General features: G+C 64.0%; 45 protein-coding genes, 1 tRNA gene and 2 pseudogenes (1 of these 48 only partly in view). 23 read left to right on the top strand and 25 right to left on the bottom strand.

Annotation, left to right across the window (positions count from 1 at the left end; translation table 11 throughout):
• On the bottom strand, nt 1-94 hold the 5' portion of the coding sequence (locus N551_RS0130375; protein ID WP_027570127.1) for an OpgC domain-containing protein. The gene continues 1,124 nt to the left of window position 1, outside the view; only the first 94 of its 1,218 coding nucleotides appear in the window; its start codon is at nt 92-94; its stop codon lies off the left edge, out of view.
• Between the two features lie 313 nt (nt 95-407).
• Nucleotides 408-3,461, bottom strand: coding sequence for an AAA family ATPase (locus N551_RS0130370; protein ID WP_027570126.1), 3,054 nt, complete (start codon nt 3,459-3,461; stop codon nt 408-410).
• 291 nt (nt 3,462-3,752) lie between these two features.
• On the opposite strand from N551_RS0130370, the gene N551_RS0130365 reads away from it, so the two are divergent.
• Nucleotides 3,753-4,244: a hypothetical protein gene (locus tag N551_RS0130365; protein ID WP_027570125.1), complete on the top strand. Its 492-nt coding sequence runs from the start codon at nt 3,753-3,755 to the stop codon at nt 4,242-4,244.
• A gap of 143 nt (nt 4,245-4,387) precedes the next feature.
• On the opposite strand, the gene N551_RS0130360 is transcribed toward N551_RS0130365, so the two are convergent.
• Both N551_RS0130360 and N551_RS0130355 read right to left on the bottom strand, forming a co-directional pair.
• Nucleotides 4,388-5,287 carry an alpha/beta fold hydrolase gene (locus N551_RS0130360; RefSeq protein ID WP_027570124.1) on the bottom strand — a complete coding sequence of 300 codons (900 nt, stop codon included), beginning with the start codon at nt 5,285-5,287 and terminating at the stop codon, nt 4,388-4,390.
• A 287-nt stretch (nt 5,288-5,574) separates the two neighbouring features.
• Nucleotides 5,575-5,651 (bottom strand) — tRNA-Met (locus tag N551_RS0130355).
• Between the two features lie 311 nt (nt 5,652-5,962).
• On the opposite strand from N551_RS0130355, the gene N551_RS0130350 reads away from it, so the two are divergent.
• Complete coding sequence (locus tag N551_RS0130350; protein WP_027570123.1) at nt 5,963-7,432, top strand: coniferyl aldehyde dehydrogenase; 1,470 nt, start codon at nt 5,963-5,965, stop codon at nt 7,430-7,432.
• A gap of 113 nt (nt 7,433-7,545) precedes the next feature.
• Nucleotides 7,546-9,138: a GMC family oxidoreductase gene (locus tag N551_RS0130345; RefSeq protein WP_027570122.1), complete on the top strand. Its 1,593-nt coding sequence runs from the start codon at nt 7,546-7,548 to the stop codon at nt 9,136-9,138.
• Between the two features lie 63 nt (nt 9,139-9,201).
• Here N551_RS0130345 and N551_RS36420 read toward each other — a convergent pair.
• Nucleotides 9,202-9,963: pseudogene (locus N551_RS36420) on the bottom strand (SDR family oxidoreductase).
• Nucleotides 9,964-10,102: 139 nt separating this feature from the next.
• On the opposite strand from N551_RS36420, the gene N551_RS0130335 reads away from it, so the two are divergent.
• The 3 genes from N551_RS0130335 (at nt 10,103) to N551_RS0130325 (ending at nt 12,511) form a co-directional block, all read left to right on the top strand.
• On the top strand, nt 10,103-10,615 hold the full coding sequence (locus N551_RS0130335; RefSeq protein WP_027515361.1) for a CvpA family protein: 513 nt from the start codon (nt 10,103-10,105) through the stop codon (nt 10,613-10,615).
• Nucleotides 10,616-10,742: 127 nt separating this feature from the next.
• Nucleotides 10,743-11,525 (top strand): SDR family oxidoreductase, encoded by a 783-nt coding sequence (locus N551_RS0130330; RefSeq protein WP_027570121.1) that lies wholly within the window; start codon nt 10,743-10,745, stop codon nt 11,523-11,525.
• A complete protein-coding gene (locus tag N551_RS0130325; protein WP_027570120.1) occupies nt 11,522-12,511 on the top strand; it encodes an NADPH:quinone reductase in 990 nt (329 codons plus the stop codon). The genes N551_RS0130330 and N551_RS0130325 overlap by 4 nt, the downstream gene beginning before the upstream one ends.
• A gap of 12 nt (nt 12,512-12,523) precedes the next feature.
• Here N551_RS0130325 and N551_RS0130320 read toward each other — a convergent pair whose 3' ends face one another.
• Nucleotides 12,524-13,003: a DUF3775 domain-containing protein gene (locus tag N551_RS0130320; RefSeq protein WP_027515358.1), complete on the bottom strand. Its 480-nt coding sequence runs from the start codon at nt 13,001-13,003 to the stop codon at nt 12,524-12,526.
• Between the two features lie 123 nt (nt 13,004-13,126).
• On the opposite strand from N551_RS0130320, the gene N551_RS0130315 reads away from it, so the two are divergent.
• The 9 genes from N551_RS0130315 to N551_RS0130275 all read left to right on the top strand — a co-directional run bounded on the left by N551_RS0130315 (nt 13,127) and on the right by N551_RS0130275 (nt 22,196).
• The gene (locus tag N551_RS0130315) at nt 13,127-13,975 is read left to right on the top strand and encodes an MBL fold metallo-hydrolase (RefSeq protein ID WP_027570119.1); all 849 of its coding nucleotides are present in this window, start codon (nt 13,127-13,129) and stop codon (nt 13,973-13,975) included.
• A gap of 130 nt (nt 13,976-14,105) precedes the next feature.
• Nucleotides 14,106-14,948 carry a fumarylacetoacetate hydrolase family protein gene (locus N551_RS0130310; protein ID WP_027570118.1) on the top strand — a complete coding sequence of 281 codons (843 nt, stop codon included), beginning with the start codon at nt 14,106-14,108 and terminating at the stop codon, nt 14,946-14,948.
• Between the two features lie 144 nt (nt 14,949-15,092).
• Nucleotides 15,093-15,704 (top strand): glutathione S-transferase family protein, encoded by a 612-nt coding sequence (locus tag N551_RS0130305; RefSeq protein WP_007599593.1) that lies wholly within the window; start codon nt 15,093-15,095, stop codon nt 15,702-15,704.
• Between the two features lie 25 nt (nt 15,705-15,729).
• Nucleotides 15,730-16,923 (top strand): serine hydrolase, encoded by a 1,194-nt coding sequence (locus N551_RS0130300; RefSeq protein ID WP_027570117.1) that lies wholly within the window; start codon nt 15,730-15,732, stop codon nt 16,921-16,923.
• A 16-nt stretch (nt 16,924-16,939) separates the two neighbouring features.
• Nucleotides 16,940-17,809 (top strand): MBL fold metallo-hydrolase, encoded by an 870-nt coding sequence (locus N551_RS0130295; protein WP_027570116.1) that lies wholly within the window; start codon nt 16,940-16,942, stop codon nt 17,807-17,809.
• 133 nt (nt 17,810-17,942) lie between these two features.
• Nucleotides 17,943-19,094, top strand: coding sequence for an alpha/beta fold hydrolase (locus N551_RS0130290; RefSeq protein ID WP_027570115.1), 1,152 nt, complete (start codon nt 17,943-17,945; stop codon nt 19,092-19,094).
• A 62-nt stretch (nt 19,095-19,156) separates the two neighbouring features.
• Nucleotides 19,157-20,128 carry an iron exporter MbfA gene (gene mbfA, locus N551_RS0130285; RefSeq protein ID WP_027570114.1) on the top strand — a complete coding sequence of 324 codons (972 nt, stop codon included), beginning with the start codon at nt 19,157-19,159 and terminating at the stop codon, nt 20,126-20,128.
• A gap of 231 nt (nt 20,129-20,359) precedes the next feature.
• Complete coding sequence (locus N551_RS0130280; RefSeq protein WP_027570113.1) at nt 20,360-21,832, top strand: amidase; 1,473 nt, start codon at nt 20,360-20,362, stop codon at nt 21,830-21,832.
• Nucleotides 21,833-21,842: 10 nt separating this feature from the next.
• A complete protein-coding gene (locus N551_RS0130275; RefSeq protein ID WP_027570112.1) occupies nt 21,843-22,196 on the top strand; it encodes a nuclear transport factor 2 family protein in 354 nt (117 codons plus the stop codon).
• A gap of 57 nt (nt 22,197-22,253) precedes the next feature.
• Here the strand turns inward: N551_RS0130275 and N551_RS0130270 are convergent, their stop codons facing one another.
• Nucleotides 22,254-22,736 (bottom strand): CinA family protein, encoded by a 483-nt coding sequence (locus N551_RS0130270; protein WP_027570111.1) that lies wholly within the window; start codon nt 22,734-22,736, stop codon nt 22,254-22,256.
• A 167-nt stretch (nt 22,737-22,903) separates the two neighbouring features.
• Between N551_RS0130270 and N551_RS0130265 the strand changes: the two genes are divergently transcribed.
• Genes N551_RS0130265 through N551_RS0130255 form a run of 3 tightly spaced genes read left to right on the top strand, consistent with a single transcriptional unit; the run spans nt 22,904 to nt 25,508 of the window.
• Nucleotides 22,904-23,962, top strand: coding sequence for an amidohydrolase family protein (locus tag N551_RS0130265; RefSeq protein WP_027570110.1), 1,059 nt, complete (start codon nt 22,904-22,906; stop codon nt 23,960-23,962).
• Between the two features lie 23 nt (nt 23,963-23,985).
• On the top strand, nt 23,986-25,095 hold the full coding sequence (locus N551_RS0130260; RefSeq protein WP_027570109.1) for an amidohydrolase family protein: 1,110 nt from the start codon (nt 23,986-23,988) through the stop codon (nt 25,093-25,095).
• Nucleotides 25,095-25,508 carry a Rieske (2Fe-2S) protein gene (locus N551_RS0130255; RefSeq protein WP_027570108.1) on the top strand — a complete coding sequence of 138 codons (414 nt, stop codon included), beginning with the start codon at nt 25,095-25,097 and terminating at the stop codon, nt 25,506-25,508. The genes N551_RS0130260 and N551_RS0130255 overlap by 1 nt, the downstream gene beginning before the upstream one ends.
• Nucleotides 25,509-25,541: 33 nt before the next feature.
• Here N551_RS0130255 and N551_RS0130250 read toward each other — a convergent pair whose 3' ends face one another.
• Nucleotides 25,542-26,441, bottom strand: a complete 900-nt coding sequence (locus tag N551_RS0130250; RefSeq protein WP_027570107.1) for a transcriptional regulator GcvA — start codon at nt 26,439-26,441, stop codon at nt 25,542-25,544.
• 110 nt (nt 26,442-26,551) lie between these two features.
• Between N551_RS0130250 and N551_RS0130245 the strand changes: the two genes are divergently transcribed.
• Together N551_RS0130245 and N551_RS0130240 are read left to right on the top strand one after the other, a co-directional pair.
• Entirely contained in the window at nt 26,552-26,755 is a 204-nt protein-coding gene (locus tag N551_RS0130245; RefSeq protein ID WP_027570106.1) for a DUF1127 domain-containing protein, read from the top strand.
• Nucleotides 26,756-26,835: 80 nt separating this feature from the next.
• A complete protein-coding gene (locus N551_RS0130240; RefSeq protein ID WP_027570105.1) occupies nt 26,836-27,459 on the top strand; it encodes a GNAT family N-acetyltransferase in 624 nt (207 codons plus the stop codon).
• A gap of 51 nt (nt 27,460-27,510) precedes the next feature.
• On the opposite strand, the gene N551_RS0130235 is transcribed toward N551_RS0130240, so the two are convergent.
• Complete coding sequence (locus tag N551_RS0130235; protein ID WP_027570104.1) at nt 27,511-28,341, bottom strand: enoyl-CoA hydratase; 831 nt, start codon at nt 28,339-28,341, stop codon at nt 27,511-27,513.
• A gap of 123 nt (nt 28,342-28,464) precedes the next feature.
• On the bottom strand, nt 28,465-29,166 hold the full coding sequence (locus N551_RS0130230; RefSeq protein WP_027570103.1) for an SDR family NAD(P)-dependent oxidoreductase: 702 nt from the start codon (nt 29,164-29,166) through the stop codon (nt 28,465-28,467).
• Between the two features lie 231 nt (nt 29,167-29,397).
• Here N551_RS0130230 and N551_RS0130220 point away from each other — a divergent pair, with 231 nt between their 5' ends.
• Nucleotides 29,398-31,182 carry an acyl-CoA dehydrogenase family protein gene (locus N551_RS0130220; protein WP_027570102.1) on the top strand — a complete coding sequence of 595 codons (1,785 nt, stop codon included), beginning with the start codon at nt 29,398-29,400 and terminating at the stop codon, nt 31,180-31,182.
• Nucleotides 31,183-31,226: 44 nt separating this feature from the next.
• Nucleotides 31,227-32,315 carry a Zn-dependent alcohol dehydrogenase gene (locus tag N551_RS0130215; RefSeq protein WP_027570101.1) on the top strand — a complete coding sequence of 363 codons (1,089 nt, stop codon included), beginning with the start codon at nt 31,227-31,229 and terminating at the stop codon, nt 32,313-32,315.
• A 21-nt stretch (nt 32,316-32,336) separates the two neighbouring features.
• Here the strand turns inward: N551_RS0130215 and N551_RS0130210 are convergent, their stop codons facing one another.
• The 13 genes from N551_RS0130210 to N551_RS0130150 form a co-directional block, all read right to left on the bottom strand.
• Nucleotides 32,337-33,713 carry a membrane protein gene (locus tag N551_RS0130210; RefSeq protein WP_027570100.1) on the bottom strand — a complete coding sequence of 459 codons (1,377 nt, stop codon included), beginning with the start codon at nt 33,711-33,713 and terminating at the stop codon, nt 32,337-32,339.
• Between the two features lie 167 nt (nt 33,714-33,880).
• Nucleotides 33,881-34,147, bottom strand: a complete 267-nt coding sequence (locus N551_RS0130205) for a DUF1488 family protein (protein ID WP_245287878.1) — start codon at nt 34,145-34,147, stop codon at nt 33,881-33,883.
• An 85-nt stretch (nt 34,148-34,232) separates the two neighbouring features.
• Nucleotides 34,233-35,711, bottom strand: a complete 1,479-nt coding sequence (locus tag N551_RS0130200) for an AMP nucleosidase (protein WP_035963331.1) — start codon at nt 35,709-35,711, stop codon at nt 34,233-34,235.
• A gap of 178 nt (nt 35,712-35,889) precedes the next feature.
• On the bottom strand, nt 35,890-37,224 hold the full coding sequence (locus N551_RS0130195) for an HlyD family type I secretion periplasmic adaptor subunit (protein WP_027570097.1): 1,335 nt from the start codon (nt 37,222-37,224) through the stop codon (nt 35,890-35,892).
• A complete protein-coding gene (locus N551_RS0130190; protein ID WP_027570096.1) occupies nt 37,221-38,966 on the bottom strand; it encodes a type I secretion system permease/ATPase in 1,746 nt (581 codons plus the stop codon). Before N551_RS0130190 ends, N551_RS0130195 begins: the two co-directional genes overlap by 4 nt.
• A gap of 259 nt (nt 38,967-39,225) precedes the next feature.
• On the bottom strand, nt 39,226-39,495 hold the full coding sequence (locus tag N551_RS0130185; RefSeq protein WP_007605178.1) for a GlsB/YeaQ/YmgE family stress response membrane protein: 270 nt from the start codon (nt 39,493-39,495) through the stop codon (nt 39,226-39,228).
• A 95-nt stretch (nt 39,496-39,590) separates the two neighbouring features.
• A complete protein-coding gene (locus N551_RS0130180; RefSeq protein WP_027570095.1) occupies nt 39,591-40,568 on the bottom strand; it encodes an ABC transporter ATP-binding protein in 978 nt (325 codons plus the stop codon).
• A complete protein-coding gene (locus tag N551_RS0130175; RefSeq protein WP_027570094.1) occupies nt 40,565-41,980 on the bottom strand; it encodes an Asp-tRNA(Asn)/Glu-tRNA(Gln) amidotransferase GatCAB subunit A in 1,416 nt (471 codons plus the stop codon). Before N551_RS0130175 ends, N551_RS0130180 begins: the two co-directional genes overlap by 4 nt.
• Nucleotides 41,977-42,174 carry a hypothetical protein gene (locus N551_RS0130170; RefSeq protein ID WP_027570093.1) on the bottom strand — a complete coding sequence of 66 codons (198 nt, stop codon included), beginning with the start codon at nt 42,172-42,174 and terminating at the stop codon, nt 41,977-41,979. Before N551_RS0130170 ends, N551_RS0130175 begins: the two co-directional genes overlap by 4 nt.
• Nucleotides 42,171-43,232, bottom strand: a complete 1,062-nt coding sequence (locus tag N551_RS0130165; protein ID WP_027570092.1) for an ABC transporter ATP-binding protein — start codon at nt 43,230-43,232, stop codon at nt 42,171-42,173. Before N551_RS0130165 ends, N551_RS0130170 begins: the two co-directional genes overlap by 4 nt.
• Before the next feature lie 2 nt (nt 43,233-43,234).
• Nucleotides 43,235-44,137, bottom strand: a complete 903-nt coding sequence (locus N551_RS0130160; RefSeq protein ID WP_027570091.1) for an ABC transporter permease — start codon at nt 44,135-44,137, stop codon at nt 43,235-43,237.
• A 2-nt stretch (nt 44,138-44,139) separates the two neighbouring features.
• On the bottom strand, nt 44,140-45,093 hold the full coding sequence (locus N551_RS0130155; protein ID WP_027570090.1) for an ABC transporter permease: 954 nt from the start codon (nt 45,091-45,093) through the stop codon (nt 44,140-44,142).
• A 195-nt stretch (nt 45,094-45,288) separates the two neighbouring features.
• Complete coding sequence (locus N551_RS0130150; protein ID WP_027570089.1) at nt 45,289-46,947, bottom strand: ABC transporter substrate-binding protein; 1,659 nt, start codon at nt 46,945-46,947, stop codon at nt 45,289-45,291.
• Nucleotides 46,948-47,156: 209 nt separating this feature from the next.
• On the opposite strand from N551_RS0130150, the gene N551_RS0130145 reads away from it, so the two are divergent.
• Entirely contained in the window at nt 47,157-48,752 is a 1,596-nt protein-coding gene (locus N551_RS0130145) for an ABC transporter substrate-binding protein (protein WP_027570088.1), read from the top strand.
• Between the two features lie 199 nt (nt 48,753-48,951).
• On the opposite strand, the gene N551_RS0130140 is transcribed toward N551_RS0130145, so the two are convergent.
• A complete protein-coding gene (locus tag N551_RS0130140) occupies nt 48,952-51,183 on the bottom strand; it encodes a CHASE2 domain-containing protein (protein ID WP_027570087.1) in 2,232 nt (743 codons plus the stop codon).
• Nucleotides 51,184-51,329: 146 nt separating this feature from the next.
• Nucleotides 51,330-57,671: pseudogene (locus N551_RS39105) on the bottom strand (hypothetical protein); the annotation flags it as partial.

Below are 57,671 nucleotides of genomic sequence, written 5' to 3'. Positions count from 1 at the left end.
GGAAGATCATCCACAGACCGATGCCGCGGAAGAGATCGAGCCGCAGGTCGCGCTCGACCGGCGCGAGCAGCGCTGACTGGTCCCGTGTGATCATGGCCCCGCCTCGTTCGGTGGGCGTCGCGCCGTCGCGGCGCCGGAAAATCGAATGCTAAAAAATTGAAATCAAAAGTCGCCTGGCCGTGTGGCCAGGGCCGACGGTAGCCGACCTTGCTGCGCGTGCAAGGGCATAGTCATCGGAGCGGGCCGCACCAGCGTGCCGTCCTCTGCGCCGCGCCATGAAGGGCCCTTCAAGATAAAAGGGCGAAAACAATCCCATGCACAGTAGCTAACCCATTGCGACGCCTGCTGAATTTATTTGACGCGTCGGGCAGATTTCGGCCGCGATGGCAGCCCGGCCGCCGCTACCGTCAGCTGAGCTCGTCACCCGCCGCCTGCATCTCGTTGAGCATCGCCTCGGCTTTGTGCCGCAGCGGCAGCGCGCCGCTCTCGGCGGCGATCGCGATGGTCGCGCGCAGGGCGCCAAGGATCGCCGCCTTGGCCTCCGCATCCGACGGCGGCGTCACCACGGCCTCGCCGAACAGCGCCTCCGCCTCCAGGCCGGAGAACCCCTGTTGCCGCGCGGTGTTGCGCGCCTCGCGCAGCATGTTCTGCGCGGTCTGGACGTCGCCGAGCCGGTGGGTGGCGAGCGCCAGGTAGATCGAGCTGCGTAGCACCGCCGAGGTATAGCCGACGGCCTTGGCCTCCTCACGCGCCTCCGTCAGCATGCCGCGCGCCCGGTCGAACCGCCCCTGCTCCAGATAGGCCATGCCGAGATGGCAGGCGAGCACCGGCACGAACAGCCGAATGCCGTGCTTCTGCGCCAGGACAAAACCATCCTCGAGAATGGCCGCGGCCGCCGCCGGCTCGCCGCGGCCGAGCTTCAGCCAGCCGCCGCTGTAGGCGGCGGCGACGCGGTCATAGGGCCGGCCCGTCTCCTCCGCGATCGCGGCGGCTTGTTGCTGGAGTTGTTCGGCGGCATCGAGCTCGCCCATGACGGTGTGGGTAATGCTGCTCATCATGCAGCAGAGCAACAATGCGTATTTCGGTGTCGAGCCGAAAGGCGCGCTGGGCTCCGGCCCCATCAGCTGAGCGCAGCTCCGGGCGAAAAATCGATCAGCTTCACGGTAGCGCCCGGCAAGAAAATACACCTGTCCGAGCCCGTAGTGCGCGGCATTGAGCCATCCAGGATTACCCCACTCCTCCGCGAGGTGCGCGACTTGCTCACCGAGGGTGATCGCTTCGATGGGCGTGCCGTAGAAGTTTTGTGCAGCCGCCATGACCGTCATGGCCGCCACCTTCCGTCCGATGTCGTTGATCGCATCGGCGCGACGCTCAGCCTCCTTGCCGAGGTTGAGCCATTCGGCAATCTGGCCAGACGCAATGAATGCCGCACGCGCCTCGATACGAACATCCACGGCGCTCGCCTCCCTCAAGGGATTCGCCGGCATCATGTCCAAAGACCTCATGGCTACCTCGAAATAGTCAGCCGCATCGGCAAATGCCGACCGCGCCAGACATCTTCTCGCCGAAGCCCTGCCATAGCTGAACGACTTGTCCCAATCCTTCGCCCGCGTGGCGTGGTAGCAGAGCTTGTCGGGATCGTCGGCACTGCCTTCGCTGTCCTCCAGGGCCGAAAGAACGCGCGCATGGATGTCTTCGCGTACCTTTTCGACCATCGAGTCATAGGTGACCTGCCGGACCATCTCATGCCGGAATTCCAGGGAATTCTCCAATTCGCTATCGATCCTGACAAGCAACTCAGCGCGATCGAGCGCCGCGAGGCACCCCTGGAGAACGTCACGAGACAGGGCTGCGATTTTTTCAAGCAAGGCTTCGTTCGATCTCGGCCCCAAAGTGGCGGCGATCTGCAGAATGGACCGTTCTTGCTTCGATACCCGATCGAGGCGCGCTGCAATCACGCCCTGGATGCTGCTGGGAATGCCGAGTTCGTCGATCGGACGCACGAGCGCAAGATCGCCCCATTGGCCACGCAGCGTGCCGCTATCCTTCAACCCGCGGCAGACCTCCTCGATGAACAGGGGAACGTTGGCAGTATGAGAAATGATCCGGCTCTTCAAATCGGCGTTGGTCTCCGAGGAGCCAAGCATGTCTGCCAGCATGGCCAACCCCGAATCGTCGTCGAGGGGCCGCATCGCGACGATCTCGGCGTGACAGCGCGCGATCCAGACCGGCATGCCATTCGGCCGGGAGGTGAACAGCACGAGAAGACCGGGCGCCTGTAGCGACGCAACGGCGGCTACGACGATATCGCTCGCACGGTCAATCCAGTGCAGATCCTCGAGCAAGACTACCGTTGGCTGGCGATGGGCCAGGCTTCCAACGAGGGCACAGCTTGCGTCTGCGATCGCTTGTCCCCGTGCGTGAGGCTCCAGCTCGTCCCAGTACGGATTCGATATCGGTAGGTCGAGCACTGCGTCGAGGGCGCACTGTTGTATCGCCGGCAGATCGTCCCGAGGATCGCTTGGACTGCCGGGGTGTCTTGCTGTCCCCTCCAGGATCGAGAGCAAGAGCCGCTTGAGCGTGCTGAAGGGCGCGCCTTGGAGGTTCGGGCTACATTCCGCATCGATCAACCGCCAGCCATCCGCTCTCAGCTGCTGGGCAAACTCGTGCGCGAGCCGCGATTTTCCGATACCCGCATCGCCCAGCAGCAGGACGCTCTGCCGGGTTGTCCTGGCGTTTCCGGAGGTGCGCTCCAGCAGAGCCCGCTCAATCGTGCGATCGACGAAGCGAGAAACGCTACGCGCCCGCCGTACCCGCCAGCTCGACAGGTCGCTCGCGCCCACGATCCGGTAGACCGGCACGGGCTGATTGAAGCCGCGCAGAGACTTGTCGCCCAATGATTCGAACCGGACATGTCCCTCGGCGAGCTTTTGACAGGCCTCCGAGACGTAGATCTGATTCGCCTCTGCCGCCGCCTCCAACCGCGCGGCCAGATGCTGGGCGGCGCCCCCGATCTCGTAAACCTTGGAGAACTCGCTGGCGACCATGTAGGCCACGACATGGCCAGAGTGGAGACCGACCCGCACCTGAAGTCCGGGGTCACCCAGGCTTGCGACGCGGCGGACGAGCTCGATCGCGGCGTGGCAGGCCATCGGGGCATGATTGTCATCCGCGATCGGGGCGCCGAACACCGCGGCAAGCCCATCGCCCAGCTCCTTGCTGACGATGCCGCCGAACTGCCGAACCGCGCCTCTCATGGACGCCAGGGCCGGCTCCAGGCGCGAGACCGCCTCCTCCGGATCCAGTTCGGCAACAAGCCCGGTGGAATCAATCACATCGGCCCGTAAAATCGTGACAAACCGTCGTTCGCTGTCGGGATCGGAACGTTGCACGCCTGCACCGCAATTGGGACACCGGCTGTCGCCAGGGTCGATCGTCGACTGACATGCCGCGCAATGCATTCCCGTGCTTTCAAGGCCTTGCAGCGGCATCGTCGGTCGGCCTCTGCGAACGAAGCAATAAGATCGCTTATGGAAACCTGGTTAGCAACGGGGCATGCGGCTCATCTTGGGCAAACATCCTCGAACCGGTTGCTGATCTGGACGATTCACAGTCCCAGGTGGTAGCTTGCCGAAAGCTGCGCGAAAAACAGGCTGCGTATGACGAGCCGCCAGGCTCGCGTTGTGGTCGTCAAGCTTCGCGGAGCTGCACATTTCCCGGGGAAGCCAAGTACTCATTGAGGGGCAAAATACATGGGCATGAGAGTATATACGGGTAAGCCATTTAAGGACCTGATGAATGGTAACTACTACCCATTGGAGAACATGAAGAAGAGCGTAAAGAAGCTCAAGGCCTCGGAAAATATCCACCTCCCGACATTGGAATACGGCCAATATCACCTAGTTTTGACGCCGAAGAGCAAGTGGCCGCAGGGAAGCGCGAAGCACTGGCAGAAGGAGAAGGGCCGCGCTCGCGTCGATCTCACGTTCCAACCGAATACCACACCGCTGTCGAAGGACGAGCCGGACGTGATTCCCCTGACGCGATGCGCGTTGCTCGATGCCTGTGTCCGGAAGTGCTTCAACTCGGAGCCTCCGATTCCCATGAAGACCAACATCATCACGCATGCGCCGGCCGATCGCGACGCTGACCGGCATGAGATTCGGCTGGAGTGGGAGTACGAGGCAGACAGCAAGACGCCCACGCTGCTCAATCTGACGATGGTTTGTCCGCACAGACCCTGAGCTTCGGATAGTACGCACGAACGCATTACGCCTGCGCATTAGCGCGGGCTTAATGTTTGCTTCCGATTGCCGCCCGCCCCAAGGGGCAGCCCTCGCGCTCGCCAAGAGCTGTCGAAGGAAGCAGCACGGCCAAGCCGCTGGTCCTATCCGCCGCTTCCGAAAAACCGGTTCAGCTCGTACCCAGTCTGCTGCGGAAGCTCCTCCGGGAAGAAGTGCCCGCCATCAAGCGGCTTTCCGTCCAAATCATCGGCCCAGCTCCGCCAGAGCCCCAACGGGCCGCCCTCGCTCGCATACCACGCGTTCAGAGGGCCGCGACCGCTCCAGAGCACGAGCACAGGGCAGTCAATTCGGCGGCCGGAACGACGGTCCGCCAGATCGTGCGCGTGATCGAGTGTCGCGGCCGCACGATATTCCTCGCAGATCGCATGAACATGCGCCTCATCGCTCAACGCGTCGATATAGGCTGCCCGCACGGCCGGACTGAAGCTGCCAGCTGAAGACCCCCAGCCATGCAGCGCATTGTCGATGATGGCATCGGGGGCTGCCGACAACAGCCGCTCGGGAAGAGGTTCAGGCTGCGCAAGCAACGACCACGGCCAATAGCCGACCGTCAGGTTCTTGTCGGCGCGCTCCCAGGCATCGGCGATCGGAACGATGTCCAGGACGGCAAGCCGCTGCACGCGTTCGCGGTGATCAAGCGCGAGCCGATAGGCGACACGGCCACCGCGATCATGGCCCGCGACCGAAAAACGGTCGAAGCCGAGTTTCGTCATGACGGACACCATGTCCTTTGCCATTGCTCGTTTTGCATAGGGCGCATGGTCCGGACTGGAGGGAGGACAATCGCTTTGGCCGTATCCGCGAAGATCGGCGCAGACCACGGTGAAGTTTTGCGCGAGCACCGGCGCAACGTCGCGCCACATCAGATGCGTCTGCGGAAATCCGTGCAACAGGAGAACGGCCGGCCCCGAACCGGCGCGACGGGTGAAGATTCGTGTCTCATCCGCCCGAACATCGGCGGCCTCGAAATCTTCGAACTGCATTGGCCCTCTCCTTCCGAACGACGGCAAGCCAACAAGTGAGCACCGGACGCGCCGGTGACTCGTGTTGACGCCCGGCGCCATCCCGGGTTCCTTCCCGGACGGCATGCTCTGGACGGATCGCGCTTGCGCTCGGGACCTCCACCGACGGCGGCGGGACGTGCTTCGGCATGGTCCGAACGAACCAAGGCTCAGCCAAAGCAGGACATGCATGCTCGAGGACGCCCCAAAACAAAAATGGCCCGCGTTATGCGGGCCATTTTCGGATCGGGACCGGTAAGGTCCGAACTTGGTTGCGGGGATAGGATTTGAACCTATGACCTTCAGGTTATGAGCCTGACGAGCTACCGGGCTGCTCCACCCCGCGTTAACCGTTGCCTTGCCTTCGTGAAAGTGCCGGGGACGGTGAATGAAGGGCCGGCGCTGTTCGCGTGGCTTGCTTCGTCCGTCCCGAAGGCTTCCTTGGAAGGCAACCCCGGGCAAAGCCCGTTGGGTGCGGGCGGTATGTACCAACCCGGGCTGCCTTTGGAAAGGGCTGCGGGGACGTTTTTTTCGACTTTATGACAGCGCGGTGGACGAATTTGCCGCCTGTTTGGCCCGCCCTTGCCAGAAGTTCCACAAGGGGCCAGCTTGCGGCCACAAAACCAGGCGGAAACGCCACTTCAAGGGGAGAACGCCATGGACCACGCCTTGGAACGTCCCTCAGATCGCCCCTTGGACTGCCCCCCGACAAGCGCCCCGCTTCGAGCCCTCGAAGACACCTTCCATGCCATGGTCGCGCGGTCGCGGGCCGAGCCGGCGCCAGGCATTGCCGAGCGGCTCGACCGGCTGGCGCGGCTGCGCGCCGTGGTCGCGGACAACGAGGAGCGCTTCCGGCAGGCGATCTCGGCGGATTTCGGCCACCGCTGCGCGGTCGAGACCACCATCGCCGAGACCATGATGGTGTTCTCCGAGATCCGCCATGCCACGAAGCACCTCAAGAGCTGGATGGCGCCGCAGCGCGTTTCGACGGCGCTGCAATTCCTGCCCGCGCGCAATCGGCTGATGCCGCAGCCGCTCGGCGTCGTCGGCATCATCGCGCCCTGGAATTATCCGCTGCAGCTGACGCTCGCGCCCGCGATCGGCGCGCTCGCCGCCGGCAACCGCGTCATCATCAAGCCGAGCGAACTCGTGCCGCATTTCGCAGGCCTGCTGCGGGAGACGGTCGCCGCGCGGTTCGACGCTGCGGAGCTGCTCGTCGCCGGCGTCGAGTACGAGATCGCAAAAGCCTTCGCAAGCTTGCCGTTCGATCATCTGGTGTTCACCGGCTCGACCCGGGTCGGGCGGCTGGTGGCGGAGGCGGCTGCGCGTAACCTCACGCCCGTCACGCTGGAGCTCGGCGGCAAGTCGCCTGTTATCATCGACGCCTCGGCCGACCTCGAAGAAGCCGCAGAGCGCATCGCCTACGGCAAGCTGCTCAATGCCGGGCAGACCTGCATCGCGCCCGACTATGTGCTGGTGCCGGAGCGCTCGTTGCAGGCCTTCGCCGAAAAAATACGGGCGCAGATGCGGCGCATGTTCGGCACCGATCCCTCGAACAAGGACTACACCTCCGTGATCTCCGACCGGCATTATGCGCGGCTGGAAAATCTCGTCGCGGATGCGGCAAGCCGCGGCGCAAAGATCCTGCAGCCGGCGAAGCCGGACGATCCCAACTGGAAGGCGCACCGCAAATTCCCGCCGACGCTGATCGCGGGCGCGACCGCAGACATGGCGGTCATGCAGGAAGAGATTTTTGGACCCGTGCTCCCCGTGCTCGGCTATCGCGAACCGGCCGACGCCATCGCCTTCGTCAACGCCCGCGACCGGCCGCTGGCGCTGTACTGGTTCGGCAAGGACCACGTTGCGCGCGACGAGGTGCTGGCGCGCACCGTCTCCGGCGGCGTCACCATCAATGACTGCCTGTTCCACTTCGCGCAAATCAACCAGCCGATGGGCGGCGTCGGCGCATCCGGCACCGGCGCCTATCACGGCGAATGGGGCTTTCGCACGTTCAGCAAGCTGAAGCCGGTGTTCTATCGCTCGAAATTCAACCGCCTCGCCGACCTCTATCCGCCCTACGGCGGCAAGATCGCGCGGCTGGAGAAGATGATGCGGTTCATGTCGTAAGCACCCGTCATTGCGAGCGCAGCGAAGCAATCCAGAATCCCTCCGCGGTGACAGTCTGGATTGCTTCGCTGCGCTCGCAATGACGGCAAGAAAGAATGCAGGGGGGACCAACATTGACTGACACATTCGATTTCGTCGTCGTGGGCGCGGGCTCCGGCGGCTGCGCGGTGGCGGGGCGGCTGTCGGAGGATGCGGGGACATCCGTGGCGCTGCTCGATGCCGGCGGACGGAACGACAATTGGCGGATCACCACACCGTTCGGACTCGCCTTGCCATACAAGGTCGCGAACTGGGGCTTCGATACCGTGCCGCAGAAGGGATTGAACGGCCGTATCGGCTATCAACCGCGCGGCAAGGGGCTCGGCGGGTCCTCGGCGATCAATGCCATGGTCTACATCCGCGGCAATAAATGGGACTACGACCACTGGGCTTCGCTCGGCAATGCCGGCTGGTCGTACGCGGACGTGCTGCCCTATTTCAAGCGCTCGGAGAACAACGCCGATTTCGACGGCGCGTATCATGGCAAGGGCGGCCCGCTGCATGTCAACAGACTGCGCTCGGACAATCCGATCCACGAAATCTTCCATCAGGCCGCCCGCGAGGCGCAGTTCCGCATCCGCGAGGACTTCAATGCGGAGGACCACGAAGGGCTCGGCAGCTACCAGGTGACGCAGCATAATGGCGAGCGCTGGAGCGCGGCGCGAGCCTATGTGAATCCGCACATGGGCAAGCGCGCCAATCTGCGTGTCGAGACGCAGGCGCATGCCACGCGCATCCTGTTCGAAGGTGGGCGCGCGGTCGGCATCGAATATGTACAGGGCAAGCAGACAAAGCAGCTGCGCGCCCGCCGCGAGGTGATCCTCGCCTCCGGCGCCTTCCAGTCGCCGCAATTGCTGATGCTGTCGGGCATCGGCGATGGCGATGCGCTTGCCGCGCACGGTATCGACGTCGTGCGTCATTTGCCGGGCGTCGGACGCAATCTGCAGGATCATCCGGATTTCGTGTTCGTCTACGCCTCCGACTACCCGCACTTCGTCCACTCATCGCTCGGTCGGCTGCCATCCCTGCTCCGCGCCATCCAGCGATATCGCGGGGACCGGCGCGGACTGATGACCACCAATTTCGCCGAGTGTGGCGGCTTCCTGAAAACTCGAGCCGATCTCGATGTGCCCGACATCCAGCTGCACTTCATCATCGCGATGCTCGACGACCACGGCCGCAAGAAGCACAAGGAGGCGGGCTTCTCGTGCCACGTCTGCCTGTTGCGACCGAAGAGCCGTGGCAGCGTCTGGCTGAAAAGCGCCGATCCGCTGGCGGCGCCGATGATCGATCCGAATTTCTTGGGCGAGGCTGAGGATCTCGAGACGATGGTCGCGGGCTTCAAGACCACGCGACGGCTGATGGAGACGCCCGCGATGCGCGCTTTGCAGAAGAAGGACATGTTCACGTCCGATGTGAGAACGGACGACGACATCCGCGCCATCCTGCGCGCGCGTGTCGACACCGTCTATCACCCCGTCGGCACCTGCAAGATGGGCACCGACGCCATGGCCGTGGTCGATCCGGCGCTGAAGGTGCACGGCGTCGAAGGCCTGCGCGTCGTCGATGCCTCGATCATGCCGACATTGATCGGCGGCAACACCAATGCGCCGACCATCATGATCGGGGAGAAGGCGGCCGATATGATCAGGGCGGAGATGCGGTGACTCTACCTCGTCGTCCCGGCCTAGTGCGCAATTGCGCACTAGGCCGGGACGACAGCGATGCGCTCAATTCAACAAGAACCCGCCGTCCACCGTCACCACGCTGCCCGTCATGTACCGCGAGGCTTTCGAGGCCAGCAGCAGGATCGCGCCGTCGAGATCGGACTCTGCGCCGATGCGGCGCTGTGGGATGCGTTTGGTCAGGCGCTCGCCCGGCGGCGTCGACTAGAACGCGTGGTTCATCTCGGTGTCGACATAGCCGGGTGCCAGCGCGTTGATGCGGATGTTCTGTCCCGCGAGCTCCAGCGCCATCGCCTTGGTTGCCTGGATGATGCCGGCCTTGGAGATCGCGTAAGGCGACAGCGCCTTCAGCACGCCGGTGCCGAGCACGGAGGCGATATTGACGATGTTGCCTGCCTGCTTGCGCGCGATCATGCGGCGCGCGATCTCGGTCGCGAGGAAATAGGCGCCCTTGAGATTGGCGCCGATCACCGCGTCCCAATCGGCCTCGGTCTGCTCGGTCGCGAGCTTTTCGATGGCGATGCCGGCATTGTTGATCAGCACCGTGACCGGGCCGAGCGCGGCTTCCGTGGCATCGACGGCCCTGGCGATCGATGCGGTGTCGGTGACGTCGAGTGCGACGGCGGCGGCACGGCCGCCTTTGCCGCGGATATCGTTTTCTAGGCTTTTCAGCTTGTCGGTCTGCCGCGCCGCGAGCGCGACGGCCGCGCCATGTGCCGCCAACACCCGGGCAAATTGCCGCCCCAAGCCCTGGCTCGCACCTGTGACGAGGATGGTTTCCTGACTGACGTCGAATAGGTCTGACATGACGCTTTCCTTGACGCTTTCCTTGACGCTTTCCTTGGGGCTATCCCTGAGCTTTTGGCAATCAATACAGACGATTTTAACGATCTGAAACCGGAATGATCGGTTCTGCGTTCACTCGTTCCATGGCAGGCTCCCGCGCATGAACAGTTTCGATCTCGCCGTCTATGCGGCGTTCGCCATCGCGATCGGCTTCGGTTTCAGGACCGGCCTGCTCGGCAGCGCCATGACGATCCTGGCCTATCTCCTCGCCGCCCCCATCGCCGTCGCGCTGATGCCGCTGATCGTCCCGCAGGTCGCGAGCAATCCGAACGCGCCGCTGCTGCAGAACTGGATCTGGTTCTTCGGTATCTTCGTGGTGGTCGGCATGCTGTTTGGATATCTCGGCCGGCTGGCGCTGAGCGACACGATACGGCAGGCCGGCATCGGCGACCGGCTCGGCGGCGCAGCGCTCGGCGCCATCAGGGTCGGCCTCGTCGCCACCACCTTGGTGCTTGTGTTCGACCAGATCGTGCCGGCCAACCGCCAGCCGCCGTTTCTCGCCGGCTCGCACCTGCGGCCGCTGTTCTCGACGGCCGGCCGGATGGGCTTCAAGTCGCTGCCGCCGGAGGCGGCCTCCGCGATCGACCGCCTCAAGCAGGAGCGGCGCATCTGATGAGGCGCATTTGCATCGCCGGGCAAGCGCGCATGCATTTTGATGCGGGCCAATCCCTTATCAGCGGCGCCAAGGTTGGCTAGAATAGCGGCTCTAAAAACCTGCATGACATTACGGGAGTGAAACAGTGGATCTTGGGATCAAAGGTCGCCGCGCCATCGTCTGCGCATCCAGCAAAGGCCTCGGACGCGCCTGCGCCATCTCGCTGGCCGAGGCCGGCGTTCACGTCACGCTGACCGCGCGCGGCGCCGAGGCCCTGAAGAAGACGGCCGACGACATCCGCAAGGCCTATCCTGATGTGACCGTTACCGAGATTGTCGGCGACATCACGACCCCGGCGGGCCGCGAGGCCGTGCTGAAGGCCTGCCCCGAGCCGGACATCCTGATCAACAATGCCGGCGGACCGCCGCCCGGCGATTTCCGCAACTGGACCCGCGACGACTGGATCAAGGCGATCGACGCCAACATGCTGACCCCGATCGAGCTGATCAAATCGACCGTGGACGGCATGATGGCGCGCAAGTTCGGCCGCATTGTCAACATCACCTCGGCCGCGGTGAAGGCGCCGATCGACATTCTCGGTCTCTCCAACGGCGCGCGCGCCGGCCTCACCGGCTTCATCGCCGGCCTGTCGCGCAAGACCGTGATCAACAACGTCACCATCAACGGCCTGCTGCCGGGCCCGTTCGAGACCGATCGCCTGCGCAGCACCGCGAAGGGGGAATCCGAGAAGCGCGGCATCACGCCGGACCAGGTTCTGGCCGAGCGCGCCAAGCTCAATCCCGCGGGCCGCTTCGGCGATCCCGACGAGTTCGGCTACGCCTGCGCCTTCCTGTGCGGGAGCAGGGCCGGCTTCATCACCGGTCAGAACCTTCTGCTCGATGGCGGTGCCTTCCCGGGAACGCTGTGAGGGCGGTCTGGTACGAGGAGACAGGACCGGCGGCGGACGTCCTCACCTATGGTGAGATGGCGACGCCGGTCGCAGGTCCAGGCGAAGTTCGTATTCGCCTGGAAGCCTCCGGCGTCAATCCGGCCGATGTCGGCCGGCGCGGGGGCAGCTATCGCGCGAAGGAATTTTCGCGCGTCATTCCGAACAGCGATGGCGCGGGGTTTATCGACCAGACCGGCGATGGCGCGACGCGGTTCAAGATCGGCGACAGGGTCTGGCTGTTCAACGGCCAGCGCAACGGCCGCGCCTTTGGCACCGCGGCCGAACATATCGCGCTTGCCGAGCATCTGGTGACGCCGCTGCCGGACAACCTCTCTTTTGCGGAAGGCGCGACGCTGGGCATTCCCGCTATGACGGCGTGGTGCTCGCTATTTGCGGACGGACCGATCGTCGGCAAGACCGTGCTGGTCACCGGCGGCGCGGGTGCAGTCGGGCATTACGCCGTGCAACTCGCGAAATGGGGCGGCGCGCAGGTGATCGCGACCGTCAGCTCGGCGATGAAAGGCGAGCAGGCGCGACAAGCTGGTGCCGATCTCGTGGTCAATTACAGGGACGAAGACGTCGTTGCCAAGGCGATGGCCTTCACCGGCGGACGCGGGGTCGACCAATTGGTCGATGTCGATTTCGGCGGCAACATCGCGACGACCCTGAAGTTGATGGCAATGAATTCGACAATCGCGGTCTACGCCACCAACGGCAACCGCACGCCGACTGTGCCAATGCGCGAGCTGATGGAGAAGTGCATCACGCTCCGCTCGCTCGTCTTGTTCGCGCTGCCGCCGGCGCTGCTGGCGGCGGCGCAGGCCGACATCTCGAAATGGCTGGCAGCGGGGCCGCGAATCCACAATGTCGCGGCGCAGTTTGCGCTGTCGGAGACGGCGCAAGCCCATGTCGCCGTGGAGAAAGGCGACAAGCTCGGCACCGTGGTCGTTGACTGCGCGCGCTGATATCGGCCAGGATCACCGCTGTTGCTTGGTGGGCTCGTCTTCGTCCCGCTGGCTCGGACTGGATGAATCGGCGACTGGGTTTCCGTCGGTCCAGTCGACGCCGAATTCGTCGAGCCCGTCGGCGAGCAGATCGCCCAGCATCGGCTCACCGAGGAGATAATGCGCCGTCTCGCGCCGGGGACTGCGATACTCGGCGCGCGCCTCCACCGCGCGTGCGCGCAGATCGTCCCAGTCGTCGATCGTGCCGTCGCCGCGGCCGAGCCAGGTCAGCGCAACGAGATCGATCTGCTCGTCCTCGTTCATGGCCACGATGAAACTTCCGAGTTCGTTGACCACCGGATCGGAGCCGTCATCCTCGAGGACGTCGACCGCGTCATCATCCGTCGCATTCGAGCCGGAATCCGGATCGGAATCCGCCTGCTTGACGTCGAATTCACGCGCCTTTTCGATGATGAAGGCGACCTTCTCCGCGGAAATCGCAAGCTCTGGCATGGCTGGCCCTTTGTCTTTCCCTGGGTTCCCGCGATAACGCCGCACCGCGTCAGATGATCCATTGCGCCTGCCCGCGAAACTGCGCATGTTCCCCGCCAAAGCAAGAACATGAGGATGCGCCGGATGCAGTGGAAGGTCGGCAGGGTCAAAATCACCAAAGTCGTGGAATTGGAGACGGTCGGCTCGACCCGCTTCATTCTGCCCTTGGCGAGCAATGCAGAAATCCAGAAGCTGCCTTGGCTGATCCCGCATTTCGCCACGGAAGAAGGCCGGCTGAAGATGTCGATCCATTCGCTGGTGGTGGAGACGCCGACGCGCCGCATGGTGGTCGATACCGGGCTTGGCAACGACAAGCAGGGCCGCAACGTCCCGACCTGGAACAATCGCACCACGCCGTTCCTGGAGACGATGATTGCGGCGGGCTTTCCGCCCGAGAGTATCGATACCGTGCTGTGCACGCACCTTCACGTCGACCATGTCGGCTGGAACACGAAATGGGTCGACGGCAAATGGGTGCCGACCTTCCCCAACGCGCGCTATGTCTTCGGCAAGACCGAGTATGAGCATTGGCGCGACCATTCCACCGAGCCGGACAAGCAGGCCGTGTTTGGCGATTCCGTGGAGCCGATCGTCGATGCAGAGCGGGCGGAGTTGGTCGCGAGCGACCACCGGCTCAGCGACGAGATCAGCATGATCCCGACCCCCGGCCACAGCCCTGGACATATGAGCATTCTGATCCAGTCGGACGGCGAGCAGGGACTGCTGACGGGCGACGTCGCCCATCATCCCTGCCAGATGGCGCATCTCGGCTGGTCCTCGACCGCGGATTCCGATCAGAGCCAATCTGCCGCGACGCGGCGCGAATTGTTCGGCCGGTTTGCCGAGACCCCGACGGTGGTGATCGGCGGGCATTTTTCGGCCGGCCATATCAGGCGGGACGGGGACGCGTTCAGGTTCGAGGCGCTGGCCTAAGTCTCGTGCCCCGGACGAACCTCCCGAATCGAGAGGGCTGCAATGCGCCCCTCTTTGAGCGGTTGAATTTCCCGCCGCCCTGTTCCATGAAGCTGTTCAACCGATCGGTCCAGTCCAGGGAGAAACGAGAATGAAGCTTGTTCGTTATGGCGAGAAGGGTGCGGAAAAGCCCGGCCTGATCGACAAATCCGGCCAGTTGCGCGATCTGTCGGCGCATGTGAAGGACCTGACCGGCGAGGCCTATTCGCCCGAGAGCCTGAAGAAGCTGGCGGCGCTCGATCCCGCCTCGCTGCCCGCCGTCTCCGGCAAGCCGCGGTTCGGCGCCCCCGTCACCGGCATGTCGAAATTCGTGGCGATCGGCCTCAACTACAGCGACCACGCCAAGGAGACCGGCGCGGAGATCCCGAGCGAGCCGATCATTTTCATGAAGGCCAACACCTCGCTGTCCGGCCCGAACGATCCCGTCGAGAAGCCGCGCGGCTCGACCAAGCTCGACTGGGAAGTCGAGATCGCCGCGATCATCGGCACGCGCGCAAAATATGTCTCGGAAGCCGACGCGCTCAACCACGTCGCCGGTTATTGCGTCTGCAACGACGTCTCCGAGCGCGCCTTCCAGATCGAGCGCCTGGGTCAGTGGACCAAGGGCAAGTCGCACGACACGTTCGGCCCGCTCGGTCCCTGGCTCGCCACCAAGGACGAGATCAAGGACGTGCAGAACCTGCCGATGTGGCTCGACGTCAACGGTCAGCGCCGTCAGACCGGCTCGACCAAGACCATGATCTTCTCGATGGCCAAGTGCATCTCCTATGTCTCGCAGTTCATGACGCTGCTGCCGGGCGACATCATCACGACGGGCACCCCGCCCGGCGTCGGCCTCGGCATGAAGCCGCCGACCTTCCTCAATGTCGGCGACGTCATCACGCTCGGCATCGAGGGCCTCGGCGAGCAGCGCCAGGAGATCGTCGCGGCGTAAGCCGCGATCATCACTGCGGCCACACCGTCATTGCGAACGAAGCGAAGCAATCCAGTAATCCATCCGCGGAGACAGTCTGGATTGCTTCGTCGCAAGTGCTCCTCGCAATGACGAAGCAAAACTTTTATTTTTTGGATACTCGCCATGAAGCTCACCTTCTCCCCCGCCTCGCCCTTTGCCCGCAAGGTGCGCATCGCCGCGATCGAGCTCGGGCTGATCGACAAGATCGAGTTCACGCCGGCAGCGGTGGCACCGGGCACGGCCAACGAGGACTATTCGAAGATCACGCCGCTGAAGAAGCTGCCGGTGCTGATCACCAATGACGGCGATGTCATCCTGGACTCCTACGTCATCGTCGAATACCTCAACGAGATGGCCGGCGGCAGCCTGATCCCGGACTACGGTCCGCGGCGCTGGAAGGCCAAGACCAATCATGCCCTGATCAACGGCATGCTCGATTCCATGCTGCTGTGCCGCTACGAGAAGATGGTGCGGCCGCAGGGCCTGCAATGGCAGGCGTGGTCGGACGACCATTGGAACCGGGCCTGGACCGGCATGGCGCGCTTCGAGAACATGCCCGAAGTGCTGAACGGCCCGTTCGACATCTCGCAGATCGGCCTCGTCTGCGTGCTCGGCTATGCCGACTTCCGCTTCGCCGATTGCGGCTGGCGCAAGGCCTATCCGAAGCTCGACGCCTTCCACCAGAAGATGCTGGAGCGGCCCTCCGTGAAGATCTCGGTGCCGCCCGCGGCGTAGTATCGCGACGGCGGGGAGAAGGATGATGCGCGATCGCTTCCCCCGCCTCAGCATTCTCGGCGCGAGCCTTATGCTCGCGTTGACCGTCTCAACCACTTCCGTGCAAGCCGACGGCATGCCGCCTGGACAGCGAAACCTCGCCTGCGAACCGCCATCGTCAACCGACGACGGCTGGACGACTGCGTCGCCCGACAGCGTCGGCATGGACGGCGCGCAACTCTGCGGGATCGCGACACGACTCGGGCAACGCGCGACTTCGGTCCATTCGGTTGTCGTCGCGCGCCACGGCAAGCTCGTCTTCGAGCAATACTTCGCCGGCTACGACCAACCCTGGGGACAACCGGAAGGCCAGCGCGAATTCACCGCGACGACAAAGCACGACATGCGCTCGGCATCGAAGAGTGTCGTTTCGCTGCTCGTCGGCATCGCGCTCGATCGCAAGCTGATCGAAGGCGTCGACGAACCTGTGCTCAGATTCTTCCCCGACCATCAGGCTGTGAAGCAGGCGGGCTGGGAGGCTATTACGCTGCGCCATCTGCTGACGATGTCCTCGGGAATGAAATGGGACGAGGCGCGGGCCTGGACCGATCCGAACAACGACGAGCCGCATCTCGGCTTTGAGGTCGATCCGATCGGCTATGTGCTCGCAAGGCCCGTCGCTGCGCCGCCGGATGTGCTCTGGACCTATAATGGCGGCGGGACTGAACTGCTCGGCAACATCCTCGAACGCGTCTCCGGCAAGCCGCTGGAGTCGTTTGCGCGCGAGGTGCTGTTCCAGCCTCTCGGAATCGCCGATTTCGAGTGGAAGGCCTACCCGAAGAACGGCAAGATCGCTGCGGCCGCCGGCCTGCGCTTGCGTCCGCGAGATGCCGCCAAGCTTGGCCAGCTCGTGCTCGATCGCGGCCAGTGGAACGGCCAACAGATCGTCTCGGCCGATTGGATTGCACAATCGATCGCACCGCGCTTCCAGGCGGTCGGCTATTTCGGCGGCACGCTGTTCTATGGCTATCAATGGTGGATGGGCCGCTCGCTGGTCGGCGGGAGGGAAATCAAATGGGTTGGCGCCTACGGCTGGGGCGGACAACGCATTTTCATCGTGCCCGAGCTTGATCTCGTCATGATGACCACCGCTGCCCAATACGGCCAGCCGAAGGAAGGGCTGGCCGCGATCGACGTCCTCTCCAACATCGTCATTCCGTCCGTGCGCGACACACGCTGAGTGCAAGGAAGCGAGCATGAGCCTGAAATACGCGGTCGGCGATCTCACCATCCATCGCATCATCGAGCAGGAAACCTCGTTCGTTCCGGCACTGGAGATGTTGCCGGGGCTGACACCGGAGCTGCTGGCCGAGAACCGGGCCTGGATGAGGGAGGCGAAAGCCCTGGATGACAGCGACACATTGATGCTGTGCTTCCAGTCCTACGTGGTCAAGACGCCGCACCACACCATTCTGGTCGACAGCTGCATCGGCAACGACAAGCCGCGGCCGCAGCGGCCGAAATGGAACATGAAGACTGATGATGCCTATCTGCGCGGTCTCGCCGCCGCAGGTTTCTCGGTCGGCGACATCGACTTCGTGATGTGCACGCATCTGCACGTCGATCACGTCGGCTGGAACACGCGGCTGGAGAACGGCCGCTGGGTGCCGACCTTCCCGAAAGCGCGCTACGTCTTCGCCAAGCGGGAGTTCGATCACTGGACCGAGCAGAACGCGAAGGCGGAGGTGCCGCCCTTCGCCGACAGCGTGCTGCCGGTGGTCGAGGCCAAACGCCACGAGCTCGTCGGCAACGATCACCAGATCGGCGACCACGTCCGCATCCTGCCGACGCCGGGCCACACGCCGGGCCATATCGCCATCACGATGGGCCACCGCAAGGACGAGGCCGTGTTCTCCGGCGACATCATGCACTCGCCGTTGCAGACGCTCTATCCGGAGCTGTCGGTCAAGTTCGACCTCGATCAGGCCAGGGCGGCAACGACGCGCCGCAGCTTCCTGGAACGCTATTGCGACACCGACGCGCTGTGCTGCACCGCGCATTTCCCATCGCCGTCGGTGGGAAAGATCCGGCGCAAGGGCAGCGGGTTCGTCTGCGCGGCGGTGTGATCTAGCCGAGATGCCGTAGGGTAGGCAAAGCGAAGCGTGCCCACCATGCTAAACGCGTTGTAGAATGATGGTGGGCACGGAGCGCGAAGCACGCGTTTGCCCACCCTACGATTCCACCCGTGTGGAGAAAGCAATGACCGACCTCCCCGACATCCCGCTGCCCGCCGGCATCCGCTCACGCTATGTCGACGACATCAACGGCCTGCGCATGCACGTGCTGGAGGCCGGCTTCGAGACCAAGGGCCGGCCCTGCATCCTGCTGCTGCACGGCTTTCCGGAGCTCGCTTTCTCCTGGCGCAAGGTGATGCCGGCGCTTAGCTCGGCCGGCTATCACGTGATCGCGCCGGACCAGCGCGGCTATGGCCGGACGACGGGATGGAGCGCGGAGTACGACGGCGACCTCGCGCCGTTTTCGCTCTTCAACCTGGTGCGGGATGCGCTCGGGCTGGTGTCGGCGTTCGGATACAGGCAGGTCGATTTGGTCGGACATGATTTCGGCAGTCCGGTCGCGGCCTGGTGCGCGCTGATGCGGCCCGACGTATTTCGTTCGGTGGCGATGATGAGCGCGCCGTTCGGCGGAGCGCCGCCGCTGCCGTTCAACACGGTCGACACGCCGGCAAAGCCACCGGCCGAAGACCCCGTGCATCGCGAGCTCGCCGCCTTGCCGCGTCCGCGCAAGCATTATCAGTGGTACTATGCGACACGTCCGGCCAATGCCGACATCCACCGCGCGCCGCAGGGCGTGCATGATTTCCTGCGCGCCTACTATCATCACAAGAGCGCGGACTGGACCGACAACAAGCCGTATCCGCTGAAATCCTGGTCGGCGAACGAGCTTGCGAAGCTGCCGACCTATTATGTGATGGACCTGAACGAGACCATGGCCGAGACGGTCGCGAAGGAGATGCCTTCGCCGGCCGCAATCGCCGCCAATCAATGGCTGCCCGACCGCGAGCTCGCTTACTACAGCGCCGAATATGGCCGCACCGGATTCCAGGGCGGCCTGCAATGGTATCGCTGCGGCACATCGGGTGCATTCAACAGCCAGCTCCAATTGTTGGCCGGCCGCAACATCGACGTCCCCTCCTGCTTCATCTCGGGCAAGCAGGATTGGGGCACCTACCAGCGTCCCGGCGTGTTCGAGGCCATGCAGGTGCGTACCTGCACGAAGCTGCTCGGCTGCCACCTCGTCGACGGCGCCGGTCACTGGGTGCAGCAGGAGCAACCGGCCGAGGTGAGCCGTCTGCTGCTCGATTTCCTGGCGAAGAGCCGCGGCGTGGTTTGACCCGGGAACTTCGGCGTCCTATATAGTTTAGAACTATTCTAAACTATATAGACAGGGTGGCCGTGAAGAATTTTGCCGATCTGACCGAACGCGAAGTGCTTGCTGTCGCGATCTCCTCCGAGGAGGAGGACAGCCGCATCTATATGAGCTTCGCCGAGGACCTGAAGGAGCGCTATCCGGACTCGGCCAAGATCTTCGAGCAGATGGCCGAGGAAGAGCGCGGCCATCGTCACATGCTGCTGGAAATGTACGAGCAGCGCTTCGGTCCGCATTTGCCCCCGATCCGCCGCGAGGACGTCAAAGGCTTCCTGCGCCGTCGTCCGGTCTGGCTCACCAAAAACCTGCCGCTCGACACCGTCCGCAGGGAAGTCGAGACAATGGAATTGCAGGCCGAGCGCTTTTACGTGAAGGCCGCCGAACAGGCGCAGGATGTCGGCGTGCGCCGCCTGCTCGGCGATCTGGCCGAAGCCGAGAAAGGCCACGAAGAGGTGGCCGCCAAGCTGACGGACCAGATCCTGAGCTCAGACGTGCGCGCCGAAGAAGACCGCACCAACCGGCGCATGTTCGTGCTGCAATATGTGCAGCCAGGTCTCGCCGGCCTGATGGACGGCTCCGTCTCGACGCTGGCGCCGCTGTTCGCGGCTGCGTTCGCCACGCATCAGAACTGGCAGACATTTCTGGTCGGCCTCGCCGCCTCGATCGGCGCCGGCATCAGCATGGGTTTTGCGGAAGCGCTGTCCGACGACGGCTCGCTGACGGGTCGAGGTTCACCCTGGCTGCGAGGTCTCACCTGCGGCTTGATGACGACGCTCGGCGGGCTTGGGCACACCCTGCCCTATCTCGTGCCCGATACCTGGTCCAACGCATTCTGGATCGCGACCGGAATTGCCGGAATTGTCGTGTTCTTCGAATTGTGGGCGATCGCCTTCATCCGCGCGCGCTACATGGACACGCCGTTTCTCCAGGCCGTGTTCCAGATCGTGCTCGGCGGCGCGATCGTGCTGGCGGTGGGGATTTTGATCGGAGCGGCGTAGGACGTTGTCATGCCCCGGCTTGACCGGGGCATCCAGTACGCCGCGACCTCTCCGTATCCGATCTGCGCCGGTGGAATACTGTATCGCCCTGCCAAGCCGGGCGATGACTGCGAATGGTTGCTTGGCTCACCGCGTTCCGTCTTGCTCACATGTCAATCGCGATCAAACGGCGGTTGCGGTGCTGGGCCAAACTGCGCATCATCGTTCGACAATAAGAACAGGAGATGCGCCATGGCCAAATCCGAATGGAGCTTCAAGAGCGCGGTCGCGCTGTCGGCCGCGTTGACCGCGAAGAAGGTCTCGTCGGTCGAGCTCACCCGCGATGCGATCGACCGCATCGAACGGCACGACGGCAAGGTCAACGCGATCTGCGTGCGGGATTTCGACCGTGCGTTGGACGCCGCACGCGAGGCGGACGCCGCATTGGCCCGCGGCGAGCGCAAGCCGCTGCTCGGCCTGCCGATGACGATCAAGGAATCCTTCAACATCGCCGGCCTGCCCACGACCTGGGGCTGGACGCCGCAGAAAGATTTCAAGCCGGCGGAGGACGCGCTGTCGATCGCCAGGGTGAAGGGTGCCGGCGGCGTCATCCTCGGCAAGACCAACGTGCCCGTGGGATTGGCGGATTGGCAGAGCTACAACGAGATCTACGGCACGACGAACAATCCATTCGATCTCGGCCGCACGCCGGGTGGCTCGTCGGGCGGCTCGTCTGCGGCGCTGGCGGCAGGCTACGGACCACTCTCGCTCGGGTCCGACATCGGCGGCTCGCTGCGCGTGCCCGCCTTCCATTGCGGGGTTTATGCGCACAAGCCGACCTACAATCTCTGTCCAACGCGTGGCCACACGCCGCCGCCGTTTCCAGCCATCCCGATGGAGCGCGATATGGCGGTGATCGGTCCGATGGCGCGCAGCGCCGTCGACCTACCCCTGCTCCTGGATGTGATGGCAGGCCCCGATCCGTTGGACCTGGGCATCGGATACAAGCTCGCGCTGCCGGAGGCGCGACACCGTGCGTTGAACGATTTCCGTGTGCTGGTGATCGACAGCCACCCGCTGCTGCCTGCGAATGCCGACATTCGCACCGCGATCGAGAAGCTGACGAAACAATTGGCGGGCGCAGGTGCGAGCATCACACGTGAAAGCCCGCTGTTTCCCGACTTCACGGAAGCCTCCCGCCTCTACATGCGCATGCTGATGGGTTTTCTCGGCGCCTTCTTTCCGCCGGACATTCTCGCCGGCGCGCGTGCCGGGGCAGCGCAGCTCTCACCGGAAGACAAGAGCCTTGCTGCCGAGCGGCTGCGCGGCATGACCAGCACACATCAGGCCTGGGTGTTCGACGAGGGCGCTCGCGCCGGCCTGCGCGCGCAATGGCGGCAATTGTTCAGGACATTCGATGCGGTGATCTGCCCGATCATGCCGACCCCGGCCTATCCGCATGATCATTCTGCTGAGCAGGAAAAGCGCCGAATCAATATCGATGGCAAGGACCACGCCTATCCGGACCAGCTTGCGTGGCCCGGCATCGCCACGCTGACAGGACTGCCGGCAACGGCCGTTCCGCTCGGTCTGTCGAAGGATGGCCTGCCGGTCGGCGTGCAAATCATCGGGCCCTTCCTCGAGGACCGCACACCGCTGAAGCTCGCCGAGCTGATCGAACGCGAGTTCGGCGGGTTCGTGCCGCCGCCCTTGTTCAATGACTGAGAGAAATCTCATGAACAACGACCTCGAACAGCTCACCGCGCTCAACCGCGACTATGTCGCCTCGGTGCAGAATTGCGACGTCAAGCGCTTCGACGAAATATTGGCGCCGGAGTTCTACTGCTCCAATCCCGACAAGACGCTGGTCGATCGCGAGGCCTTCCTGAAGCAGACGGCGCGGCCGATTGCGATCCGTGACCTCAGGGCACACGAGGTCATCATCCGTATCATGGGCGATTTCGCCATCATCCATGCGGCAACGAGCTACACCAATGCGGACGGCCAGCAGGCCACCGGGCGATATACCGATTGCTGGGCGAAGAAGGACGAGACGTGGCTGGCTGTGTCGGCGCACGTGTCGCGGTAGGGAGCGCGTCAGACTGCACATTCTCCGGGACAGCCGGATCTCCGGGAGGTCGCGAGGTCACCGCCCCAGATTCTTCAGCAGCAATTTCAGCGCTGTCGCTGCAAATATCTGCATATTGGCGAAGCGGTCATTGTCGCCCGTCTCCAGCGTTGTCACCTCGACTGCGGGCCCGGCGACCGCCATGCAGCTGTGGCCCGCCGCATCGCCGTAGCGATTGCCGGTGGGACCGGACGCGCCGGTTTCGGACAGGCCCCAGTCGCAGTTGAAGCGGATGCGCATCCGCTCGGCCAGCAGTTGCGCGTAGGGCTCCGACGAGGAACGAAAGCCCTTCATTCCTTCGTCCGAAATATCCATCAGCACGCGCCGGGCATCGCGGGTATAGACCACGGCGCCGCCGAGGAAATAGGCGGACGCGCCGGGGACCGCGAGAAGGCTGGCCGAGATCAGTCCGCCGGTCGAGGATTCCGCCACGGCAATGGTCTGTTTGCGCGCGATCAGTTTTGCGGCGACCTGTTCCGCAATGCTAACGAGCTCTTTCATTCCCTGACCCCTTATGCCTTCGCAACCGAGCTCGGCCTTTCTAGCATATGACAGCGCCGTTGGCCGAGTTGCAGCCAACGGGCAGGCCTGCTTGAATGGCGGCCAAAGGCGGAGCGGCCAAGCGCCGCCCGCGAGACGACGCGACGAGGAAACGTGAAGGACACGTCATGGCGTCCCTGATCGCCGGCGGGGTGGATTGCGATGTGCATCCGGCCGTGCCGCATCTGACCAGCCTGCTGCCCTACCTGAACGACTATTGGCGCGATCAGGTGACGACGCGCGGCATGGTCGATCTCATCTCGCAATCCTACCCGCAAAACTCGCCGATCACGGCGCGGCCCGACTGGCGCCCCGAAAGCGGCAAGCCGGGCGAGAGCCTAGCGGACATGCAGCGCCATGTGCTCGATCCCTTCCGGCTCTCGCATGCTATCTGCAATCCGCTTTATGGCGTGCAGATGGTGTTTTCAGAGGATCTGCAGGCCGTCTTCTGCCGCGCACTGAACGACTGGCTCGCGAAGGAATGGCTCGATCGCGATCCGCGGCTGCGCGGCTCGATCGTGATTCCCACCCAAAGCGTCGAGAAGGCTGTCGCCGAGATCGAGCGCTGTGCGACGGATCGCCGCTTCGTGCAGGTGCTGATGCTGGTGATGGGCGACACGCCGCTCGGCAAGCGCGCGCTCTGGCCGATCTACGAGGCGGCAGAACGGCTGGAACTTCCGATCGGCATTCATGCCGGTTCCGCCTATCACAATCCGCCGACGGCCGTGGGCTGGGGGTCCTACCACATCGAGGATTATGCCGGTCAGGCCCAGGCGTTCCAGACCCAGCTCACCAGCCTGATCGTCGAGGGCGTGTTCGCCAAATATCCACGCCTGAAGATGGTGATGCTGGAATCGGGGGTGTCCTGGATCTCCCCATTTCTGTGGCGCCTGCACAAGTTCTGGCGTGGGGTGCGGATGGAGACGCCGTGGGTCGATCGCGCACCGCTGGACATTGTGCGCAGCAACATCCGCTTCTCGTTACAGCCATTCGATGCACCGCCGGATGAGGCGACATTAATTCGCCTGTTTGATCATATGCAGTCGGACGAATTGGTCGTATTCTCGACCGACTATCCGCACTGGCAGTTCGACGGCCAGGAGGCGCTGCCCGCAGGTCTCACCCCCGATCTCGTGCGCAAGATCATGATCGATAATCCGCATGCGACCTATCCCCGCCTGACTTAGCCGCTGCCAAAGGAGGCAAGGCGATGAATATTCAGTTCCGCGAAAGCTCCGAAGCCGCTTCCCCACTGGCCGTCAAAACCGCGATCGCGGACTGCGACATCCATCCGGCACGCGCGACCCGCGCCGAGCTCTATCCCTATCTGGCCAAACGCTGGCAGCATCATCTCGAAGTCTACGGCGTCCATGCCTATCAGGGCATGATGGAAGGTCCGCCCTATCCGAAGGCCCAGCCCAACGCCTCGCGCCGCGACGCCTATCCGCCGGAAGGCGGGCCACAGGGCTCCTCGCTGTCCTTCATGCAGAAGCAGCTGCTCGATCCCAACAACGTGCAGCTCGGCGTGCTCAATCCGCTCAACACCGGCCAGGGCATCCGCAATCACGAGCTCTCGGCCGCTTTGTGCTCGGCGATCAACGATTGGCAGATCGACAAATGGACCAGCAAGGACAAGCGGCTGAAGGCCTCCATCGTCGTCGGCAATGAGGACGGGCTGTCGGCCGCAGCCGAAATCCGCGAGCGCGCCGGCGACAAGAACTTCGTGCAGGTGCTGCTGCTCAGCCGCAACGTCGAGCCGCTCGGCCAGCGCCGCTACTGGCCGATCTATCAGGCTGCGGAAGAGGCCGGCCTTCCCGTCGGTGTCCACGCCTTCGGCTTCGGCGGCAACCCGATCACGCCGTCGGGCTGGCCTTCCTATTACATCGAGGAAATGGTCGGACATTCGCAGTGCCAGCAATCGGCGCTCGCGAGCCTGGTGCTGGAGGGCGTGTTCGAGCGTTTCCCGAAATTGAAGATGGTGATGATCGAGGCCGGCTTCGGCTGGGCGCCGTCGCTGGCGTGGCGACTCGACAAGGTCTGGCAGCGCCTGCGCAGCGAGGTGCCGCATGTCAAACGGCCGCCGTCCGAATATATCCGCGAGCAGGTGTGGTGGACGACGCAGCCGATGGAGGATCCGGAGCGGCGCGAGGATCTGTTCGACGTCATCAAGTGGATCGGCTGGGACCGGCTGCTGTTCGCCACCGACTATCCGCACTGGGATTACGACGAGCCCTCGCGCGTGCTGCCCGCAGGCGTCAACGACGATGATCGCGAGGCCTTCTATCTGGGCAATGCGAAGAAGCTGTACGGGATCGCTTGATGGCGCGGCATGTGATTGCCGCGGCCGATGAGCTTCCGCCCGGCACGCGAAAATTTTTGGAGATCGACGGACGGCCGATCGCAATCTTCAACATCAAGGGTGAATATTTCGGCCTGATGAACCGCTGCCCGCATCAGGGCGCGGCGCTGTGCGAGGGACCCTTGATCGGACTCGCGCAATCGACCGATCCGGGCGAGATCGAATACACCAAGCTCGGCGAGATCCTCCGCTGCCCCTGGCACGGCTGGGAGTTCGACATCCGCACCGGCCAGTCCTATTGCGACCCCCGCCGCTTCCGCGTCAAGGCGTACCCGGCCCATGTCGAGCCGGGTGCGAGCGTGGTGAAGGGGCCGTATGTCGCCGAGACGATACCGGTGAAAGTCGAGAGCGACTACGTCGTGGTGGACCTGTAGCGAAGCAGACGGCGCGGACATGCGCCAGCGATCTCAAGCTTTATTCTGCGTTGCAGCGATCATCCAGTCGCGGAATGCGGCGAGCTTCGGCGCCTCGCGGCGGCCCTCCGGCGCGACCAGGTAGAAGCCGGTATCGGCCGGCAGCGCGATCTTGAATGGGACCACTAGTCGCCCCTTGGCAATGTCGTCCTGAACGTAGGAGGTCCGCCCCATCGCCACGCCGATGCCGTCGATCGCGGCCTGAATGGTCATGAAGATCATGTCGAAGGTGATGCCGGGCTGCCTGGCGATGTCGGACGGCTGACCCGCCGCCGTCAACCACAGCCGCCAGTCGTCGCTGTTGGCATTGGAGGTGTGCAGCAGCATGTGGCTCTTGAGGTCCTCGGGACAGCGCAACGGCTTGTCACCGCGCAGCAGAGACGGGCTGCACACCGGAAACAGCTCGTCCGCCATCAGCCAGTCGGCGCGCAAGCCCGCCCACTGGCCGCGCCCGTAACGGATCGCGGCATCGACATTGTCGCGCTGGAAGTCGACGAGGCTGGTGGAGGTGGTGATGCGGACGTCGATGCCGGGATGGTGCTCCTGGAAATCGGTCAGCCGCGGCAGCAGCCATTTTGCGGCCAGCGAAGCCAGCGTCGAGACCGTCAGCACCTTGTCATCGTCCTTGCGCAGCAGCCGGTCGGTGGCGAGACGTAGGTCGTTGAAGGCGGCGCGGACGCCCGGCAGATAGTCGCGCGCCTCCGGCGTCAGCGTCAGCGCGCGGTTCTGCCGGACGAACAGGCGGATGCCGAGCTCCTCCTCGAGCCTGCGGATCTGATGGCTGATCGCGGTCTGGGTCACGTTCAGCTCGGACGCCGCCAGCGTGAAGCTGAGATGGCGCGCGGCGGCCTCAAAGGCCCGCAATCCGTTCAGGGAGGGCAATCTGGCAGTCATATGGCAGCAGGATACATGACGTTATTTCATGCGAAAGAGTACAAATTGTCGTTTGTCGCAGTGCACCCGCAAGCAGATATTGGCGGTCAACTTAGCTCCAGGAGCTGACAATGTCTACTTTGACCCAGAATTCGATGACAAATCATCATGCGCCAGGGCTGATCCACCAGATCGGCGAGACCATTCACATCTGGCACGAGCGCTACCGGACCCGGCGGGAGCTCACCAACTGGTCCGCGCGCGACCTTCAGGACGTCGGGCTGTCCTGGAGCGATGTGGCCTACGAGGCCGACAAACCCTTCTGGCGGGCCTGATTGGCCGCCAGGCCGGCGCCGCCTGACTGTGGGGGCGCCGGCGGTCCCTTTTCCCTTTGGTCCCCTTGGGGGCGCGTTTCATGAGCACCCTTCGCCTGGAAAATCTGAAGCAATATTCGGACACGCTGCGCACGCGACACGGGGAGGCGCTGCGCGTTCGCTTCGTCGAGCCGCGCGACACCGAGGAGCTCCAGCACTATTTTCGCTCGCTCTCGACGCGGTCCCGCTACAACCGCTTCTTCGGCGCGATCAGCGAACTGCCGCAGGGCCTGCTGCACGAATTCCTTCAAATCGGCGAACGCGAACGTTTCACCGTGGTGGCGACCATGATGGTCGACGGCTTCGAGACCATCGTCGCCGAAGCGCGCTATGCGCTGCATGCCGAAACCGCGACGCTTGAATTCGGCCTGTCGGTTGCCGACCGCTGGCAGGGCCACGGTATCGCCACCGTGCTGATGAAGAATCTTGAATGCCGCGCCGCCGCGCTTGGCGCCGACCACATGTTCGGCGACACGCTGCGCTCCAACGCCGCCATGATCTCGCTCGCGCGCAAATCGAGCTTCGCCTTCGTCAAACATCCTGACGACTGGAAGCTGGTGCGCTTCGACAAGAAGATCTCCGTCGCACCGAAAGACATTCCTTGCGCGAGCTGGCGTCTCGTCGCCCTTTCCCGTCAGGCCGATAGCCCCTCAGCCTCGGCCTGACTCCACTCGTGCCCGGCCTGGCGAAACCAGTGCCGGGCATTTTTTTCGCCCCTACTTCCCCGTGAACACCGCCTTGCGTTTGTCGATGAAGGCCTGCACCGCCTCCTTGTGGTCGGCGGTCGTGGTCAGGCGGACCAGACGCTCGGCTTCGTGGTCGCGCGCGGTCTCGAAGTCGAACAGCAGGGCCTCGTCGAGATTGTCCTTCATGTAGCGCAACGCGAGGCGCGGACCTCCGGCAAGGGATTTCGCCAACGCAAGGGCCTCTGCCTGCAATTTATCGTCGGGCACCACGCGGTTGACGAGACCGATGGCCTCGCACCTGACGGCATCGACCCGATCGCCGGTGAACAGCAGCTCGCGCGCCCGCGCGGTGCCGACGAGGCGCGTCAACAGCCACGCGATGCCATAGTCGCCGCTGAGCGCAATGCGCGCATAGCCGGTGGCCACGAAGGCCGATTGCGCGGCAATGCGGATGTCGCAGGCCATGGCGATGGCGAGCCCCGCGCCGACCGCCGGCCCCGGCAGCGCCGCGATCGTCGGCTTGCGCACCGACACCAGCGCGCCGGTGAGCAGGCGCTGCCGCTCCTGGAGATCGGCGACCTTATCGTCAAAGGACATTTCAAGCTTCTTCGGGTCGCGATGCGCGCCCATGCCCTTGACGTTGCCGCCCGCGCAGAACGCTTCGCCCGCGCCGGTGATCAGCAGCGCGCCGACATCGGGGTTCTCGCCGCAGGAGCGGATTATCGTGCGCAGCGCCGGGGTCAGCGCGTCCGACAGCGAGTTTCGCGCCTCGGGCCGGTTCAGCGTGATGACGGCGACGCGATCGCGGATCACGCAGAGGAGTTCATTGGTGCCGGTATCGATGGTGGTTTCCGTGGTCATGCCGCTCCCTCTCTTTCGTCATTGCGAGGAGCGAAGCGACCAAGCAATCCAACCTTTTTCAGTGGCGGCATTTCTGGATTGCTTCGCTTCGCTCGCAATGACGGTCGTTGTGAATTTATCGTCTCAAAACTTCTCCACCCACGGCCGCAGCTCCAGCTCCCAGCTCCAGGCGCTACGCGGCTGCTGCAACACGTTCCAGTAGCTCGCCGCGATGGCATCGGGATCGAGCATCGAATCCGGCTTCTCCGGCGCTTCCGCGCGCGCTGCGCTCCTGATGCCGCCATCGATCACGAAATGCGCGACATGGATGCCTTGCGGCGACAATTCGCGCGCCATGCTCTGCGCCAGCCCGCGCAGTGCGAATTTGCCCATCGCGAACGGTGCGGACTGCGCATAGCCCTTGACGCTGGCCGAAGCGCCGGTGAACAGGATCGCGCCGTGCTGGTTCGGCAGCATGCGCCTGGCCGCCTGCTGCGCCACCAGGAAGCCGCCATAGGCACTGACCGCAATGGCATTCGCCACGTCGGCCGGAACGAGATCGACGAACGGCCCGCGCGCGCGGCCGCTGGCGTTGTAGACGACCAAATCGGGCGTGCCGATCTCGCGTTCGACCAGGCCGAACAGGCGCTCGACCTCATCAGGGTCTGTGGCGTTGCAGGCATATGCCTTGGCACCAGTCTCGCTGCAGAGCGCGCCGAGCTTCTCGATTTTTCGAGCGGCCAGTGCGACGCGGATGCCCTGGGCGGACAGCAGCCGCGCCAGCGATGCGCTCAGGCCTTCGCCGGCGCCGACGATGAGGGCGATCTTGTATTTGGGGTGTTCCATGACGTGATCTCTCGAAGACGGGAAGCCGCTGATCTATGCACGGTCCGCGCGGACAACCAGCCAGGACGATCACAATTCCGCAGAGCGAATTGCTCCCACGCGGCGATCATGCCTCCCTGACAATTTGCGGCTTTATCCGCTTTCGCGACTGGAGCATGATCGACATCATCCCAAGCGGCAAGCGCCAAATCAGCGCAAAATGACCGCAAGGCGGAAACGAAGAGGACGATCATGCACAAGCCGGCTCCCGCGCAGGCAAAACAGGTCGCGGCCGCGCCATCCGGACTGCTGGCTCCCGATACCACCGGCATGAATTTCTACCGCGCCGATCAGGCGCTCACCGATCTCCTGCGCATTCATCTGCCGGACACGCTATTCCGTCACATCGAGCCGCATCTCGATCGCCTGGGTGAACTCGCCGGCGGCGTGCTCGATGAATGCGCGCGGCTCGCCGACCGGCACACGCCGGTGCTGCACCAGCGCGACAAGTTCGGCCGCGACGTGCAGTGGATCGAATACCACCCGGCCTATCGCGAGCTGGAGAAGGCAGCCTTCGGCGAGTTCGGCATCCACGCGCTCTCGATCCGCAAGGGCATCATGGGCTGGCCGGACAAATATCCCGTCGTCGCCAAGCACGCCTTCACCTTCCTGTTCAACCAGACCGAATTCGGTATGGGCTGCCCGATCAACGTCACCGACGGCTGCGCCAAGCTGCTCGCGAACTTCGGCAGCGACGCGCTGAAGGCGAAATATCTCGACGGTCTGACCCAGACCGACATGAGCAAGCTGACCCAGGGCGGCCAGTTCATGACCGAGAAGGAAGGCGGCTCCGACGTCGGCACGCTGACTACGACGGCGGTGCAGGAAGGCGACCATTGGCGCCTCACCGGCGAAAAATGGTTCTGCTCGAACGCCGACGCAAAAGTCGTGATGCTGCTGGCGCGCCCCGAAGGCGCCGGCCCCGGCACGCGCGGAGTCGGCCTGTTCCTGATGCCGCGCTTCCTGGACGACGGCTCGCAGAACCACTACCGGATCGTGCGTCTGAAGGACAAGCTCGGCACGCGCTCGATGGCCTCGGGTGAGATCAAGCTCGAGGGCGCGATCGCCTACGCGGTCGGCAAGCTCGACCGCGGCTTCGTGCAGATGGCCGAGATGGTGAACTCGTCGCGGCTTTCAAATGGCGTCAAATCCACCGCGCTGATGCGGCGGGCCTACCATGACGCGATGACGGTGGCGAAAAACCGAGTGGTGTTCGGCAATCGCATCATCGACCTGCCGCTGGGCCGGCGCCAGATGCTGAAGATCATGCTGCCGGTCGAGCAGGCGTTGTCGATGAGCTTTCTCACCGCGGACGCGCTCGACCGCGCCGAGGCCGGCAGCCAGGATGCAGCCGCACTGCTGCGCATCCTGACGCCGACCTTGAAATTCCGCGCGACCCGCGATGCGCGAAAGGTCTGTGGCGACGCGCTCGAGATGCGCGGCGGCATCGGCTATATCGAGGAATTCGCGACCGCCCGCCTGCTCCGCGACGCGCATCTCGGCTCGGTCTGGGAAGGCACCGGCAACATCGTCGCGATCGATGCGCTCCGGCGTGCGGTCGGCCGCCACGGCGCCGAATCCGCGCTCGCCGCCGATCTGCACGCCCGCCTTGATGACAGCCCCTCGGTGCCACAGGCCTGGCGCGACCGGCTCCGCGGCCTCACCGATCGCGCAGTCGGTTTTGCGCGCGAGGTCGCGGCCAAATCCGAAAACGAAGCCGATGCGCGCCGCGCCACCAGCCTGCTCTATCATGTCGCCAGCGCCGTTGCGCTCGCCTGGGAGGCGCATCGTATTCACGGCATGCGTGGCGATGCGCGAAGGCTGTTGTTGTCGCGGCTGGTGATCGATCACCGGGTGTCGCCGAGCGATCCGTTCCGGCTGACGGAAAATGCCGTGCAGCAGAAGATCGCCACGCTGCTGCTCGGCGACCGCGCAGCTGATATGAGCGAGGTTGGCGAACTGGTCTTGGCGGCGTAGGCTGCACCCACGTTCAAAGCAAAAAAGGCGATAGGGAGTGCTCGATGAAGGCCGCCGTCCTCCATGAAGTCAACAAGCCTCTGGTCATCGAGGATGTCAGCCTGCCGAAGCCCGGCCCGCGCGAGGTCCTGATCCGGACGTCGGTCGCAGGTCTCTGCCACTCCGATCTGCACTTCATGGAAGGCCTGTATCCGCATCCGCTGCCTGCGGTGCTCGGGCACGAGTCCGCCGGCGTCGTCGAGCAGGTCGGCTCCGATGTGACTTATGTGAAGCCCGGTGATCATGTCGTGACCTGCCTTTCGGTGTTCTGCGGCACGTGCGACAATTGCACCACGGGCCGCACCGTGCTCTGCACCGACACCACGGTGAAATTGCTGCCGGGGGCCTCTAATCGGATGCAGTGGGCCCGCTCGGAGAAGCTTCATCAGTTTCTCAACCTCTCTTCTTTCGCCGAGCAGATGCTGGTGCACGAGAACGCGATCGTCAAAATCCGCAAGGAGATGCCGCTCGATCTCGCCGCGCTGATCGGCTGCGGCGTCATTACCGGCTACGGCGCGGTCGTGAACACGGCGAAGGTGACGGCCGGCGAGACCGTGGCCGTGATCGGCTGCGGCGGTGTCGGCATGGCTGCGATCAACGGCGCGCAGATCGCAGGCGCCGGCCGCATCATCGCCATCGACACTAATCCGGCCAAGCTCCAGCTTGCGACCAAGCTTGGCGCCACCGACATCATCAACCCGGCAGACGGCGACGTCGTGAAGCAGGTGCGCGATCTCACCAATGGCGGCGTGCATCATTCCTTCGAGGTGCTCGGCCGCAAGGAGACCGCCGAGCAGGCCTTCGGCATGCTCGCTTCGGGCGGCACGGCCACCATCGTCGGCATGATTCCGTTCGGCCAGAAGATCGAGCTGCATGGCTTCGACTTCCTGCGCGAGCGCAGGATCCAGGGCTCCTCGATGGGCTCGAACCATTTTCGCGTCGACATGCCGCGGCTGGTGGATTTCTACCTGCGCGGTCGGCTGCACCTGGAAGACTGGATCTCGGCCAAGCTGAAGCTCTCCGAGATCAACGAAGGCTTTGCAAACATGAAAGCCGGCAAGACGCTGCGTAGCGTGATCATGTTCGACAGCTGATGGCTGGATGAGGCGGGACGCTCAGGATTGAGGCAACTGGTCCGCGCCGGCCAGGTCGCAACGCGACTCTTTCAGGAGCAGCAGCGCCGCAGCTGTGACGAGACCGGTGGTGAGCAGGTACACGGGCGATATGTTCAAACCGGGCCCCTCGAAGACCAGATAAGAGAACAGTCCCGCGGTCGACACGATGAAGCCGAGCCAGGCAAGGCTCGGAAAACGAAATCCACGTTCGCCGCGCCAAAGATCAAGCACGAGGTAGTACACGAGAATGGTGTTGCAGAGTGCCGCCGGCAGCACGCCCAGCACGATTCCGCTTTCGAACGCCAGATAGGATAATACGCCGTTGACCTGGGCAATCACCGCGAAGGGCACATAGCGCGGATTGAGGCAGGCCAGGGCGATCGACGCAAGCTCGAACGCGTAGAAATACCGCTCGTGCATCTTCGGGAGCAGATACGGCATGAGCATGAGCGATACACACGCGGCCAGCAGAATAAACTCCGGCCCCGTCCGTCGAGAGCGCGCGATGAAGATCGACAAGGCGAGCCCGCTCGCGGCCGCGAGCACCATGCCGACGGCGACTCCGATCGCGTACGGCATTCCGCCAGCCAGCACCCAGATGTTCGCTGCGTTCATGGTGAGGCGATCGAAGGTGTGAGCCTGGTCCAAATAGACCGCGAACACGGAGGCCAAGGATCTGCCCGCGACCAGAACCGGAATGGCGAGGACAACATAGATCCCGGGAACGGTGGCGAGCCATGCCAGGTGGATCCTGCGGCGCAGAATCATGCCGAGCACGAAGGGTCCCAGGAACACGCCCTGAGCCTTCACCGAGAAGGCCATCGCAAATGACGCAACGCCATTTCGGTCCCGCATGAACAGCGCCACGGAAACCAGCGTGAAGAAGGTCCAGATCGAATCACTCTCCGCCCACACTGCGCCATTGAAGATCACCGTCGGTGCAAGCCAAACCGCGCAGAAGGCCAGGGAAGCGCGTAATGGCAACTTTGTCGCTCGCCAGACGATCTGGGCCACAACGATCGCGCAGCCCAACTCGAATACTGCCGAGATCGCTTTCACATGGGAAAGTGGCTCGCCTAGCCAATCAAATCGGGCGGCAATCAGCAGGAGATAGCTGTAGAACGGCGTATAGTTGGTAAAGGCTTCGGCCAGTCCAGCGACACCGTGATCGCGAGCGAAGACATACCAGGGGATCAGATGCTGAATGGCGTCGTCGGTCGCGTGCTTCCGGGCGAAATAGCGGAGCGCAAGGCCCACGAGTCCGCATCCGATCGCTACGGCAATTGCAAGCGGCCAATGGTTTGGTGGCGTCTTGTCCGCCTTGACGTCATGACCAGACCCGCGGATCGCGTCGCTTCCAACAATGTCGTTTGTCACGCGATCACTCGTGAGGCTCCATTTTCGTGACCTAACCTCTACGGGCCATCAATTCACAGTTGCATAACGTCTGGTTTCACAGGTCTTAGGATTGCGGCGAACCGGTTGCTTGGTTAGCGAATACTTTATGAACTGCTCCGGGGCATGATGCGGAGGATCGAGCGGAACTACCGCTGCAAATGTCGCGTAAAGATCCGCACCACATGTCCCCTGACCCGCGGCGCCTCATCGTAGAGGTCTGAGGCGAGCCGCTCGATGGTCTCGCGCAGCGACAGGAACTGGGCCTGCCGCGCGCTGCTTTCGGTGCCCTGCATGCCCGCAAGCTCGTCCATCGCGGCGTCGCTGATCTGGCACTGCACGACCTCGTCGTCGTTCAGCATGGTGAAGCGAAAGGCGAGCCGTTCGAGATCATGGCCAATGATCCTGTCGCGCATGAGTGGCATCAAATCGTCCCGTCGACCCCCGCGCCGAAAATGCCGAAAATCCCGCTGCTTGTCAGCAGCAAAGGCAATCCATCGCCTACTGGAACGCAACTTCGGCGAAACTGCGGAGCTTTCGCGAATGCAGCCGCTCGGATTCCTGCTGCTTGAGCCGTTCCAGCGCCTTCAGGCCGATCTCGAGATGCTGGCCGACGCGGCGGCGGTAGAATTCGCTGGCCATGCCTGCGAGCTTGATCTCACCGTGCAGAGGCTTGTCGGAGACGCACAGCAGCGTGCCGTAGGGGACGCGAAAGCGGTAGCCGTTGGCCGCAATCGCGGCCGATTCCATGTCGAGCGCAACCGCGCGCGACTGCGACAAGCGGCGAATGACATCGGGCCCGCTGATCTCCCAATTGCGGTTGTCGACGCTCGCAACGGTGCCGGTGCGCATCAGGCGCTTGAGCTCGAATCCTTCGAGCCCGGTGACGTCCTCGACTGCCTCCTCGAGCGCCACCTGCATCTCCGCGAGAGCCGGGATCGGCACCCACAGCGGCAACTCACGATCGAGCACATGGTCCTCGCGGACATAGCCATGGGCGAGCACGTAGTCGCCGAGCCGCTGCGTGTTGCGCAGGCCCGCGCAATGGCCGAGCATCAGCCAGGCATGGGGCCGCAGCACGGCAACATGGTCGGTGACGTTGCGCGCGTTGGACGGACCGGTGCCGATGTTGATCAGGGTGATGCCGCGATAGCCGGGCACGACCAGGTGGAAGGCCGGCATCTGCGGCGCACGCGGGGGCGCAACGCCCGTCGTCGCGCCGCCGCTGCGCGTGATCACATTGCCTGGAGCGACGAAGGCATCGAGGCCGGCCTCGCCAGCCTGAAGCCGCTGCTGGCAGAGTTGCGCGAAGGCGTCGACGTAGAACTGATAGTTGGTGAAGATCACGAAGTTCTGGAAATATTCGGGGTCGGTGCCTGTGTAATGGTAGAGCCGGCGTAGCGAGTAGTCGACGCGGGCCGCCCGAAACAGGGACAGCGGCTCGGGCGCGCCAGGCTGGAGCTCGAAAGTGCCGTCGGCGATGGCATCGTCCATGGTCGCAAGATCAGGCACGTCGAACGCATCGCGCAGCGACCGCGTCACGGGCGAATTCTCGCTGGTGGTGATGGCGGCTTCGATGTTGATGTCGCGGCGGTAGGCAAAGTGAACGGGGATCGGTTCGTCGGACTCGCCGATTTCGACCGGAACGCCGTGGTTCTGGATCAACAATCCGATCTGCTCGGTCAGATAAGTCCGGAACAGATCCGGACGCGTGACGCTGGTCTCGTGCACGCCGGGCCGGGCGACGAAGCCGTAGGCGAGACGCGAATCCAGCCGCGCATGCGTCGCGGTGGTGACACGGACGAAGGGATAGAAGGCCCGCACCCGCGTCGTGATTGCCTCGCCGTTGACGTAAGCTTCGAACCGGTCTCGCAGGAACTTCGTGTTGCGCTCGTAGATCTGTTCGAGGCGGGCGACGGCGAGGCCGGCGTCGGAAAAGGATTCGGTGGAGACGGAGGGTGGAGATTGGATCGATTGCATTGTTCGACGCCGGGTTGCTGGGGCTGAATCGAACTATAGCAAGAAAACTAAAGCAAGAAAGAAGCCGCCCGTCATTGCGAGCGTAGCGAAGCAATCCAGAAATCTCGCCGCGGAGGCAACCTGGATTGCTTCGCTGCGCTCGCAATGACGAAAGGAGGCGATGACGCGCCTTCGCGCGTCACTTCTCCCGGAACGCGCGCATGAACTGGTCGTGCAGCGGCTTCATCAGATAGGACAGCATGGTGCGGTCGCCGGTCTGGACGAAGGCTTCCGCCGGCATGCCGGGGATCAGCCTGGAGTCACCGAGCTTGGCGACCTCTTCCGCGGACAGCGAGACGCGGATGGTGTAGTAGCTCTGGCCGGTGCGCTGATCGGTGGTGACGTCGGGCGAGACGCGGCTGACGATGCCGTTGAGCTCGGGCGTAGTGCGCTGGTTGAAGGCGGACAGGCGCAGCAGCGTCTTCTGGCCGATCTGGAGCTTGTCGATATCGACCGGATTGACCTTGGCTTCGACCTGGAGATCGTCGGCCTGCGGCACGATCAGCATGAGGGCGTCGCCGGCGGTGATGACGCCACCAACCGTATGCACGGTCGATTGCAGCACCATGCCGTCCTGCGGCGCGCGGATGTCGACGCGGCGAAGCTGGTCCTCGGCGGCGACCTTGCGCTCGATCATTTCTCCGATCTTGTCGTTGGTCTCGCGCAGATCCTTGGAGACCTCGCTGACCATGTCCTTGTCGACCTGGATGATCTGGAGCTCGGTCTCGGTGATCTTGCCTTTGGCCTGCGCGCGCGAGGCGATGTACTGCGCGCGCTCGCCGTTGAGGCGGGCGCTGTCGCGTTCGAGCGTGGTCAGGCGGGAGATCTGCACCAGGTGCTTGTCATAGAGATCCCGGACACCGACGAGCTCCTGCTGCACCAGCGAGATTTCCCTGTCCTTGGCCCGCTCCTGCGCGGAGAGGCCCTCGATCTCCTCGTTGAGCTGCTGGATGCGCTCGCGCAGCTGCGCCTTCTGGCCGGCGCGTCCGTTGACGCGAACGTCGAACAGCTTGGTTTCGGCGGAGAGCAGCGCCTTGACGTCGGGATCGTTGCCGCGATCGAGCAGCGCTTGCGGGTAGTCGATCCTGTCGATCCCGCGCTGCTCGGCCTGGAGCCGCGCGGCACGCGCCTGCGCTGCGTCGAGATTCTTGGTGACGATGGCGAGGTTGGCCTTGGTGACGGTGTCGTCCAGCCGCACCACGATGTCACCGGCCTTGACCACGTCGCCATCGCGAGCGCGCAGCTCGCCGACCACGCCGCCGGTCGGATGCTGCACCTTCTTGACGTTGGATTCGACCACGATCTGGCCGGGCGCGATCAGCGCGCCCGAGATCTGCACGGTCGATCCCCAGCCGCCGAGCCCGACCAGGAGCACCAGCACGATCCCAAGCCCGAGCATCAGGTGAAACCGGATCGACTGCCGTACGGTCCGCTTCGCGGCGGGCTTCGCCCCGCCGAGCGCCATCGTGCTCATGCCTTGGCTCCGCCTTCGCTGACGATCTTGATCGGCGCCGGCGGCGTCACACGCGGCTGGAGCACCTGGGCGAGCACCTGCTCCTTCGGCCCGAAGGCCTGCATGCGGCCGTCACGCAGCACCAGGATCTGGTCGACCGCTTCCACGCCGATCGGGCGATGTGCCACCACGATGACGATGGCGCCGCGCTCGCGCGCCGCACGGATGGCGCGGGTCAGCGCTTCGTCGCCTTCGGTATCGAGATTGGAATTGGGCTCGTCGAGCACGATCAGGAACGGGTTGCCATAGAGCGCGCGCGCCAGTGCCACGCGCTGCGCCTGGCCCGCGGAGAGCGCCGTGCCCTGCTCGCCGACCTGGGTGTTGTAGCCCTCGCGCATCTTGATGATCATCTCGTGCACGCCGGCTTCCTTGGCGGCGGCGATGATGCCGTCAGACGTGGCCTCGGGATCGAAGCGGCTGATGTTCTGCGCGATGGTGCCGCCGAACAATTCGACGTCCTGCGGCAGATAGCCGATATGGCGGCCAAGCATGTCCGACGACCATTGGTCGAGCGCCGCGCCGTCGAGCCGCACCTTGCCGCGGACCGGTTGCCAGACGCCGACCAGCGCGCGGATCAGCGACGACTTGCCGGAGCCGCTCGGTCCAATCACGCCGAGGCCATTGCCGGCTTCGAGCGCGAAGGTGATGTCCTGCACGATGAGGCGCTGGTCGCCCGGCGGCACCATGGCGATGCCTTCGACCGAGAGGCGGCTGGTGGGCGCCTGCAACTGGGTCGGCATCGTCTGCGCGGGCATCTGCTCCAGTAGGCGGGTCAGGCGATGCCAGCTCTGGCGTGCCGCGACAAAGGATTTCCAGTGCGCGATCGCGAGGTCGACCGGCGCGAGCGCACGGGCCGAGAGGATCGAGCCGGCGATGATGATGCCGGCGGTCGCCTCCTGATGGATGACGAGATAGGCGCCGACCGCGAGCACCGCCGATTGCAGCATCATGCGCAGCACTTTTGCGACCGCGCCGAGACCGCCGGCGACATCGCTAGCACGCTGGTTGCCGTCGAGATATTTTTCGTTGGCCTCGCTCCAGCGCGCGTTCATCCGGCCGGCCATACCCATCGACACCATGACTTCGGCATTGCGGCGGCTGGCCTGGGCGAGATCGTTGCGCTGGGCGGCAAGGCCCATCGCGTCCTTCGCCGGCTGGCGCGACATGAACTCGGTGACCAGCGTCAACCCGACCAGGATGACGGCGCCGACCAGCGCGGTAACGCCGATCATGACGTGGAAGGCGAAGCAGATGGCGAGATAGAGCGGCAGCCAGGGCAGGTCGAAGAACGCGCTCGGTCCCATGCCCCCGAGGAAGGAGCGGACGTTGTCGAGATCGCGCAGCGGCTGAAGCCCCTCGTTGCGGCTGCCGACCAGCAGCGGCAGGCGCACGATGGTGTCGAACACCCGCTTGTTCAGGGCTTCGTCCAGAGCGGTGCCGACCCGGCCCAGGATCCGGTTACGGATCATGTCCAGCACGCCCTGCGCCATGTAGAGGAAGCTGGCGAGGACGATCAGGCCGACCAGGGTCGGAATGCTGCGGCTCGGCAGCACCCGGTCGTAGACCTCCAGCATGAAGATCGACCCGGTCAGATAGAGCAGGTTGATCATGCAGCTCATCAAGCCGACGCCGACAAACGCCGTGCGACAGGCGCGCAGCGCATCACGGAGCTCTGAGCGGCGGACGCCGGGAACGGCTGCCATCAGTCTGATCTCTTTCGGGTAGGGGCCAAAGTCCCTGATTTCAAAGGCAATTCAGGAGTAATTGACCCGGATTAACATCGCGTTTGCGCTCATCGCCCAACGCAGTCGAATACCCGGGACCCCTATGGCCCACATCACCCCCGACCGGCCCTGCACGCAAGTCCGGAATCTCACGATCTTGCGGCTTTTTCTTGCAGACATGTCACCTCTCCCCGGGCGGGGAGAGGTCAAAAGTTCGATCAATTGAACTCGGGCACCATTAGAACCGGCCACCGCCGCGGACCAACCGCACCACCAGCAGCAGGATGACCGCGCCGATCGCGGAATAGATGATCTCCGATATCAGTCCGGTGCCGATGTGAATGCCGAGCTTCGGAAACAGGAAGCTTGCCACCAGCGCGCCGGCGATGCCGACCACGATATCGCCGATAATGCCGAATCCGGTTCCGCGCACCACCTTGCCGGCCAGCCAACCCGCCACCAGGCCGACGAACAGGATGACAAGCAGGCCTTCATTGGAAATGTACATAAGTGAGGTCCCTCTCCGTGAACGGTTCCATGGAAGCGGAACCGGGATGAACGAGGTGTGAATGCTGTTCCCCACTTCCCGGTCGGGGTCAAATGTCAGGACAGTGCGGTGACCGGCTCCGCCAGCACGCACCGTGCCGCCCGGCCCGGGCCGACCTCCACAGTCCCTGGCAGTTGTTCCAGGCAGCGCGGCTGGGCTACGGCGCAGCGGGGCGCAAAGGAGCAGTTGTGCGGCCTCTCGCCGAGCGACGGCGGGGTGCCGGGGATGGTCTCGAGCCGCTGTCCCCGCTTGGCCCCGTGGACGGTCGAGGCGAGCAGGCCCTTGGCGTAGGGATGCACCGGCGAGCGGACGATGTCGCGAAGCGTGCCCTGCTCCACGATCTGGCCGGCATACATCACCGCGACCCGGTCGCAGATCTCGATGGCGACCCCGATGTCATGGGTGACGAAGATGACGGACATGCCGAACTCGCGCTGCAATTCGCGCAACAGCAGCAGGATCTGGATCTGCACGGTGGCATCGAGCGCGGTGGTCGGCTCGTCGGCGAGCAATATCTTGGGACGACACGCGAGCGCCAGCGCGATCATCGCGCGCTGACGCATGCCGCCGGACATCTCGTGCGGATAGGCATCGAGCCGGCGCTTTGCGGAAGGAATGCGCACGACCTCGAGCATTTCAAGCGCCCTCGCCCTGCCCTCCGCGTAAGACTTTCCTTCGTGACGCACCACGCTTTCGGCGATCTGCGCGCCGATGGTGTAGACCGGGTCGAGCGCGAGCGCCGGCTCCTGAAAGATCATCGACACGGTCTGGCCGCGGAACGACGACAGCTGCTCGTCGTTCATGGCGAGCACGTCGCGGCCCATCACGTTGACCTTGCCCGTGATCTGCGTGCGCTTCTTCGGCAACAGCCGCATCAGTGCACGCAAGGTCACGCTCTTGCCCGAACCGGACTCTCCGAGCAGGCCCAGCACCTCGCCGTCGCCGAGCGAGAGACTGAGATCGTTCACGGCATAGACCGTGCGCTCACCGGTGAAGCGGATATTGAGGCCTGAGATCTCGACGAGCTTTGTCATGACGGAAGTTTCGGCAGCCTGTCGTGATAGTCGGTGGCGCGCTGGAATGCGGCGCCGATGGTGAGCAGCGTCGCTTCATCGAACGAGCGGCCGATCAATTGCATGCCGATCGGAAGACCGCTTTTGGTGAAGCCCGAGGGCACCGTGAGCGACGGCAGGCCGAGGTAATTCACCGGACGGGTGAACAGCGTCAGCCGCTGCAACAGCGCCGGCGCGTTCGGCCCGCCGCCGACGTCGCTCTCCTCGATGGTCGGCGCCGGCACCGGGGACGCGGGCGCGATGATCGCATCGACACCTGATGTCGCAGCGTTGTGCGCAGCGAGCGCCGGTCCGCGCCAGCGCATCGCCTCGAGATAGGTGATGGCGGGGACCGCAAGCCCGTTCTGAAGCCGCATCAACACCTGCGGACCATAATCCTGCGGCCGCTCGATCATCCAGCGCTTGTGGAAAGCGGCGGCTTCGGCTGCAAGCACGAGCTGGCTTGCCGAGGACAATTGCCGCTGGTCGGGCAGCTCAACCGTGACGATGTCGGCGCCCTCGCGCTTCAGCACCGCGATGGTTTCGTCCAGCACGCGCGCGACCTCGCCGTCGAGATCGTCGACATAGAAGGACGAGGGGACGCCGACTTTGAGGCCCTTCAGCGAGCCCTTGGTCGCGCCGACATAGTCAGACAGCGGCTCTTGACTGCAGGTCGAATCCTCGGGATCAGAGCCGGCCATCAGCGCCAGCAGCAGCGCGCAATCCTCGGCGGTGCGGGCGAGCGGGCCGACCGTGTCGAGCGACTGCGACAGCGGCATCGCACCGGCGCGGCTGACCCGGCCAACGGTGGTCTTCAGTCCCGTGACGCCGCAGAAATGCGCGGGCATGCGGATCGAGCCGCCGGTGTCGGAGCCGAGCGCGGCATAGGTCAATCGCGCCGCGACCGCAGAGCCCGAGCCTGACGACGAGCCGCCGGTGATGTGCGCGACATTCCAGGGGTTGCGAACCGGACCATAATGGGCGTTATGACCGGTCGGGCCATAGGCGAATTCGGCGAGATGCAGCGTGCCAAGCCGAACCTGGCCGGCGTCCTTCAGCCGCTGCAAGGCAGAGGAGGTGACGGTCGGAACGAAATCGCGGCGGATCAGCGAGCCGCAGGTCGCGACGTGACCGGCATCGTAATACATGTCCTTGTGCGCGAGCGGCACGCCATGCAGCGGACCGCGGACTTCGCCCTTGGCGAGTTCGGCGTCGGCGGCATCGGCGGCCTTCAGCGCCGCCTCCGATTCGATCGACATGAAGGCGTTGAGATGCGGCTGCCAGTGCGCGATACGATGCAGCAGCGCGCGCGTCACCTCGTGTGAGGACACTTGCTTCATCGCAATCGCGCGCGCGACCTCGGTAAGCGTCATCAATGCGGGCTCGGTGCTCATTTCGAGACCTTCGCAGTCTGCGCGATCGGATAGAGCGCGGGCTCGAGATCGAACGGCAGCGTGCCGGCAATGGCCGCAAAGCCCTCGAAGGCCGGTCCGATGGAATTGGAGATGCGCGTCGCAATCTCGTCGTCGACGGGAACGCCGGCGACCTGTGCCGTCGCCCTGATCTCTTTCGTCGTCGGTCTCGTCATACGGTTTCCTCCTTGGGCGCGCGGCTATGGCCTGAACCCGGGATCGCCATGTAGCACGCGGCCTCGTGGCCCATTCTATCGAGCGCGGTGAGTTTTGGTGTCGCATTTGCGCAGAGCGGCTCCGCAAACGGGCAACGGGTGTGGAAGCGGCAGCCCGAGGGCGGATCGATCGGATTGGGCGGATCGCCCGTGATCGGCGGCGTCTCGGTGCGGCGATCCGGATCCGAGGACGGCATCGCGGCAAGAAGTGCGCGCGTATAGGGATGCGCCGGCTGGTCCCAGACCTGGTCGACCGGGCCGAGCTCGACGACCTCGCCGAGATACATCACCAGCACGCGATCGCTGATGTAGCGCACGACGTTGAGATCGTGACTGATGAAGAGATAGGTCAGGCCGAACTCGCTCTTGAGATCGGCAAGCAAATTGAGCACTTGCGCCTCGACCGATTTGTCGAGCGCGGAAACCGCTTCGTCGAGAATCACCAGCCGCGGCGACAACGCCAGCGCACGTGCGATGTTGACGCGCTGGCGCTGGCCGCCGGAAATCTCGTGGGGGTAGCGGTTGGCAAAGTTTGCAGGAACCAGGCCCACCTTGCCCAGCAGCTCGCGCGCCAGCGCGCGCGCGGCGCCGTCGGCCATGCCGTGCACCTTGGGGCCGAAGGCGATCGATTCCTCGATGGTCAGGCGCGGATTGAGCGAGGCGTAGGAATCCTGGAACACCATCTGCATGCCGCGGCGCAGCTCTCGCAGGGAGAGCGACTGCCCGACGCTCATGCCATCATAAATGATATCGCCGGTGTCACGCGGCATCAGATGCATCAGCAGCCGCGCGGTGGTCGACTTGCCGCAACCGGACTCCCCGACGATGCCGACGGTCTCGCCCTTGGCGACGGAGAAGGAAACATTGTCGACGGCACGCACGGTGCGCTTTGCGGCGAACAGGCCGCCTCGCACCGGAAAATGCTTAGTCAGGCCGTTGACCTGAAGCAGCGGTTGGGCGACGCCGCCGAGGTCTTCGATCGGCTCCAGCATTACGACTGACGTGCTGATTTCGCTCATGGCTAGTTCCTGATGTCCATGGCACTGCGCAAGCCGTCCGAGAGCAGGTTGAAGCAGATCGAGACCGCGAAGATCATTGCGCCGGGGAGTGCAGCGACCCAAGGGTTGACATAGATCGCGGTGCGCAAGGTATTCAACATCAGGCCCCATTCCGGCTCCGGCGGTTTGGTGCCGAGGCCAAGGAAGGACAGGCCTGCCGCGAGGATCATCGAGACCGAGATCAGGCTGGTCGCGTAGACGAAGATCGAACCGAGCACATTGCCGAGGATATGAACGCGCATGATGGTGAACGGTCCCGCGCCCGAGGCGCGCGCGGCATCGACGAAGTCCATGTTGCGCACGCCGGTGGTGACGCTTTCGGCGACGCGGGTGATCTGTGGCACGAACACGACGGTCAACGACACGATGGAATTGAGGATGCCCGCGCCCAGCGCGCCCGAGATCGCGATCGCCAGCAGCACGGACGGAAACGCGTAGAACACGTCGATCGTGCGCATGATCGCGGTGTTGAGCTTGCCGCCGACATAGCCGGCAACGAGGCCGAGCGAGGTGCCGATGCAGAAGGCGAGGATCACAGGCAAAATGCCGATGAGAAGCGACAGCCGGCCGCCATAGATCAGGCGCGCCAGCATGTCGCGGCCGAGCTCGTCGGTGCCGAGCGGGTAGCCTGATGTGCCGATGTGGCGCAGGCGGCGGATCATCGAGCCCTTGTACGGATCTTCCAGACCGAGCCACGGCGCAACGATCGCGGACAGGAAGATCAGCAGCAGCACCAGCGCGCAAACCATGCTGACCTTGTCGCGCCGGATACGACGGCCGACGGTCGCCCAATAGCCGCGCGCCTTGGTCGCGGGCGCGGACTGAAGTGCCGCATCGCTGGTGACGGACAACGGAAGCTCGCTCATTGCTAGCCCCGCTTGATGCGCGGGTCGATCGCGGCTTGCGCGATGTCGACCAGCAGATTGAGGAAGACGAAGAACAGCGCCAGGATCAGGATCGTGCCCTGGAGCAGCGGCAGGTCGCGCTGGAAGATCGCCGAGTTGAGCAGGAAGCCCGAGCCCGGCCAGGAGAACACCGTCTCGATCAGGATCGAGCCGCCGAGCATGTAACCGAGCTGAAGTCCCATCACCGCGAGCGCGGTGGGCGCGGCGTTCTTGATGACGTGGCGGAACACGCCGCGCTCATGCAGGCCTTTTGCACGCAGCGCCTCGACGAAATCCTGGCTGAGAATGTCGCCGGTCAGCGCGCGCACCGTGCGGGTGACGATGCCCATCGGGATCACCGAGGTCGTGATCGCCGGCAGCACGAGATATTGCAAATGCGCCCAGTCCCAGGCCCAGGCGGCCGAGCCGCCGGGTCCGGCGCCGACGGCGGGCAGCCAGTTCAGCTGGACCGAGAAGATGATGACGAGCACCATGCCGAGCCAATAATGCGGCACCGAAACGCCGGCGATGGCAAACGACGTCGCCAGCTTGTCGATCCAGGTCTCGCGGAAATAGCCGGCGACCAGTCCGAGCAGGATGCCCATGGTGAAGCCGATGATCGCCGCCGCGATCGCCAGCGTGACGGTGTTGCTGACCGCGCGCATGACCTCGGCGAGCACCGGGCGGCCCGTGGCGATGGAATTGCCGAGATCGCCATGAAGCGCGCGGAGCAGCCAAAGCCCGAACTGCACCGGCAGCGGGCGGTCGAAACCGTAAGCGGTGCGGAGCTGCGCGGCGAGCTCCTGCGAGGCGTCGGCCGGCAGCACGGCGACGAGCGGATCGCCCGGCGTGATGTGCACGAGCAGAAAACACACCAGCGCGACGCTGATGACGATCGGGACGACGTAGATGATGCGTCTGGCGATATAGGCGAGCACGTTGTTTCTTTTCTTCCCTTCTCCCCTTGTGGGAGAAGGTGGCGCGAAGCGCCGGATGAGGGGTTGTTTCCGCGGATGATACTGCGTCGGTTGAGAGGTCCGCATTCGCGGAAAGAGACTCCTCACCCGGCTTCGCTATCCGCGAAACCACCCTCTCCCGCAAGGGAAGAGGGTGCACTGAGCAAGCCGAGCGAACTACTGCAACGACACCAGCGAGAAGTCGATGAACCAGCTCTTCGGCTGCACGACGCCTATCACCTTCGGGCTGATGGCGCGCGGGCCAACGTCGTGGGCGACGTAGAGGAAGGCTGCGTCATCGACGGAGGCCGCGTGCAGTTCGGCGAGCGCGGCGTCACGAGCGGCGGGATCGAAGGTCTGCCGCGCCTTCTTCACCAGCTCGTCGAATTTGGGATTGTTGATGAAACCCCAATTGTTCGAGACCGGCGGGGCCATGCCCGATTGCAGGAAGCGCACCAGCGCGAAGAACGGATCCATCGCCGCGTAGGTGACGTTGGTTGCGTTCGAGCCGTTGGCGCTCGGATCCTTGGCGCCGCGGCGCCAATTGGTGAACAGCGTATTCCATTCGATCACGTCGAGCTGCACGTCAAAATAGCATTCGGCCAGCGCCTGCTGCAGATATTCGTTCATCGGCAGCGGCTGCATCTGGCCCGAGCCGGACGCCGAGGTCTGGGTCTTCACCGTCAGCTTCTTGTTCGGGCCGAAGCCTGCCTCCTGCATCAGCTTCTGCGCAGCCAACTTGTCGTACTTGATCTCGAAGGTCGGCTTGCCGCGCCAGGGATGGCCGGCCTCGAAGGTGCCGGTCGCGGGCACCATCAACCCCGCGAGCAGGCCGTCCTTGAGGCCTTCGCGATCGACGCAGAGGTTCGCGGCCTTGCGCACGCGGATATCGTTCCAGGGCGAGCCCTCGACGCGCGAGAACTGCCACGGCCAGACGTGCGGCTGCTCGTTGGCGTAGAGCTTGAAGCCGCGCTGCTTCAATTCGGGCAAAGCGTCCGGCGCCGGCGCCTCGACCCAATCGACCTGCCCGGAAAGCAGCGCCGCAGTGCGCGCATTCGCTTCCGGCATCGGCAACAGCACCATCTTGTCGACTTTTGGCACGCGGTCCTTGTTCCAGTAGCCCACATTCTTGACCAGTTCGAGCCGCTCGCGCGGGGTGAAGCCCGCCATCTTCCACGGGCCGGTGCCCGAAGCGTCCTTGGCGAACGCGGTCCATGCGGCCTGCGACTTGGCCTTGGCGTCAGCACCTTCCGCCTTGTCGAAGAAATGCTGCCACTTCGCCGGGCTCGCCATGAAGAGGTTGGTGAGGTTGATCGGCAAGAAGCTGTCGGGCTCCTTGGTGGTGAGCTCGACCGTCATGTCGTCAACCTTCTTCGCGGATGCCAGCGTCGGCATGCGCGAGGCCGTGACGCCGACCTGGCTGGCGTCGAATTGCGGCGCGTCCTGCTTCAGCACCTTCTCGACATTCCACACCACGGCGTCCGCATTGAACGGCGAGCCGTCATGGAAGGTGACGCCCGGCCGCAGCTTGAAAGTCCATTTGGTCTTGTCGGCATCGTCGACCTTCCACTCGGTGGCAAGGCCGGGGATCACCACGCTCGCCTTGTCGGCCGAGGACAGGTCCCAGCCGGTGAGCGCGTCATACATGGTGAGGCCGGTGAAGCGGTTGCCTTCAAAACCCTGATCGGGCTGGCCCAGCGTGCGCGGAATATCGGCAGCCGTCATGGCGATGCGCAACACGGTTTCGGCACTTGCAGAGCGCGGCCACGCAGCCGCGCTACTGAGCGCCAGCAACGCGATCAGCACCGCGCGGGTCTTGTTCTTATTGATAAGCATTGACTCAATCCTTTTCCGGCTTCGATGACTAATTTTGATGCAATCGTATGCAATGCCTATGCCAATGGGGAAACTTATTCTGCAAATTGCCCCTGCGACGACAAGTCCTTGTGATGACGCCTCGGTGAAAGCATCTTGCTGCCTATTCTGGCATCAAGATTGCAGGTTTGGCTCCGATTTCCTTGAAGCCTTCCCTGGAGCTTTGGCCCATGCGTATCCGACTATCGACCTGTTTCGCCGTGCTTGCACTGGCGTTGTCCGCGATTCCCGCGGGCGCCGAGACGGTGCTGCGCTACGGCATCTCGATGGCGGACATCCCGCTGACGACCGGTCAGCCCGATCGCGGCGCCGGCGCCTATCAGTTCACGGCCTACACCATCTACGATCCGCTCGTGGCGTGGGAGATGGACGTCGCCGACCGCCCGGGAAAGCTGGTGCCGGGACTGGCCACCGAGTGGAAAGTCGATGACGAGAACAAGACGAAATGGCGCTTCACCCTGCGCAAGGGCGTCAAGTTTCACGACGGCAGCGAGTTCGACGCCGATGCCGTGATCTGGAATCTGGACAAGGTGCTCAACGACAAGGCGCCGCAATTCGACAAGCGCCAGAGCGCGCAGGTCAAGACCCGCCTGCCTTCGGTCGCGAGCTACGCCAAGATCGACGACTCCACCGTGGAGATCACCACCAAGACGGTCGATTCCTTCTTTCCCTACCAGATGCTGTGGTTCCTGGTCTCGAGCCCAACGCAATACGAAAAGCTCGGCAAGGATTGGGACAAGTTCGCGAGCCAGCCTTCGGGGACGGGCCCGTTCAAATTGACCAAACTGGTGCCGCGCGAGCTCGCCGAGCTGACCAAGAATCCCGATTATTGGAACAAGAAGCGTATTCCCAAGGTCGACAAGCTCGTGCTGGTGCCGATGCCGGAAGCGCTGACGCGCACCAATGCGCTGCTCGCCGGACAAGTCGATCTGATCGAGACGCCGGCGCCGGATGCCGTGCCGCAGCTCAAGGCCGCCGGCATGAAGCTCGTCGACAACGTCACGCCGCATGTCTGGAATTATCATCTGAGCGTGCTGCCGGGTTCGCCGTGGACCGACATCCGCCTGCGCAAGGCGCTGAACCTCGCGATCGATCGTGAAGCCGTGGTGGGCCTGATGAATGGGCTTGCGAAACCCGCCAAGGGACAGGTCGATCCGTCGAGCCCCTGGTTCGGCAAGCCGAGCTTCGAGCTGAAATACGATGTCGCCGCGGCGAAGAAGCTGGTCGAGGAAGCCGGCTACTCCAAGGCGAAGCCGCTGAAGGCGACCTTCATCATCGCACAGGGCGGCACCGGCCAGATGCTGTCGCTGCCAATGAACGAATTTTTGCAGCAGAGCTTCAAGGAGATCGGCATCGACATCGATTTCAAGGTCGTCGAGCTCGAGACGTTATACACGCACTGGCGCAAGGGCGCGGCCGACGAGATGAACGCCGGCATCACCGCCAACAACATCGCCTATGTCACCTCCGATCCGCTCTACGCCATCGTCCGCTTCTTTCATTCGAGCCAGATCGCGCCGGTCGGCGTCAACTGGGGTGGCTACAAGAATCCGAAGGTCGACGCGCTGATCGACGAGGCCAAGCAGACCTTCGACAGCACCAAGCAGGACGAGCTGCTGGCGCAGGCGCACGCGCTGATCGTCGACGACGCCACGCTGGTGTGGGTGGTGCACGACACCAACCCGCATGCGCTGTCGCCCAAGGTCAAGCAATTCGTGCAGGCGCAGCACTGGTTCCAGGACCTCACGACGATCGGGGCGGAGTGAGGCTCAAGGCCGGCGGCACTCAGCTTCCGCAAACACACCGTCGTCCTGGCGAAAGCCAGGACCCATAACCACCGAATTTCGTTTGGCGAAGATTGGTGGTTGGCCGCTCGCCGTAACAACTTCTCCCTGGGGTAATGGGTTCTGGCGTCGCCAGGACGACAGCGAGTGTGTGGTTAGCTTCAAACCGCACATCTGCCCCCTACTTCGTCAGCAGCGCATACGCCCCGGTCCAACCCTCCGGCGGTGGATTGACCTGGAATTCCTTGATGCGCACTTCGTAGAGCTTGAACAGCTTTTCCAGAGTGTCGGCATCCTCGCTCCTGCGGCCGCGTTCGATCGCGTCCAGCGCGCCCTGCCAGTCGCGGCTGCGATAGCAGGCGAGCATTTCGATGGTGACGTTGCGCAGGCGCTGGAAGGCGCCCGAATGCATCACGTCCGCGCGGCCGGCGATGGCGTAGATCACTTCCGGCTCGGTCTTGCCCTTGACCATGATGAAGTCGAGCTCGAGAATTGCGAACTTATCCTTGGCGGCGAGCGCGGTGCGCGAGCCGACGATGATGGGAAAGCCGTACTCCTTCGACTGGCCTTCGAGACGCGAGGCCAGGTTGACGCTGTCGCCGAGCACCGAATAGTTCTTCTTCAGGTCGGAGCCCATGTTGCCGACCACGCCGATACCGGTGTTGAGACCGATACCGACGTTGAGCGGGATGTAGACGTGGCCGCCATCGACGGCTTCCTGCTCGCGGTCCTTGTTCACGGCGTCGATCCTCTCCAACATCTGGATCGCGGCCTCACAGGCGTTGACCTCGTGCTCGGCATCGTCGAGCGGCGCGTTCCAGAACGCCATGATGGCGTCGCCCATATATTTGTCGATATAGCCCTTCTGATCGATGATCACGTCGGTCAGCGGAGTCAGGAAGCGGTTCATCAGCGCGATCAGGCCCTGCGGATCGTGCTTGTAGGTTTCCGAGATGGTGGTGAAGCCGCGCACGTCGGAGAACATGATCGTCATTTCGCGCTCCTCGCCGCCGAGGACGAGCTTTTCCGGTGACTGCGCGAGTTGCTCGACCAGCACCGGCGACATGTATTGCGCAAACATGCCGCGAATCTGCACGCGCTGCCGCTGCTCGCGCACGAAGCTGGCAAAGATCAGCGTCAGATAGATCGCCGTGGTCGAGAGCAGCGGATAGGTGAAATCGATCAGATAGCGGTATTGCACGTAAAAGAACCAGGACACTCCGATCAGGATCGCGGCGAAGGTCGCGCCGGCAAGCACGAGGCGGACCGGTCCGAGGTTCGGCGTGAAGATGATGACGAGCAAGCCGATGATGAGCGCGGCGAGCAGCTCGACGCCGAGCGCGTAGTTCGGCTGGGATATTACCGCGCCGCTCAGCACGCTCTCCAGCACCTGCGCATGGATCTCGACGCCCGGCATGGTCGAGGACACCGGCGTGGTCTTGATGTCATTGAGCCCAACCGCGGAGGTGCCGATCAGCACCAGCTTGCCGGCGATCTTGTTCGGCGGCACGGTATTGTCGAGCACGTCGGCAGCCGAGACGTAGATCGAGGGATCCTGGCGCGCATAATGCACCCACAGCTGACCGTTCCTGTCGGTTGGGATCTCCACGCCCTTGAGACGCACGGCCCGCACGCCGGTCTTGTCGGTCCGAACCAGCAGCGTCGGCGTGCCCGTGACGACGCGCAAAATCTCGAGGCTGAGCGAGGGCATGACCATGCCCTGGGCGCGCATGATCATCGGCACGCGCCGGATCAGGCCGTCGCGCTCGGTCTTGATCGAGAACAGGCCGCGGCCGGCCGCGACCTTCTCGATCTCGGGCACGTTGCGCAACAGCCCGGGAAATTCGAACAGGAAGCGCTCGGCGCCCTCTTCGCCGACCGTTGCGACGCCCGTAAAGGGCAGCGTCTTGTCGACCTCGGACGAAATCGCCCGCTGCCCGGTCTCGCCCAGGATCACGCGCGAGCGCTTGACCGCTTCGGCGAGGATCTGGTCGTTGCTCGGCAGCTCGCGCAGCTTGGCGCGGGTGGCGTCGTCCAGATACCGCATTTGGCTGGCGACCAGATCCGGATTGAGCCGATCGGCTTCCGAGAATACGACGTCGAAGCCGATTGCGACCGCGCCGTGACTGGTGAGGTTCTGGATCAGGTCGGCGATCCGCGTCCGCGGCCACGGCCACTGGCCGAGCTTGGCGAGGCTCTTGTCGTCGATGTCGACGATGGTGACCGGCCGCACCGTCTTGTGACGCGGATCGATCAACTGAAACATGTCGAAGGTGCGCAGCCGCAGTTCCTGGATCGGCGGCGGATCCCAGAGGCGAGCGCCGGCAAACACGACGAGCAGCGCAAGGCACATCAGCCGCGCAAATCCCAACTTCCGCGCAAACCACCGCCGCAGGATCTTGAGACGTTTCATGTCAGTAGGGCTTCCTGCCTTGCATCACGCCATGCGCGCCGATCATGCAGCGCCGGAACGCGATTGGCCATTCCTCAGGCCGGAGGATTATGGATTTCTTGCCGCGGTCAAGCCGGGCGCGGGCCGCAGGCAAGGCCCGGCCGAGATCAGGTGATATGGAAGATGAAATCGCTGCCCTTGAGGTTGGCGGCAATCACGTTCTTCAGCAGCAGCGACTCGTGCTCGGTGATCGGCGCCCCCTCCAGAGCGTTTACCTGCTGCTGCCAGGTGACCAGCGTGTCGTCGGTGCCCTGCTGCTGGGCAATCGTGAGACTGCCGATGGAGCTGATATCCGAGAACTGCCTCAGGTCGATCTTGTCGAGGCCCTCGGTAAAATCGGTGATGCTGTGCGAGAAATCAGTGACGGGATGGCCGTTATCGTCATACCCGATCGCACCCGGCGCGAACACGAACTGATCCTTGGCGTCGCCGCCGGTCAGCGTGTCGTTGGTGTCAGTCGCGAAGATGACGTCCTTGCCGCTGGTGCCCTGCAGCGAGATGCCCTGGCTGGTGTCGCCAGCCTCGTTGAAGATGAAGTTGACGCTGTCGTAGCGGCCGGCGGAATCCGCAACCGTCAGCGTGATCTGGTCGGTCGCGGGCGGCTGCGGGGATTCATCGGTGCTGGCGCCGGTCGGATCGTAGGTGATGCCGGCGCCGTTCGCGAGACCCGCGTTGATATTGTCGAGCGAGCCGGCTGTCGGGGAAAGATCGGTGCTGCTGACATCGGGATGCGCGGTCGACAGCGTAACGGTGAATGTATCCGTCGCCGCACCTGAATCGGTATCGATGACCTGAAGATCGGTGATGATCTCGTTGCTGTTCTCGCGGATATGCTCGACCTGGAAGTGCTCGGTGTCGATCAGCGGGCCATTGGCGGGAGGCGCCGTCACTTCCGTATCGATGGCGGTGAGTTCGTGCGAGATCGGCGTGGCGCCGCCGGTGCCCGTCGCCGTGAGATCGATCGTCGCAGGCGTCAACACGTCAGTCGTGACATCGCCGGTGTAGGTGTTGTCGATCGCATGTACGCCCAACGAGGCTGGCATCCCGGTGAAGCCGTCGGCCGGCACGAACCGGATCAGCGTATCCGTGCTCAGCACGAGTGCAGCCGTGTCGCTGACGGATCCGATATCCACCCATTGATGGGTGCCGGCGATTTCGTACTGCCAGACGCCCTGATCGGAGGTGGTACTGTCGGCGCTGACCGCGACGGCCTGGAAGCTCGCGCCGTCGTCGGCGTCGTGGAACTTGCCGTCGAAGAGATCGCTGACCGTGGAGCCAGCCGGATCTCTGTTAGCTCCACTGACCGGGGCCAGCGTCGCGTCACCCAGAGTGGGTGCATCGTTGCTGCCGGCGATGTTGAAGATGAGGACGCCGTTGCCGGTACCGGTCGGCGTGTGGCTGTCGTCGGGCACGATCGTGTATTGTAGCGACAGCGTGTGGCCGGCGGCAAGGAAGTCGAAGGCCTCGCTGCCCGAATTGAAGTCCCACGTAAACGCGGCGTGGGTGGCTGCGCCATCGAGAATGTACCCGGGCTGCACGGCCAGATAGTTGAGCAGCGTCGGGCTCGAGGGCTCGCCGACATAATCGGTCTGGGGTACGCCGTCGAAATAGATATCGAGATGATCGACCACGACCGTCACGTGATCGGTGGCATCGGCATCCGAAACCGTCAGCGTACCATGCTTTACCAGTTGCGTATTCGTCTCGAGCAGGTCCGCGCCGGAATGGTCGTTCGTTTCCGCCGTGATCGCGGGCGCATCGTTCTTGCCGGTGATCGTGATCGTGACGTCGGTTGTGCCGGTCTTGCCCTGGTGGTCATCAAGGGTGACGGTGGAGACTACCTTGGCGCTCTGGTTCTCGCCGAGGAAATCCAGCGCGCCGTCGGCGATCGAATAGCTCCAGGTGGCCGTGCCGTTATTCTTGCCGGTCTGCGGCAGAAGCGTCAGTCCGCTCTTGAGCGCCGCGATCTCGTCAAGCGTGAGCGACGAGGTGAGATTAGTGCTGTGATCGGCGCCAAGCGAGGTCACGACCTGGCCGGTGATCTGTGCCATCGGCAGGTCGGTCAAGTCGATGTCGGTGAAGTCGATCGCGCCGGTCACGGGCGTTGACGTAACGAACGTGGCGAAGTCGCCGGTGGTGTCCGCCTGCTCGGAGACGCCCCCCGCCAGCACGGCGCCGGCGGTGAAGGCCGGCGCGTGGTCATCGGTCATCGTGATCAGCGTGTGGCCAGTGCCGTCGTCACTGCCGGCGAAATGGGCATTGCTGTAGTCGGCGCCGGCCAGGTTCAGGCTGATGTGATTGCCGTCCGTATCGGTCACCGTCAGCACGCCGCCAGTGGAGGGATTGCTGTTGGCGACATAGACTGCGCTGGTACCGAGCCCGTACTTGATGGTCGACAGGTCAATCGTGTCGTTCGTGGACAGCGCGCCGATAGAGCCGCCAAAGGCTGACGTATCGATCTGAAGATGGGCGCCGTCGCCGTCGAGTGTGATCGTCTGCGTGACCGTGCCGTCGAGCTTCAGCAACGCGCCGGCGTCGACGGTGACCGAGCCCGAGCCCGACACCGAGCCGAACAGCGTCAGCGCCCCGTCATGGACCTCGATGCTGCCGGCATTGGCGATTGTGCCCGTGATCGACGCCGTGCCCCAACTGTCGATGTCCTTGTAATTTTCGATACTCAGCCCGGTCCCGGAGATCGACGCGCCATGCAGATCGATGGCACCGTGGTTGACGATCGACGACGCGTTGCCGAAGACGCCACTGCCGGCGACCGTCCAGGTGCCGCCCAGCTCATTGTTGAAGGTCGCGCTGGCGACCGAGATATTACCGTTGATGTGGCCGGCATTGTTGATCGTGATGGCGCCGCCGGTCTCGACGATGGCGTAAGTCGCGGCGGTCACGGTCGAGGCGACGGCTGGTCCGATCGTTCCGGTGGCGGAATTGTCGATCTGCGCGGTGCCGGTCGCGTTCTCCTGGATGAAGATCGCCGCATGGGCGCTCGGGGCCACGATCGATCCGGTATTGGTGATATGGGTCGAGCCGGTCGCGCCCACTTCGTTCTGCGTCACGCTGATGCCGGCGAGGCTCGTGCTGGTGATAGCACCGTGATTGACGATGGTGACGTCGCCGCTGCCATTGGCGATGGCAGACACACCGACCGCGCCGCTGGCGGAGCCGTTATTGGTGACGCTGACGTCGCCGCCACCGTGATCGAAGGCGCCGATCGCGGTACCTGCGGCCGTAATCGAGGATGCCGCGCCGGTCGTGACCGTGAGGTTGCCGGCACCCCAGGTGAACGCCTCGATGCCGTAGCCCGCATCGGCGATAATCGTTGCATCGCTCGTGACGGTGACGTCGCCCTTGACCGCATTCGAGAACGTGCCGGACCCGCCGGGCTTGTAGCCGGCGATGATCCCGCCGGGAGTGCCGCCGTCGTTATTCAAGGTCGAGCCGGAGTGGATCGTGCCATGGGCCTCGACGGCGATCGTGCTGCCGATGCTGTCAGCGATCGCAGTGGCGTAGTTGACCGCCACGATGCCGGTGCTGCCGGACGTGATGCTGTCGCCGTTCGCCATGGTAACGCTGACGTCGCCCGCATCGATGCTGTAAGCCCTGATGCCGTAGCTCGTCGCACCCGAGATCGTAACATTTTCGCCAAGCGTGACCGTCACGTCGCCAGTGCCGCCGCTCAATGCCGAGGCGTTGATGCCGACGCTTTGCGTACCGCTGACCGAAATCGTGGTCCCGGCGAAGCTGGTCACCCTGACGTCGCCATTGCCGTAATTGTAGGCGTCGATGCCATAGCCCGCCGCGGCGGTGATGTTGGCGTGATTGCTGATGGTGACGGTGCCGTTGACGTTGGTATTGGCGCTGGATCCGGTCGTGGCACCGGTGTAGCCGGCCTGGATACCCGCCGGCGTGTTGCCGCTCTGGTTCAGGCTGCTGCCGGAATTGATCGTGCCGTAGGTCGTGACGGTGATGGTGCTCCCGTCCGACGCGTCGATCGAGTTTGCCCGATTGACCGCGATGATGGCGGAACTGCCCGACGTGACGGCGCTGCCGGCCTCGGTCGTGACGGTCTCGCTGCCACTGCCATAGCTCCGCGCGCGGATACCGTAGACGGAGCTGCCGGTGATGGTACCGCCGGCGTCAATGGCGATGTCGCCGTTGCCCTGCGTGGTCGCGTCGACGCCGTATGCGCCGCCGACAGCGCCGCCGAGCTGGGTGATCGAAATGCCGCCGGCGCTGGCGCTGTTCAAATTCTCGACGAGAACGCCGACCGAATTCGCGCCGGTGCCCGTCGCCTTGCCGGTGAGATTGTTGACAGTGATATCGCCAGCGCCGGTCGCGCTGTCGCGCAGCCAGATGCCGTGGCCGGCGAGGCCCTTGATGTCGCCGGTCGCCGTGAACGAGATATCGCCGGTACCGTTCTGGGTGACGGCGACGCCATTGGCCGCGCCAGTCAGTGCACCGGTGGGCGTGAGAATAGTGTCGGCGGGCGCTGCAGATGTGCCGCCCGATGCGGTGAAGTCGAGTGCATCGCCGCTCGATGTCGTGATATCGGCCGCGCCCTTGATCGTGAACGTGCCGGCTTTCGTCGACTGGCCGGTAATGGTGCCGGTGAAGCTCTGGCCCGCCACCTTGTCGAGTTGCAGCGTGTCGACGCCACCGGCGAAGGCAATGGTCTGCGCCGTCGCCCCCGCGAGCTCGAGTGTCGCGCCGTTATCGATGGTCACCGAGCCGACACCGCTGAGGCCGCCGGCGAGGTTGAGCGTGCCGGCCTGCACCTCGATGGTGCCGGTGTTCGTGACCATCGCCGAAACGGTATTGGAGCCGGATACGCCGTAGAGATTGCCGGCATTGCTCAGGCTGCCGCCATTGATCGAGACGTCGGTCAGATAGAGCTTCGAGGTACCGTCGACCGTGATCGTCCCGGCGGAATTGGTGACGATGACGCTCGCAAGCTTCAGCGTGCCGCCATGGACCGCCATGATATCGGCGGAGTTGACGATCAGCTCACCGGAAATATCGAGTTCACCACCATTCGCCTGAATCAGACCGTGGTTGGTGATGGTGTGGAGGATGGCGGGATCAATCGTCAGCGTGCCGCTGGTGACCGTGATCGTGCCGGTGTTGGTGATGTCTGCGTTGTTGATGGCGCTGGTGCCGGTCGATTCCAGCGTACCGGCAATCGTCACCGTACCGCCATCGATGGTCGCGCCCTGGAGATCGAGTGTCGAGCCGGACTCGACCGAGACATGACCGCTGCCGGTATCGGTCACCGTCATCCCGGTCAGCTTCAGTGTCCCGTGATTGATCGCTGCCAGCGTGCCGGTGTTTGCGATGGCTTCGCCGTTGATGTCGAGCTCGGCGCCATTGGCCCGGAGGATGCCGTCATTCGCGATCGAGCTTGCGGAGGTCGTCGCCAACAGGGTCAACGCGCCCAGGGTTGCCTCGATCAGATAGTTGTTCGAGATATTGGCGTCGGTAATCGCAGTCGTGCCGGTTGAATTCAGCGTGCCCGAAACGGTGAGGGCGCCGCCGGTCAGGCTCGCACCGTTCAATGTCAGCTTGCTGCTCGCATCGACCTTGACCGTGCCATGATTGGCGATTGCGGTGCCCGCAACTATCACGTCGTCCAGCGTCAGTATAACGCCGCTCTCAACCGTCACGGCAGTGGTGCTCAGCGTCGCTGATTTATCGATCTTGCTGCTGCCAATGACATCGATCGTGCCGGTGCCGTTGACGGCCCCGCCCGAAATCTCCGTGCCGGACAGTGTCAGCGTCTGGCCGCCGTCAACCGTCACCGTGCCGGTATTGGTCACGACGTCGTTGAGCAGCGTCGCAGCGCCGGCGATCTCCAGCAGGCCGGTATTGGCGACCGCGCCACCCTGGATGCTGGCGCCGTCCTTGAGCTTGACGGTGTTGTCGAGCTCGATGCCGCCATTGTCCGTGATCGCCGAGCCCGACACCGTGATGCCGTCCAGCGTCAACTGGGCATTGGCGCTAACTGTGGCCGTGCTCAGCGTCGCGCCGCCGTCGATCTTGCTGGCACCAGTGACGTCGATCGTGCCGAGACCGTCGATCGTACCGCCGCTGATCGTCGCGCCGTTGACCGTCAGCTTGCCATTGGCATCGACCGTGACGTTGCCGGCATTCGCAACCGTCGAGCCCTGATCGACAGTCAGCGCGCCATTCGCCAGCACCTCGATGGTGCCCGTCGTCGCATTCGTGATTGTCTCATGGTCCAGCGCGTTGCCGGTGCCGCTGACCTTGAAGGCCGCATTGTTGTTCAGGATGCCGCCGCTCAGCACCGCAGCGCCGGTCAGATCGATCTCGCCGTTGCCGGTGACCGTGCCGGTGCCGCTGATCGTGGCGCCGTTCACCGTCAGCTTGCCGTTGGCATCGACCGTGATGTTGCCGGTGTTGGCGACAGTTGAACTCTGGTC

The sequence above is a fragment of the Bradyrhizobium sp. URHA0013 genome (assembly GCF_000518345.1).
In the GTDB taxonomy this organism is placed as follows: domain Bacteria; phylum Pseudomonadota; class Alphaproteobacteria; order Rhizobiales; family Xanthobacteraceae; genus Bradyrhizobium.
This window is presented reverse-complemented; position numbering and strand designations above follow the sequence as displayed.

Bases quoted from the DNA above. Each gene is read 5' to 3' on its own strand.
- N551_RS0130310 (WP_027570118.1), top strand. From the start codon at position 14,106: ATGAAGCTTGTTCGTTATGGCGAGAAGGGTGCGGAAAAGCCCGGCCTG.
- N551_RS0130255 (WP_027570108.1), top strand. From the start codon at position 25,095: ATGGCGCGGCATGTGATTGCCGCGGCCGATGAGCTTCCGCCCGGCACG.
- N551_RS0130305 (WP_007599593.1), top strand. From the start codon at position 15,093: ATGAAGCTCACCTTCTCCCCCGCCTCGCCCTTTGCCCGCAAGGTGCGC.
- N551_RS0130270 (WP_027570111.1), bottom strand. From the start codon at position 22,736: ATGAAAGAGCTCGTTAGCATTGCGGAACAGGTCGCCGCAAAACTGATC.
- N551_RS0130140 (WP_027570087.1), bottom strand. From the start codon at position 51,183: ATGAAACGTCTCAAGATCCTGCGGCGGTGGTTTGCGCGGAAGTTGGGA.
- N551_RS0130215 (WP_027570101.1), top strand. From the start codon at position 31,227: ATGAAGGCCGCCGTCCTCCATGAAGTCAACAAGCCTCTGGTCATCGAG.
- N551_RS0130295 (WP_027570116.1), top strand. From the start codon at position 16,940: ATGAGCCTGAAATACGCGGTCGGCGATCTCACCATCCATCGCATCATC.
- N551_RS0130275 (WP_027570112.1), top strand. From the start codon at position 21,843: ATGAACAACGACCTCGAACAGCTCACCGCGCTCAACCGCGACTATGTC.
- N551_RS0130240 (WP_027570105.1), top strand. From the start codon at position 26,836: ATGAGCACCCTTCGCCTGGAAAATCTGAAGCAATATTCGGACACGCTG.
- N551_RS0130245 (WP_027570106.1), top strand. From the start codon at position 26,552: ATGTCTACTTTGACCCAGAATTCGATGACAAATCATCATGCGCCAGGG.
- N551_RS0130180 (WP_027570095.1), bottom strand. From the start codon at position 40,568: ATGACAAAGCTCGTCGAGATCTCAGGCCTCAATATCCGCTTCACCGGT.
- N551_RS0130150 (WP_027570089.1), bottom strand. From the start codon at position 46,947: ATGCTTATCAATAAGAACAAGACCCGCGCGGTGCTGATCGCGTTGCTG.
- N551_RS0130195 (WP_027570097.1), bottom strand. From the start codon at position 37,224: ATGAGCACGATGGCGCTCGGCGGGGCGAAGCCCGCCGCGAAGCGGACC.
- N551_RS0130235 (WP_027570104.1), bottom strand. From the start codon at position 28,341: ATGACCACGGAAACCACCATCGATACCGGCACCAATGAACTCCTCTGC.
- N551_RS0130370 (WP_027570126.1), bottom strand. From the start codon at position 3,461: ATGCATTGCGCGGCATGTCAGTCGACGATCGACCCTGGCGACAGCCGG.
- N551_RS0130250 (WP_027570107.1), bottom strand. From the start codon at position 26,441: ATGACTGCCAGATTGCCCTCCCTGAACGGATTGCGGGCCTTTGAGGCC.
- N551_RS0130335 (WP_027515361.1), top strand. From the start codon at position 10,103: ATGAACAGTTTCGATCTCGCCGTCTATGCGGCGTTCGCCATCGCGATC.
- N551_RS0130160 (WP_027570091.1), bottom strand. From the start codon at position 44,137: ATGAGCGAGCTTCCGTTGTCCGTCACCAGCGATGCGGCACTTCAGTCC.
- N551_RS0130200 (WP_035963331.1), bottom strand. From the start codon at position 35,711: ATGCAATCGATCCAATCTCCACCCTCCGTCTCCACCGAATCCTTTTCC.
- N551_RS0130365 (WP_027570125.1), top strand. From the start codon at position 3,753: ATGGGCATGAGAGTATATACGGGTAAGCCATTTAAGGACCTGATGAAT.
- N551_RS0130175 (WP_027570094.1), bottom strand. From the start codon at position 41,980: ATGAGCACCGAGCCCGCATTGATGACGCTTACCGAGGTCGCGCGCGCG.
- N551_RS0130315 (WP_027570119.1), top strand. From the start codon at position 13,127: ATGCAGTGGAAGGTCGGCAGGGTCAAAATCACCAAAGTCGTGGAATTG.
- N551_RS0130260 (WP_027570109.1), top strand. From the start codon at position 23,986: ATGAATATTCAGTTCCGCGAAAGCTCCGAAGCCGCTTCCCCACTGGCC.
- N551_RS0130230 (WP_027570103.1), bottom strand. From the start codon at position 29,166: ATGGAACACCCCAAATACAAGATCGCCCTCATCGTCGGCGCCGGCGAA.
- N551_RS0130220 (WP_027570102.1), top strand. From the start codon at position 29,398: ATGCACAAGCCGGCTCCCGCGCAGGCAAAACAGGTCGCGGCCGCGCCA.
- N551_RS0130320 (WP_027515358.1), bottom strand. From the start codon at position 13,003: ATGCCAGAGCTTGCGATTTCCGCGGAGAAGGTCGCCTTCATCATCGAA.
- N551_RS0130265 (WP_027570110.1), top strand. From the start codon at position 22,904: ATGGCGTCCCTGATCGCCGGCGGGGTGGATTGCGATGTGCATCCGGCC.
- N551_RS0130300 (WP_027570117.1), top strand. From the start codon at position 15,730: ATGCGCGATCGCTTCCCCCGCCTCAGCATTCTCGGCGCGAGCCTTATG.
- N551_RS0130190 (WP_027570096.1), bottom strand. From the start codon at position 38,966: ATGGCAGCCGTTCCCGGCGTCCGCCGCTCAGAGCTCCGTGATGCGCTG.
- N551_RS0130145 (WP_027570088.1), top strand. From the start codon at position 47,157: ATGCGTATCCGACTATCGACCTGTTTCGCCGTGCTTGCACTGGCGTTG.
- N551_RS0130205 (WP_245287878.1), bottom strand. From the start codon at position 34,147: ATGCGCGACAGGATCATTGGCCATGATCTCGAACGGCTCGCCTTTCGC.
- N551_RS0130170 (WP_027570093.1), bottom strand. From the start codon at position 42,174: ATGACGAGACCGACGACGAAAGAGATCAGGGCGACGGCACAGGTCGCC.
- N551_RS0130360 (WP_027570124.1), bottom strand. From the start codon at position 5,287: ATGCAGTTCGAAGATTTCGAGGCCGCCGATGTTCGGGCGGATGAGACA.
- N551_RS0130350 (WP_027570123.1), top strand. From the start codon at position 5,963: ATGGACCACGCCTTGGAACGTCCCTCAGATCGCCCCTTGGACTGCCCC.
- N551_RS0130290 (WP_027570115.1), top strand. From the start codon at position 17,943: ATGACCGACCTCCCCGACATCCCGCTGCCCGCCGGCATCCGCTCACGC.
- N551_RS0130165 (WP_027570092.1), bottom strand. From the start codon at position 43,232: ATGAGCGAAATCAGCACGTCAGTCGTAATGCTGGAGCCGATCGAAGAC.
- N551_RS0130185 (WP_007605178.1), bottom strand. From the start codon at position 39,495: ATGTACATTTCCAATGAAGGCCTGCTTGTCATCCTGTTCGTCGGCCTG.
- N551_RS0130280 (WP_027570113.1), top strand. From the start codon at position 20,360: ATGGCCAAATCCGAATGGAGCTTCAAGAGCGCGGTCGCGCTGTCGGCC.